General features: G+C 63.5%; 54 protein-coding genes and 1 other RNA gene (2 of these 55 only partly in view). 40 read left to right on the forward strand and 15 right to left on the reverse strand.

The genetic code is table 11. The features are described 5' to 3' along the window. Both PJE01S_RS06995 and PJE01S_RS07000 read left to right on the forward strand, forming a co-directional pair. On the forward strand, nt 1–211 hold the final stretch of the coding sequence (locus PJE01S_RS06995; protein ID WP_068832434.1) for a (2Fe-2S)-binding protein. Its footprint begins 248 nt before the window's first position; the window shows 211 of its 459 coding nt (coding positions 249–459); its start codon lies off the left edge, out of view; the stop codon is at nt 209–211. A gap of 10 nt (nt 212–221) precedes the next feature. Further along, nucleotides 222–2,432 carry a xanthine dehydrogenase family protein molybdopterin-binding subunit gene (locus PJE01S_RS07000; protein WP_157090252.1) on the forward strand — a complete coding sequence of 737 codons (2,211 nt, stop codon included), beginning with the start codon at nt 222–224 and terminating at the stop codon, nt 2,430–2,432. Nucleotides 2,433–2,553: 121 nt separating this feature from the next. Here PJE01S_RS07000 and PJE01S_RS07005 read toward each other — a convergent pair whose 3' ends face one another. The 3 genes from PJE01S_RS07005 to PJE01S_RS07015 form a co-directional block, all read right to left on the reverse strand. Then, a complete protein-coding gene (locus PJE01S_RS07005; RefSeq protein WP_068832436.1) occupies nt 2,554–3,294 on the reverse strand; it encodes an aquaporin in 741 nt (246 codons plus the stop codon). Beyond that, complete coding sequence (locus tag PJE01S_RS07010; RefSeq protein WP_068832437.1) at nt 3,291–3,791, reverse strand: arsenate reductase ArsC; 501 nt, start codon at nt 3,789–3,791, stop codon at nt 3,291–3,293. Before PJE01S_RS07010 ends, PJE01S_RS07005 begins: the two co-directional genes overlap by 4 nt. 105 nt (nt 3,792–3,896) lie before the next feature. After that, entirely contained in the window at nt 3,897–4,259 is a 363-nt protein-coding gene (locus PJE01S_RS07015; protein ID WP_068832438.1) for an ArsR/SmtB family transcription factor, read from the reverse strand. A gap of 90 nt (nt 4,260–4,349) precedes the next feature. Here PJE01S_RS07015 and arsC point away from each other — a divergent pair, with 90 nt between their 5' ends. From arsC to PJE01S_RS07055, 8 genes are all read left to right on the forward strand, one after another. Then, nucleotides 4,350–4,781: an arsenate reductase (glutaredoxin) gene (arsC, locus tag PJE01S_RS07020; RefSeq protein ID WP_068832439.1), complete on the forward strand. Its 432-nt coding sequence runs from the start codon at nt 4,350–4,352 to the stop codon at nt 4,779–4,781. After that, a complete protein-coding gene (gene arsH / locus PJE01S_RS07025) occupies nt 4,750–5,499 on the forward strand; it encodes an arsenical resistance protein ArsH (RefSeq protein ID WP_068832440.1) in 750 nt (249 codons plus the stop codon). Before arsC ends, arsH begins: the two co-directional genes overlap by 32 nt. Nucleotides 5,500–5,733: 234 nt before the next feature. Further along, on the forward strand, nt 5,734–5,988 hold the full coding sequence (locus PJE01S_RS07030; RefSeq protein WP_157090253.1) for a hypothetical protein: 255 nt from the start codon (nt 5,734–5,736) through the stop codon (nt 5,986–5,988). Nucleotides 5,989–6,090: 102 nt separating this feature from the next. Next, nucleotides 6,091–6,966 carry a GNAT family N-acetyltransferase gene (locus tag PJE01S_RS07035; RefSeq protein ID WP_068832441.1) on the forward strand — a complete coding sequence of 292 codons (876 nt, stop codon included), beginning with the start codon at nt 6,091–6,093 and terminating at the stop codon, nt 6,964–6,966. Then, nucleotides 6,966–7,826 (forward strand): UDP-2,3-diacylglucosamine diphosphatase, encoded by an 861-nt coding sequence (locus PJE01S_RS07040; protein ID WP_068832442.1) that lies wholly within the window; start codon nt 6,966–6,968, stop codon nt 7,824–7,826. Before PJE01S_RS07035 ends, PJE01S_RS07040 begins: the two co-directional genes overlap by 1 nt. After that, the gene (locus PJE01S_RS07045; protein WP_068832443.1) at nt 7,823–8,938 is read left to right on the forward strand and encodes a glycosyltransferase family 4 protein; all 1,116 of its coding nucleotides are present in this window, start codon (nt 7,823–7,825) and stop codon (nt 8,936–8,938) included. Before PJE01S_RS07040 ends, PJE01S_RS07045 begins: the two co-directional genes overlap by 4 nt. 42 nt (nt 8,939–8,980) lie before the next feature. After that, a complete protein-coding gene (ppk1, locus tag PJE01S_RS07050; RefSeq protein WP_068832444.1) occupies nt 8,981–11,074 on the forward strand; it encodes a polyphosphate kinase 1 in 2,094 nt (697 codons plus the stop codon). A 3-nt stretch (nt 11,075–11,077) separates the two neighbouring features. Next, nucleotides 11,078–11,551: a SixA phosphatase family protein gene (locus tag PJE01S_RS07055; protein WP_068832445.1), complete on the forward strand. Its 474-nt coding sequence runs from the start codon at nt 11,078–11,080 to the stop codon at nt 11,549–11,551. A gap of 35 nt (nt 11,552–11,586) precedes the next feature. Here the strand turns inward: PJE01S_RS07055 and ppx are convergent, their stop codons facing one another. The 3 genes from ppx to PJE01S_RS07070 all read right to left on the reverse strand — a co-directional run bounded on the left by ppx (nt 11,587) and on the right by PJE01S_RS07070 (nt 15,084). After that, the gene (gene ppx / locus PJE01S_RS07060; RefSeq protein ID WP_068832446.1) at nt 11,587–13,086 is read right to left on the reverse strand and encodes an exopolyphosphatase; all 1,500 of its coding nucleotides are present in this window, start codon (nt 13,084–13,086) and stop codon (nt 11,587–11,589) included. A 219-nt stretch (nt 13,087–13,305) separates the two neighbouring features. Then, nucleotides 13,306–14,457, reverse strand: a complete 1,152-nt coding sequence (locus PJE01S_RS07065; protein ID WP_068832447.1) for an ABC transporter substrate-binding protein — start codon at nt 14,455–14,457, stop codon at nt 13,306–13,308. Between the two features lie 144 nt (nt 14,458–14,601). Continuing rightward, nucleotides 14,602–15,084, reverse strand: a complete 483-nt coding sequence (locus tag PJE01S_RS07070) for a fasciclin domain-containing protein (protein WP_068832448.1) — start codon at nt 15,082–15,084, stop codon at nt 14,602–14,604. A 193-nt stretch (nt 15,085–15,277) separates the two neighbouring features. On the opposite strand from PJE01S_RS07070, the gene pstS reads away from it, so the two are divergent. The 7 genes from pstS (at nt 15,278) to phoR (ending at nt 21,884) form a co-directional block, all read left to right on the forward strand. After that, nucleotides 15,278–16,321, forward strand: coding sequence for a phosphate ABC transporter substrate-binding protein PstS (gene pstS / locus PJE01S_RS07075; protein WP_068832449.1), 1,044 nt, complete (start codon nt 15,278–15,280; stop codon nt 16,319–16,321). A gap of 121 nt (nt 16,322–16,442) precedes the next feature. After that, entirely contained in the window at nt 16,443–17,408 is a 966-nt protein-coding gene (gene pstC / locus PJE01S_RS07080; RefSeq protein WP_068832450.1) for a phosphate ABC transporter permease subunit PstC, read from the forward strand. Continuing rightward, a complete protein-coding gene (pstA, locus tag PJE01S_RS07085; protein ID WP_068832451.1) occupies nt 17,405–18,265 on the forward strand; it encodes a phosphate ABC transporter permease PstA in 861 nt (286 codons plus the stop codon). The genes pstC and pstA overlap by 4 nt, the downstream gene beginning before the upstream one ends. Nucleotides 18,266–18,299: 34 nt before the next feature. After that, the gene (pstB, locus tag PJE01S_RS07090; RefSeq protein WP_068832452.1) at nt 18,300–19,079 is read left to right on the forward strand and encodes a phosphate ABC transporter ATP-binding protein PstB; all 780 of its coding nucleotides are present in this window, start codon (nt 18,300–18,302) and stop codon (nt 19,077–19,079) included. 20 nt (nt 19,080–19,099) lie between these two features. Further along, nucleotides 19,100–19,801 carry a phosphate signaling complex protein PhoU gene (phoU, locus tag PJE01S_RS07095; RefSeq protein ID WP_068832453.1) on the forward strand — a complete coding sequence of 234 codons (702 nt, stop codon included), beginning with the start codon at nt 19,100–19,102 and terminating at the stop codon, nt 19,799–19,801. 17 nt (nt 19,802–19,818) lie between these two features. Beyond that, on the forward strand, nt 19,819–20,544 hold the full coding sequence (gene phoB / locus PJE01S_RS07100) for a phosphate regulon transcriptional regulator PhoB (protein WP_068832454.1): 726 nt from the start codon (nt 19,819–19,821) through the stop codon (nt 20,542–20,544). Next, nucleotides 20,541–21,884 (forward strand): phosphate regulon sensor histidine kinase PhoR, encoded by a 1,344-nt coding sequence (gene phoR / locus PJE01S_RS07105; protein ID WP_068832455.1) that lies wholly within the window; start codon nt 20,541–20,543, stop codon nt 21,882–21,884. The genes phoB and phoR overlap by 4 nt, the downstream gene beginning before the upstream one ends. On the opposite strand, the gene PJE01S_RS07110 is transcribed toward phoR, so the two are convergent. The 5 genes from PJE01S_RS07110 to trxA form a co-directional block, all read right to left on the reverse strand. After that, a complete protein-coding gene (locus PJE01S_RS07110) occupies nt 21,872–23,239 on the reverse strand; it encodes an MATE family efflux transporter (RefSeq protein ID WP_068832456.1) in 1,368 nt (455 codons plus the stop codon). The genes phoR and PJE01S_RS07110 overlap by 13 nt on opposite strands. Continuing rightward, a complete protein-coding gene (locus tag PJE01S_RS07115; RefSeq protein WP_068832561.1) occupies nt 23,236–25,026 on the reverse strand; it encodes a hypothetical protein in 1,791 nt (596 codons plus the stop codon). Before PJE01S_RS07115 ends, PJE01S_RS07110 begins: the two co-directional genes overlap by 4 nt. A gap of 131 nt (nt 25,027–25,157) precedes the next feature. After that, the gene (locus PJE01S_RS07120; protein WP_068832457.1) at nt 25,158–25,415 is read right to left on the reverse strand and encodes a type B 50S ribosomal protein L31; all 258 of its coding nucleotides are present in this window, start codon (nt 25,413–25,415) and stop codon (nt 25,158–25,160) included. A 165-nt stretch (nt 25,416–25,580) separates the two neighbouring features. After that, on the reverse strand, nt 25,581–26,843 hold the full coding sequence (gene rho / locus PJE01S_RS07125; RefSeq protein WP_068832458.1) for a transcription termination factor Rho: 1,263 nt from the start codon (nt 26,841–26,843) through the stop codon (nt 25,581–25,583). Nucleotides 26,844–27,108: 265 nt separating this feature from the next. After that, on the reverse strand, nt 27,109–27,441 hold the full coding sequence (gene trxA, locus PJE01S_RS07130) for a thioredoxin TrxA (protein WP_007875124.1): 333 nt from the start codon (nt 27,439–27,441) through the stop codon (nt 27,109–27,111). 170 nt (nt 27,442–27,611) lie between these two features. Here trxA and PJE01S_RS07135 point away from each other — a divergent pair, with 170 nt between their 5' ends. From PJE01S_RS07135 to PJE01S_RS07155, 5 genes are all read left to right on the forward strand, one after another. Further along, nucleotides 27,612–30,164 (forward strand): PD-(D/E)XK nuclease family protein, encoded by a 2,553-nt coding sequence (locus PJE01S_RS07135; protein WP_068832459.1) that lies wholly within the window; start codon nt 27,612–27,614, stop codon nt 30,162–30,164. Between the two features lie 169 nt (nt 30,165–30,333). Continuing rightward, nucleotides 30,334–33,591, forward strand: a complete 3,258-nt coding sequence (locus tag PJE01S_RS07140; protein WP_068832460.1) for a UvrD-helicase domain-containing protein — start codon at nt 30,334–30,336, stop codon at nt 33,589–33,591. Between the two features lie 37 nt (nt 33,592–33,628). Continuing rightward, the gene (locus PJE01S_RS07145; RefSeq protein WP_068832461.1) at nt 33,629–34,261 is read left to right on the forward strand and encodes a hypothetical protein; all 633 of its coding nucleotides are present in this window, start codon (nt 33,629–33,631) and stop codon (nt 34,259–34,261) included. Nucleotides 34,262–34,494: 233 nt separating this feature from the next. Next, nucleotides 34,495–35,754, forward strand: a complete 1,260-nt coding sequence (locus PJE01S_RS07150; protein ID WP_068832562.1) for a TIGR03862 family flavoprotein — start codon at nt 34,495–34,497, stop codon at nt 35,752–35,754. A 72-nt stretch (nt 35,755–35,826) separates the two neighbouring features. Continuing rightward, nucleotides 35,827–36,108 (forward strand): hypothetical protein, encoded by a 282-nt coding sequence (locus PJE01S_RS07155; RefSeq protein ID WP_068832462.1) that lies wholly within the window; start codon nt 35,827–35,829, stop codon nt 36,106–36,108. Here PJE01S_RS07155 and PJE01S_RS07160 read toward each other — a convergent pair. Next, entirely contained in the window at nt 36,105–36,341 is a 237-nt protein-coding gene (locus tag PJE01S_RS07160) for a DUF2789 domain-containing protein (protein WP_068832463.1), read from the reverse strand. The two genes, PJE01S_RS07155 and PJE01S_RS07160, sit on opposite strands and share 4 nt — an antisense overlap. A 104-nt stretch (nt 36,342–36,445) precedes the next feature. Here PJE01S_RS07160 and thpR point away from each other — a divergent pair, with 104 nt between their 5' ends. The 5 genes from thpR to PJE01S_RS07180 all read left to right on the forward strand — a co-directional run bounded on the left by thpR (nt 36,446) and on the right by PJE01S_RS07180 (nt 39,185). Continuing rightward, on the forward strand, nt 36,446–36,964 hold the full coding sequence (thpR, locus tag PJE01S_RS07165) for an RNA 2',3'-cyclic phosphodiesterase (protein WP_068832563.1): 519 nt from the start codon (nt 36,446–36,448) through the stop codon (nt 36,962–36,964). Between the two features lie 268 nt (nt 36,965–37,232). Next, entirely contained in the window at nt 37,233–37,445 is a 213-nt protein-coding gene (locus PJE01S_RS07170; RefSeq protein WP_068832464.1) for a hypothetical protein, read from the forward strand. Nucleotides 37,446–37,478: 33 nt separating this feature from the next. Next, on the forward strand, nt 37,479–37,661 hold the full coding sequence (locus tag PJE01S_RS26140; protein WP_339374666.1) for a c-type cytochrome: 183 nt from the start codon (nt 37,479–37,481) through the stop codon (nt 37,659–37,661). 324 nt (nt 37,662–37,985) lie between these two features. Beyond that, a complete protein-coding gene (locus PJE01S_RS25070; protein WP_157090255.1) occupies nt 37,986–38,354 on the forward strand; it encodes a hypothetical protein in 369 nt (122 codons plus the stop codon). A 243-nt stretch (nt 38,355–38,597) separates the two neighbouring features. Next, nucleotides 38,598–39,185, forward strand: a complete 588-nt coding sequence (locus PJE01S_RS07180) for a hypothetical protein (RefSeq protein ID WP_068832466.1) — start codon at nt 38,598–38,600, stop codon at nt 39,183–39,185. 605 nt (nt 39,186–39,790) lie between these two features. Here the strand turns inward: PJE01S_RS07180 and ffs are convergent. After that, nucleotides 39,791–39,887: signal recognition particle sRNA small type (gene ffs / locus PJE01S_RS07185), an RNA gene on the reverse strand. A gap of 108 nt (nt 39,888–39,995) precedes the next feature. Here ffs and PJE01S_RS07190 point away from each other — a divergent pair. The 9 genes from PJE01S_RS07190 (at nt 39,996) to PJE01S_RS24375 (ending at nt 47,635) form a co-directional block, all read left to right on the forward strand. Beyond that, entirely contained in the window at nt 39,996–40,763 is a 768-nt protein-coding gene (locus tag PJE01S_RS07190; RefSeq protein ID WP_068832467.1) for a ParA family protein, read from the forward strand. Nucleotides 40,764–40,830: 67 nt separating this feature from the next. After that, nucleotides 40,831–42,663, forward strand: coding sequence for a DNA polymerase III subunit gamma/tau (dnaX, locus tag PJE01S_RS07195; RefSeq protein ID WP_068832468.1), 1,833 nt, complete (start codon nt 40,831–40,833; stop codon nt 42,661–42,663). 48 nt (nt 42,664–42,711) lie between these two features. Further along, complete coding sequence (locus PJE01S_RS07200) at nt 42,712–43,044, forward strand: YbaB/EbfC family nucleoid-associated protein (RefSeq protein ID WP_068832469.1); 333 nt, start codon at nt 42,712–42,714, stop codon at nt 43,042–43,044. A 72-nt stretch (nt 43,045–43,116) separates the two neighbouring features. Beyond that, complete coding sequence (recR, locus tag PJE01S_RS07205) at nt 43,117–43,743, forward strand: recombination mediator RecR (RefSeq protein WP_068832470.1); 627 nt, start codon at nt 43,117–43,119, stop codon at nt 43,741–43,743. 132 nt (nt 43,744–43,875) lie between these two features. After that, nucleotides 43,876–44,289, forward strand: coding sequence for an MAPEG family protein (locus PJE01S_RS07210; RefSeq protein WP_068832564.1), 414 nt, complete (start codon nt 43,876–43,878; stop codon nt 44,287–44,289). A gap of 142 nt (nt 44,290–44,431) precedes the next feature. Next, on the forward strand, nt 44,432–45,490 hold the full coding sequence (locus tag PJE01S_RS07215; protein WP_377372093.1) for an ABC transporter substrate-binding protein: 1,059 nt from the start codon (nt 44,432–44,434) through the stop codon (nt 45,488–45,490). A gap of 39 nt (nt 45,491–45,529) precedes the next feature. Further along, nucleotides 45,530–46,450 carry an ABC transporter ATP-binding protein gene (locus PJE01S_RS07220; protein WP_068832472.1) on the forward strand — a complete coding sequence of 307 codons (921 nt, stop codon included), beginning with the start codon at nt 45,530–45,532 and terminating at the stop codon, nt 46,448–46,450. An 8-nt stretch (nt 46,451–46,458) separates the two neighbouring features. After that, nucleotides 46,459–47,298, forward strand: coding sequence for an ABC transporter permease (locus tag PJE01S_RS07225; RefSeq protein WP_068832473.1), 840 nt, complete (start codon nt 46,459–46,461; stop codon nt 47,296–47,298). 184 nt (nt 47,299–47,482) lie between these two features. Beyond that, nucleotides 47,483–47,635, forward strand: coding sequence for a DUF3096 domain-containing protein (locus PJE01S_RS24375; protein ID WP_084389408.1), 153 nt, complete (start codon nt 47,483–47,485; stop codon nt 47,633–47,635). A gap of 20 nt (nt 47,636–47,655) precedes the next feature. Here the strand turns inward: PJE01S_RS24375 and PJE01S_RS07230 are convergent, their stop codons facing one another. Then, the gene (locus PJE01S_RS07230; RefSeq protein WP_377372095.1) at nt 47,656–49,107 is read right to left on the reverse strand and encodes a transglycosylase SLT domain-containing protein; all 1,452 of its coding nucleotides are present in this window, start codon (nt 49,105–49,107) and stop codon (nt 47,656–47,658) included. Then, entirely contained in the window at nt 49,007–49,693 is a 687-nt protein-coding gene (locus PJE01S_RS24380; RefSeq protein ID WP_377372092.1) for an MBL fold metallo-hydrolase, read from the reverse strand. The genes PJE01S_RS07230 and PJE01S_RS24380 overlap by 101 nt, the downstream gene beginning before the upstream one ends. Before the next feature lie 12 nt (nt 49,694–49,705). Here PJE01S_RS24380 and PJE01S_RS07235 point away from each other — a divergent pair, with 12 nt between their 5' ends. From PJE01S_RS07235 to PJE01S_RS07250, 4 genes are all read left to right on the forward strand, one after another. Further along, nucleotides 49,706–50,542, forward strand: a complete 837-nt coding sequence (locus PJE01S_RS07235) for a class I SAM-dependent methyltransferase (RefSeq protein ID WP_174548524.1) — start codon at nt 49,706–49,708, stop codon at nt 50,540–50,542. Between the two features lie 56 nt (nt 50,543–50,598). Then, nucleotides 50,599–51,075, forward strand: coding sequence for a ribonuclease HI (rnhA, locus tag PJE01S_RS07240; protein WP_068832475.1), 477 nt, complete (start codon nt 50,599–50,601; stop codon nt 51,073–51,075). Between the two features lie 171 nt (nt 51,076–51,246). Beyond that, on the forward strand, nt 51,247–52,599 hold the full coding sequence (locus tag PJE01S_RS07245; protein ID WP_068832476.1) for an efflux RND transporter periplasmic adaptor subunit: 1,353 nt from the start codon (nt 51,247–51,249) through the stop codon (nt 52,597–52,599). Between the two features lie 45 nt (nt 52,600–52,644). Then, nucleotides 52,645–55,555, forward strand: the 5' portion of a protein-coding gene (locus PJE01S_RS07250; RefSeq protein WP_068832477.1) for an efflux RND transporter permease subunit. It continues 248 nt past the right edge of the window; only the first 2,911 of its 3,159 coding nucleotides appear in the window; it begins with the start codon at nt 52,645–52,647; its stop codon lies off the right edge, out of view.

Below are 55,555 nucleotides of genomic sequence, written 5' to 3' on the forward strand. Positions count from 1 at the left end.
GGCCGTGCAGGTGGCGTGGATCAAGCATGACGTGCCCCAATGCGGCTACTGCCAGAGCGGCCAGGTGATGACGGCGGTGGATTTTCTGAAAAAAAAGAAGCACCCGACAGAAGCGGAAGTGATCGAGTCCATGGGCGGCAATCTCTGTCGCTGTGGAACCTACGAGCGCATCAAGGCCGCTGTGCTGGATGCATCCAGGTCTCTCGCATAGGGAGGATGCCATGTCGTCCAAACAAAGCTGTGCAGCCTCCGCATCCACCCCCGATCAGCCGAGTGTCTCGCGCCGCCGCTTCGTCCAGGCCTCAGCGGCCACGGGGGCGGGCCTGGTGATCGGATTCTTCATTCCGTCGCTGCTCCGCGTCGCAAGTGCCCAGCAGCCGTCCAGCAAGGTCTTCCCGCCCAACGCCTTCCTGCGCGTGGCGCCGGACAACGCCGTGTATGTGCAGGTCTCGAAGGTCGATATCGGACAGGGGACGCTGACTGCCTTGCCCATGCTGCTTGCGGAAGAGCTGGATTGCGACTGGAAGAACGTCCATGCAGAGCTTGCCAAGGGTGAGGATGTCTTTCGGGACGCGCTGTTCGGCATCCAGATGGTCGGTGGATCCACCAGCATGGCAAATACCTTTCAGCAATACCGGGAGATTGGAGCGCGCGCGCGCAGCATGCTGGTGGCCGCTGCTGCGGCCCAGTGGAACGCTGACGCCGCAGCATGCAGGACCGCTGCCGGGGTGATCACCGGGCCGGCGGGGCAGCGCACGACCTACGGCGCGGTCGCTGACGCCGCGATGAAGTTGCCCGTGCCGCCAACGGTGAAGCTGAAAGATCCCAGGCAGTTCAAGATCATCGGCAAGGCGACGCCTCGCCTCGACTCTGCGGCCAAGTCGACGGGGCAGCAAAAGTTCGCGATGGATGTCGATGTGCCCGGCATGAAGGTGGCACTGGTGGCGAGACCCGTTCCTTGGGGTGCCAAGGTTGCCAAGCTGGACGACATGAACGCCAGGGCCATGCCTGGTGTACGAAGCATTTTCAAGTTTCCGGGCGATCGAGGTGGCGAGGCGGTCGCGGTCGTTGCCGATGGCTACTGGACCGCGAAGAAGGCGCGCGATGCGCTGAAAATCGAATGGGATACGACCGGTGTTGAGCGTGTCAGCACCGACAAGCTGCTCGATGACTACAAGGCGTTGTCGCTGAAGCCCGGAACCCCGGCCGAGAAGGCCGATGTCTCGTCAATCGCGGCATCCCCGAAGAAGATCGAGGCCCTGTTCGAGTTTCCATACCTGGCCCATGCGACGATGGAACCCCTGAACATGACGCTGCACTACACCGGCGATGCGTGCACCGTGTGGGCGGGCTCACAGTTTCAGTCTCTAGATCGCGAGGCGATCGCCAGGACACTGGGCCTGGCCGTCGAGAAAGTCGAGTTCAACACCATGATGGCAGGCGGAGGGTTTGGGCGGCGCGCCATGCCTGGGTCCCAGAACGCCATCGAAGCGGCCGAGGTCGCCAAGGTCATGCGGGGCACGCCGGTGAAGGTCATGTATTCGCGTGAGGACGATCTCAAGGCGGGCTACTATCGACCGATGCACGTGCATCGCGTGCGCATTGGCTACGACGACAGGGGCACGATCAGCGCCTGGGACCATGTGATCGTCGGCCAGTCCATCCTCACCGGCAGCCCGTTCGAGTCGTTGCTCGTCAAGGATGGCGTCGATGAGACGATGGTCGAAGGGGTTCGGCACACGCACTATGCGATTCCGAACCTTGCGCTGTCGGTCCATAACGCCAAGCCCAACGTGCCCGTCCTGTGGTGGCGGTCGGTAGGCCACAGCCATTCGGCATTTGTGATGGAGACCCTGGTCGACGAAATTGCGACATCCGTTGGTCGCGACCCGGTCGAATACCGCAGGTCCCTGTTTGCCAAGGAGGGCGAGCGCAGTCGTCAGGCGCTTGACCTCGCGGTCGAGCGTTCGGGGTACGGAAAGCGGGCACTGCCCAAAGGCAGAGCCTGGGGTGTTGCGGTCCACCACGGCTTCAACACCTCGATTGCCTATGTGGCCGAGGTTTCGCTCGTCGATGGACGGCCGAAAGTTCATCGCGTCACCGCGGGCGTGCACTGCAACATGCCGATCAACCCGCGAACGATCGAGGCGCAGGTCCAGGGCGGTATCGTGTTTGGGCTGTCCGCGACCTTGCCCGGCTTCGAGATCACGCTCAAGGACGGCGTCGTCCAGCAGTCGAACTTTTCGGACTACACGCCCGCCTACATGGGGGAATCACCCAAAGTGGATGTGCATGTGGTGCCGAACAGCGATCCTCCCACGGGCATGGGCGAGCCCCCCGTGCCGCCGATCGCGCCCGCCATCGCCAACGCGGTCGCTGCGCTGACAGGCAAGCGCCTGCGCAAGCTGCCGTTTGATACTCTGGCGGCGTAGCCTCTCCATGAAAGCCATCATGAGCGCAGAGCGCTCGGGTGTGGCGGCCTGCTGATCAATGTTCGGCGGTTGAATGCGCCCATCCAGACAAGCCATCGCTGACGGCCCATGAGCCTGAACGTCACGCTGTTTCAATGGTTGTTTCACCCAGCCAGCGGCTGAGCAGCACGCCCATCCCGGCGCCGGCAAGCTCGGCGATCACAAAACCCGGCGCACTGGTGGGCGCAATGCCGGCAAAGCTGTCCGACAGCATGCGCCCCAGAACGGCGGCCGGGTTGGCAAACGAGGTGCTGGCCGTGAACCAGTAGGCCGCACCGATGTAGCAGGCTACCAGCGCCGCGGCCTTGTCTTTGGGCGCGCGCAGCACCACCAGGATCAGCCCGGCGGTGGCCACGGCTTCCGCCAGCCACTGGCCCCAGCCGCTGAACTGGCCGGCCGCGTTCCAGCCGCCGCGCAGCTTGCTGCTGAACTGCAGCACGCTCACGTCGAACATGGCGTGCGCAGCCCAGGCGCCTGCCACCGCACCCAGCAGTTGGGCTGCTATGAAAAGAATAGCCCTCTGCGGCGATGCTTCCTGGGCTGGAAGGCCTTTTGACCATAAAACCAGCGTCACCAGCGGGTTGAAGTGTGCGCCGCTGATGGGACCCAGCACTTCAATCAGTACGTAGAGTGCAAACACGGTGGCCAGCGTGTTGGCCAGCAGGGCGATGGCGGTGTTGCCGCCGCTCAGGCGCTCGGCCATGATGCCCGAGCCAATCACCGCGCAGAGCAGGGCGGCCGTGCCGACGAATTCCGCGAGCAGCTGATGCTGGTGGGTTTTGGGCAAGACGCGGCTTGCCGGGAGGGGGCGGACCTGGCTCATGATGCGGCCAGATCGCGGGCGCGGGTTTGCAGCGTCAGCCTGTCAACGCCTGTTGCGGGCAGATTGACCAGTAATTCCAGCCGGCGGCGAATGGCGTGCAGGGTCTGGCGAAAGGCTTCGAGTTTTTGCACGTCGCTGCCTTCGGTGGCCGACGGGTCGGCGTAGCCCCAATGGGCCGTGGCGGGATGGCCCGGCCAGAAGGGGCAGGCTTCACCGGCTGCGTTGTCGCAAACGGTGATGACAAGGTCCATTTGCGGTGCGTCAGCCTGGCTGAACTCGTCCCAGCTCTTGCTGCGCAGGCCTTCTGTCGAGATGCCGGCGGATTGCAGGACTTGGAGCGCCAGTGGGTTGGGCTGCTGGTTATTGCGCGGGCTGCTGCCGGCCGAGAACGCCTGGAAGCGGCCTTTGCCGATGTGCTTGAGCGTGGCTTCGGCCAGGATGCTGCGGGCCGAGTTGTGGGTGCATAAAAACAGGACGTTGATGGGGCGATCAGACATGGTGTTTCAGTGGGTTAAAGAGGTCGAAGGAAATTTGTTGCTATGAAGTTGATAGCTGTTTACGCCCGTTGGTATTGGGCTGCGTGCCAAAAACTCATCAAATCGTCAGCAATCGAGGCAGGCCGCTCCGGCGCTGGCTTCGCAAGCCTGGCCTTCGCAGCAGTGCTCGCTCAGGTAGCCCAGCAGGGCGTTCATCTGGCCAAAATTGGCGCGGTAAATCAGGTTGCGGCCGCGCGCTTCGCTGCTGACCAGGCCTGAATGCGCCAGCTCCTTCAGGTGAAAGGACAGGGCGCTGGGCGCCACGCCCAGCTGCTCGGCCATGCTGCCCGGCGTGAGCCCGGCCGGTCCGGCCACCACCAGTGCGCGGAAGGCGCGCAGGCGTTGCGCCTGGGCCAGCGCCGCCAAGGCCTTGACGGCAGAGGTTTCATCGAGCGTTGTCAGACTATCGCTTTGGCTAATTGCTTCCATAATTCAAATATAATTGAATTATGGAAATGAGGCAATGCTTCAAATCATTCAGTGCGCCTGTGCCGGCATCTTCATCAGGAAAATACGCCCATGTCCAACATCACGATTTACCACAACCCCCGCTGCGGGACCTCGCGCAACACGCTGGCGCTGATCAGAAACACCGGCGCGGAGCCCGAGATCATTGAATACCTGCTCACGCCGCCGACGCGCGAAAAGCTCGCGGCGCTGATCGCGCAGATGGCGATTCCGGTGCGCGAGCTGATCCGCGCCAAGGAAAAGCTGTATGACGAGCTCCAGCTGGACGACCCGGCGCTGAGCGATGACGCGCTGATGGACGCCATGCTGGCCCATCCCATACTGATCAACCGGCCCATCGTGGTGACGCCGCTGGGCACGCGCCTGTGCCGGCCCTCCGAAGCCGTGCTGGACATCCTGCCGCTGCCGCAGCGTGCTGCGTTTGCCAAGGAAGATGGCGAGCCGGTGATCGATGAGAAGGGCGAGCGTGTTGCCGGCCGCTGAATCCCCGGCCGCGGATCTTCCCCATATCGACCCGGCGTTTTTTGTGCGGCCGACGGCCGCCCGGCTCCAGGCGCCGGTGCCCAGCACGCACCCGCCGCGCATTTTGCTGCTCTATGGTTCGGTGCGCGAGCGCTCCTACAGCCGCCTGGCCAGCGAGGAGGCGGCCCGCCTGCTGCAGGCCATGGGCGCCCAAACCCAAACCTTTGACCCGCGCGGCCTGCCTCTGCCCGATGACGCGCCGGACTCGCATCCCAGGGTGCAGCAACTGCGCCAGCTGGCGCAATGGGCCGAAGGCATGGTCTGGTGTTCGCCGGAACGCCACGGCGCCATGACCGGCATCATGAAGTCGCAAATCGACTGGATTCCGCTCTCGGACGGTGCGGTGCGCCCCACCCAGGGCAAGACGCTGGCCGTGATGCAGGTCTCGGGCGGCTCGCAGTCCTTCAACGCTGTCAACCAGATGCGGGTGCTGGGCCGCTGGATGCGCATGCTGACCATTCCCAACCAGTCCTCGGTGGCCAAGGCCTTTCTGGAGTTTGACGAGGCTGGTCGCATGAAGCCCTCGGCTTACTACGACCGGCTGGTGGATGTCATGGAGGAACTGGTCAAATTGACCCTGCTGACCCGTGACGTGTCGCCCTGGCTGGTAGACCGTTACAGCGAGCGCAAGGAAAGCGCCGAGGCACTGTCCCAACGGGTGAACCAGCGCGCGCTGTAGCGCACGCTCTGGGCGCGGCAGCAGGCGTTCAGTCCATTCCGGTCAGGCGCAGGCCGGCTTCTTAAGCCTTTCAGGCCTCCCGTCCACGGCTGGCGGGCGCAAGTAGCTATTGATTTGATAGCGTTTGTCGGGGCCTGCAGCGGCTCACGCCGGCGGCCCGGCTGCGGGGCTGCTGTCACGCAACTGCCATTGAATTGACACGAACGTGTCACCCCCGGCTTTCAGAATCACGCCATGACCCGAACGATGGAGCATGCGATGGGACTGGACTTGAATCACGCCGGTGAGCAGGCGGCAGCAGAAAAAACGGTCGGCCGACTCGGCCAGTACGACCTCGGCACGCAGTGTCTGCGCATTTTGCGATGCACCGCCAAGGCCATGGCCAGCAGCCCCGGCGGCTTGCGTTTCAGGGCGGGGACCCGGCCCTGGCTGGAGGGTGTGCCGGGTGGCCGACGTGAAAGCGCGGTTTTTCAGGCCGCCAATGAATAAGTGTCAAGCCCCTTTAAGTCCTCTTAATGGGGCTTTTTTACAGCCGGATTCCAGGCAAAGCGGTTTCGTTTTTTGAGATATCAAGAAAACAAGGAGTTAGCCATGAAAGAACTGCCCAATCCCACCTTTGCATTGTCGCCCGTCGCAATGCCACGGGGGTCACTTCATCAAAGCGGTCATGTTGTCAGCCAGCCCGCTGTTCAAGGGGTTCAAAGGCCTGCAGTGGGGAAAATCTCGGTCAGCTGGGCCCGGCACCAGGACGAGGTCCGGCAGGCGCAGCGCCTGAGGTACCAGGTGTTCGCGCTGGAAATGGGCGCGACGCTGTCGAAAACCCTGCCCGGCCATGACGTGGACCTGTTTGACGACTACTGCGAGCACCTGCTGGTGCGCGACGCCGACAGCCAGGAGGTGATTGGCACCTACCGCGTGCTGACGCCGACCCAGGCCAAGCGTGTGGGCAGCACCTACAGCGACACCGAGTTCGACCTGACCCGGCTGCGCAGCCTGCGCGAGCGCATGGTCGAGCTGGGCCGCAGCTGCGTGCACGCCGACCATCGGCATGGCGGCGTGATCCTGGCGCTGTGGGGTGCGCTGGCCGAGTTCATGGCCCGCAACCAGCTCGACACCATGATTGGCTGCGCCAGCATCCCGATGCAGCACAACGGTGTGTCCAGTGGCCACGCGGCGGCCAGCATCTGGCGCCAGGTCAGGCAAACCCATCTGGCGGCTATCGAGTACCGCGTGACGCCGCGCCTGGCCCTGCCGGTCGAGCAACTCGACGATTCGCTGGACATTGAACCACCCGCGCTCATCAAGGGCTACCTGCGCCTGGGCGCCAAGGTGCTGGGCGCGCCCGCCTGGGACCCGGACTTCAATTCGGCCGACTTGCCCATGATGATGCGCATCGCCGATTTGCCGCCGCGTTACCTGAAGCATTTTTCCGGCAAACCGCTGTCTGGCAAGCCGGAGCCGGCCTGATGCGAAGCATGTTCGACGCCATGGGGTCGCTCGGGAACGGGTTTGCACCCGACGACGATGACAACGACGATGACGCGCTGCGCAAGCGTTACCGCACGATTTTCATTTCCGACCTGCACCTGGGCACACCCGGCTGCCAGGCCTTGGCCCTGCTGGATTTTCTGAAGGCCCACCCCAGCGACAACCTCTACCTGGTGGGCGACATCGTCGATGGCTGGCAGTTGCGCCGCAAATGGTACTGGCCGCAATCGCACAACGACGTGGTTCAAAAGCTCTTGCGGCGCGCCCGCAAAGGCTGTCGCATTGTTTATGTGCCCGGCAACCATGATGAGTTTGCGCGTGAATTTATCGGTCACCAGTTCGGCGGCATCGAGGTGATTGATGAAGCCGTGCACACCACCGCCGACGGCCGCCGGTTGTGGATCATCCACGGCGACTATTTCGATGCCGTGGTGCAGTGCGCCAAATGGCTGGCCTATGTGGGCGACAACCTCTATGAATTCACCCTCAAGCTCAACCGCTACCTGAACCGCCTGCGCGCCCGCATGGGCCTGCCTTACTGGTCGCTGTCGGCCTATCTGAAGCAAAAGGTCAAGAGCGCGCTCAACTACGTCACGGACTTTGAAGTGGCTGTCGCCAACGAGGCGCGCCAGCGTGGCCACCAGGGCGTGGTCTGCGGCCACATCCACCGCGCCGAGATGCGCGACATCAGCGGCGTGCTGTACTGCAACGACGGCGACTGGGTCGAAAGCCGCACCGCGCTGGTGGAAAACTTCGACGGCACGCTGGAACTGCTGCACTGGGCGCCGGCCCATGAAACCCAGGGCCGCGGCCATGTCGCTGCAACGGCGGTCGCATGAAGATAGCCCTGATCACCGATGCCTGGCAGCCCCAGGTCAATGGCGTCGTCACCACCCTGGTGGAACTGGTGCGCGAGTTGGGGCAAGCCGGACACGAGGTCGAGGTGATTCACCCCGGCCTGTTCAAGACCCGGCCTTGCCCGGGCTATGCCGGCATTGACCTGGCGGTGCGCCCCAAGCGCGGCCTCACGGACAGGCTGGACGCGTTCGGGCCGGAAGCCATACACATTGCCACCGAGGGCCCGCTGGGCTGGGCCGCGCGCAGCTACTGCATCAAGCGCGGTTTGCGTTTCACGACCGCGTTTCATACCAAGTTTCCTGAAATCCTCCATGCGGCCCTGAAAATTCCGCTGTCGTGGGGCTATGCGCTGTTTCGCCACTTCCACAAGCCGTCTTCCGGTGTGATGGTGCCTACCCATGGCGTGCTGCGCATGCTGGCGCAGCGCGGTTTTCGCAACCTGCGCAGCTGGACGCATGGCGTGGATACGCAGCTGTTCATCTTCCAGCCTGAGCCGCGCCCCCATCCGCCGCTTTCTCCGCCCACCGGCATCGTGGCCCGTCCGGTCTCGCTGTTTGTGGGGCGGGTGTCTTACGAAAAAAACATAGAGGCTTTTTTAAGGCTGGATATTCCCGGCACCAAAGTCGTCTGCGGGGTGGGGCCGCTGGAATCCTCGCTCCGGGAGCGTTACCCCAACGTCCGCTGGATGGGCGTGCTGGCCCGCCCCGAACTGGCCAGGGTGTATGCGGCGGCCGATGTGTTTGTGTTTCCGAGCAAGTCGGAAACCTTTGGCCTGGTCATGCTGGAGGCCATGGCGGCTGGCACGCCGGTGGCGGCCTACCCGGTCGATGGGCCGCTGGAAGTGCTGGGAAAACCCGACGGCAGCTGTCACGGCGGTGTCATGGACGCCGATTTGCAGCAGGCCTGTTACGGGGCGCTGGCGGTGCCGCGTCATGAGGCGCGTCTGCGTGCCTTAGACTTCAGCTGGGCGCATGCCGCGCAGCTGTTCGAGAGTTACCTGGTGGCGGCCCAAAACATGACTGCTTGCAAGCCTGCCGGAGCCGGTGCAACATCAGTCAAAAGTACTGTCACGCCTTTGTCATCAAACCAATAAACACTCAGGGTTACCTTTGATTACTGAGATCTGTCCTTGTTGATGCCCGCTTCACCCGTCCCGCTGACCGCTGCGGCGCCAGTCATCCAGTTTCTGGACCGCGACCACGGCATCCTCGCCTTCAACGAGCGGGTGCTGGACTGGGCCAGGCGGGCGGATGTGCCCCTGCTGGAGCGCCTGCGGTTTTTGTGCATCGTGTCGTCCAATCTGGACGAGTTTTTCGAGGTCCGCACGGCGCCTCATTTGACGGCGGCCCAAAGCAGCGAGCAAAAGGGTGTGTACACAGCCCAATCCTTCCAGGCGCTTTCGGCGGCGACACATGACATGGTGGCGCGCCAGTATGCCCTCTACAACAATGAGCTGCTGCCCGCGTTTGAACGGCAAGGCATTCGTATCATCTCGCACGGCGCGCGCAATCCGGCCCAGCGGCGCTGGGTCAAGGATTATTTCGAAAGGCAGGTGCGGCCCCTGCTGATTCCGGTCGGACTGGATCCTTCCCATCCGTTTCCACAGGTGGCCAACAAGTCACTCAATTTCATTGTCCGGCTCAGCGGGTATGACGCCTTTGGACGTCAGAACGACATTGCCATCGTCAAAGTCCCGCGGGTGTTGCCGCGTCTGATCGAGATGCCTGGCCAGGACGGCAAGAAGGGGACGCTGTTTGTTTTGCTGTCCAGTGTCATCCGGTCCCACCTGGCCGAGCTGTTTCCCGGCCGGGGCGTGGAGCAGTTTTCCCAGTTCCGTGTCACGCGGCACTCCGATCTGGCGGTGGATGAAGACGACGTGAAAAACCTGCGCATGGCGTTGCGCCAGGGTCTGGAGCAGCGCCACTATGGCCAGGCCGTCCGCCTGGAAGTGTCGGCCGGCTGCTCGGAATACCTCTCTGGCTTTCTACTCAAGCAGTTCAACCTGCCGGCGCTTGCCTTGTACCGGGTGAATGGCCCGGTCAACCTGGTGCGGCTGACTCAGCTGGTGGACCTGGTCAACGATCCCAAACTGCTTTTCCCGCGCTACAGCGGCTGCTATCCAATGCAACTGCAGCCCGGGCAGTCTTTTTTCGAGCGGCTCAAGCAGGGCGATGTGTCCAGCCACCAGCCGTTTGAGAGTTTCGACGGCGTGTTGGATTTTCTACGCGAGGCCGTTAACGATCCCCAGGTGTTGGCGATCAAGCAGACCATTTACCGCACCGGCACCGATTCGGAGCTGATGCTGCTGTTGCGGGAAGCCGTTCGGCGTGGCAAGGAAGTCACCGTCGTGGTGGAGCTCAAGGCGCGCTTCGACGAGGAAGCCAACATCAACTGGGCAGAAATGCTGGAGTCGATTGGGGCGCAAGTGGTGTACGGCGTGGTGGGCCTGAAGACCCACGCCAAAATGCTGCTGGTGACCCGGCGTGAAGGCCGGCGCCTCCGCCGCTACGCCCACCTGTCTACCGGCAACTACAACCCGCGCACGGCCCGCCTCTACACCGACCTGAGTTACCTGACGGCCGAGCCCTTGATGACGGCAGACATTGACAATGTCTTCGTGCACCTGGCCAGCCAAAGCCGCTTGCCCAAATTGAATCATCTGTGGCTGGCACCGTTTCAGCTGCACCGCAAGCTGCTGGACAAAATCGACTCGCTGGGCGAAGCCGCCCTGCAGGGCAAAGACACGCGCATTGTGGTCAAAATGAATGCGCTGACCGACGAAGACCTGATACTGGCGCTTGTCAGGGCCGGGCAGCGCGGCGTGAAAATTGATTTGATCGTGCGCGGCGGCTGCATGTTGCCGGCGCAGGTGCCGGGCGTCACGGACAACATCCGGGTGCGCTCGGTGATTGGCCGTTTTCTGGAGCATTCGCGCGTGTTTTATTTCCGCTGCGCGGAGGAAGAAGCCTTGTACTTATCCAGCGCCGACTGGATGAACCGCAACATGCTGCGGCGGATAGAACTGGCCTGGCCGGTGAACGATCCTGCCATCCGCCAGCGCATCGTGGACGAATGCCTGGTGGCCTACCTGAACGACGGGTGCGATGCCTGGGATCTGCAACCTGATGGCACCTACGCGCGCGTCAATCCGCCAGATCCGGCACAGCGCCACGGCGCACAGTCGGCCTTGATGGCCCGCTATTCGGGCTCCCTGCAACAGGAGAAATGAGTCATGGACCTGATCCTGTGGCGTCATGCGGAGGCAGAAGACTGGTCCGGCCGTGATGCGCAGGGTCTCCATGACTTGCAGCGGGCGCTGACACCACGCGGGGAAAAGCAGGCCGCGCGCATGGCCAGCTGGCTGGACCGGCAGTTGCCCGAAGGGGCGCGCATCATGGTGAGCCCGGCCAGGCGCTGCGAGCAGACGGCGCTGGCGCTGGGGCGCAAATACAAGATCAGGCCCGAGCTGGGCCCCGGTGCCAGCCCGGCGCAATTGCTGGAGCTGGTGCAATGGCCGCTGGGTAAATCACCCATTCTGCTGGTGGGCCACCAACCTACGCTGGGGCAAGTCATTGCGCAGCTGCTGGGCCTGCAGGAAAACGACTACCCGGTCAAAAAAGGGGCGCTGTGGTGGTTTCGCAGCCGGGACCGGGAGGGCCGCAGCCAGACCATCGTGGTGACCGTGCAATCACCCGAGGTACTTTGAGCCGCTGCTGTGCGGCTGCGTTTCGGCGGGCCGGTTCAGAGCCCGGCCAGGGCCAGGGTCCATGGCGTTTTTTGCCATGCCAGCACCTCCTCCTGCAGCAAATACGCTGATTGGGGATAGGCTTGGGCCCAGCCGGTCCGGCAGTTCAGCACAAAAAGCCGTGCCGGTTCGGCACCGGATTCAAGCTGCAGGCCCTTGAGGTCCGGCTCCCGGCGGGCATGGCACAGGATGACCGCCAGCCGCAGGCAAAGCAGTTGCTGGATGAACACGCGGTCTTCAAAGTCGGCTTCCAGCTTGCGCAATTTGCCGCGATGCCCCAGCACCAGCTGGCTCAGTCGATGCAGTTCGGGCAGGGCGAAGCCGGGTGCATCGGCATTGTCGAGAATGTAGGCGCCATGCTTGTGGTAATCGCCGTGTGAAATCTGGCTGCCAATCTCGTGAAGCTGCGCGGCCCATTCGAGTTTGCGCTGCAGGCGTTCCGACTCGGCACGCGGCATGCCCGAGCACGCCATCAGAAACAGCTGCCGGGACACCTTGCTGACGCGCTGGGCCTGCGCCGCATCGGCATTGAATTTGGTCGTCAGGCGCCGCACGGTCGTGGAACGCAAATCGGTCAGGTCCTGCTCGCGGTCCAGCAGGTCATAAAGCACGCCGTGGCGCAGCGCGCCTTGCGCCGCTTCCATGTGCTCGATATCCAGCAGGTCAAACACGGCCCGCAGCACGCTGATGCCGCCGCCGATGACGGCGCGCCGGTCCTCCTTCATGCCGTCAATCTTCAGCCGGTCGGCGCTTTGCGCCCTGAGCAGGCGATCCTGCAGCCAGTCAAGGCCGCCGCGGGTAACCCCGCCGGGTGGCCAGCCCGCAGCCGTCAGTACATCGCCGACGGCCCCAATCGTTCCTGATGAGCCATAAGCGGTATCCCACAGGCCCGAACGGTAGATGTCGAAGGCCTCGTCAAGAACCGCCTTGGCGGCTATTTCGGCCATCTCGAAAGCGCGGAGGCTGAACTGCCCGTCCGGAAAGTACTTCATGGACCAGGCCACGCTGCCCACGTTGTAGGACTCCATGGTCTGGGCTTCAAGGCCGCGGCCCAGGATCATTTCGGTCGAGCGCCCGCCAATATCCACCACCAGCCGGCGCTCGTCCGACTGCGGCAGCGTGTGGGCCACGCCCTGGTAAATCAGGCGGGCTTCTTCGCGGCCTGAAATGACATCGATGGGAAAGCCGAGGATTTTGTGGGCACGCGCCAGAAATTCCTCGCGGTTGCGCGCTTCGCGCAAGGTTTGTGTGGCCACCGCCCGGACCTGCGTTTTTTTGAAGCCGGCCAGCCGCTCGCCAAAGCGGGCCAGGCAGTCCCAGCCGCGCTGCATGGCTTCGGCGCCCAGGTTGCCGTCGGCACCGAGGCCGTTGCCCTGGCGCACGGTTTCCTTGATGTATTCGGTGCGGTGGATCAGGCCGTGATCAAAGCGGCCAATTTCGAGCCTGAAGCTGTTGGAGCCCAAATCCACCGCGGCGAGTAGCGTTCCGTTTTGCATGTCTGAGTTTCTTTTTGCGGGCCCAGCATAGCATTCACGCGAGAGTCGCATGGGCCCTTGTACTACAACCCGAAAATATCGAAACATGAAAGCGCGTCTTCGCACCCATGGCAGCGTTGCAACCCTTGCGAAGGCGCATGGCCTTCGCTGCGGCTTGCGCCTTGCCCTGGGCAGGAATCCATCGCTTTCATGGTGTTTCGCTACTTCCGGGTTGCCGTACTAACCAATCAGCCGGCCATCGATGGTCATCATGCTTTGCGTGACATAGGTGCCGCTTCTGCGCTGGGCATTGAAGCTGACCGGAAAGCCGCCGAGATCCAGGCTGGCGCGGCGCTGAAAGGCCGCCAGGGCGCTTTGACGTGTCAGGGTGCCTTCGACGCCATTGAGGACCTCATAGGTGTAGCGCGCTGCAATAAAACCGGCCAGGCTGAGCGGGGTGGGCGGCTCGTCAAACAGGCGCGCCAGCGTTTCGCGGTAGCTTCTCACCACCGGCAGGCTGCCGTTGACGAGCGGCACCGGCTGGGTCGCGATCACGGGCGTGGTGCGCGCAGCGCCCATTTGCAGCATGGTCTGCAGGTTGACGTCGGCCAGTGCCACGATGTAGCGCTGGCGTGCCTGTTTTTGCAGGCCTTGGGTGAAACCGGCCAACTCCGGCGTGCCGCCCACAAACAGCAGCACCGCGGGGGTTTGTGGCGTGAGTTTTTGCCCCAGCAGGCGCAGGTCGTCCGCCCCCTGGAAGGACTGCAGCTTGAGTTTCATGCCGGCGGCAATGCGTTCCACCTCGACGTGATAGCCCGCGTAGTCTTGCGCGGAGCCATACACGGCGCCCATTTCCGTCAAGCCCATGACCGACAGGGTTTTCAGGGCGTGGGCAATCTGCTCCTGGCGTGCCGCGAAGATGGGAAACGTGGTGTCGTCGACCTCCAGGCTGGCGTTTTGCAGCCAGGGCGCCACGTGCGCCATGTTCAGACCGCTCCGGTGTGCAAGGGCGACGACCTGGCTGGCCAACTGATCGCCCACAGTGCCGGACAGGGCGATGCAGCCGGGGTTGTTCCTGACGGTGTCCAGTGCCGTGCGCAGGCTGGCCGGCGTGCCGTCGGTTTCGACCGCGAGATGCTGTACCTGCCGGCCGCGGATGCCACCGTGTGCGTTGATGTCCTGCCAGGCGGCGCGTGAGCCGATCAGGAAATCCTTGGCCACATCCTGCTGGGCCGGCGAGAAGTCGACCACCTGCGCAATCGCGATGTTGTGCGGTGAGATGGCGCCTGACTTGCCCGGCTGGGCCCAGCCCGGTGCGGCGGTGCTGGCCGCCAGCAGCGCGGCGCGCTGCAGCCATTGCCGGCGGCGTAAAGGTGCTTTTTGTACAGGCATGGCGGATCCCCAGGCGAGGCCAGGCCCGCCTTCCGGTTGAATTGCTATGAAATTTGTAGCCATCAACGCCCTGTCAGTAAGGGCGCCGGCTTGAAATGAGTCCGCCAGGCCATGCCGGGCAAGGCCTGGCTGTCTGGCGCTGCCTTACTTCGCGGGAGGGATCAGCACGCTGTCCACGATATGCACGACGCCATTGGTCGCGGAAATATCGGCGGTTTGAACCAGGGCTTCTTCCACGGTGAGGAAGTCGCCGGACTTGTACAGGGCCACATTGGCGCCATTGACGGTCTTCTGGTTGCCGTTCTTGGCCTCGGCTGCCATGACCTTGCCGGGAATCACGTGGTAGGTCAGCAGTGCCTTGAGCTTGGCTGGGTCCTGGCCGAGCTGGTCCATGGTTTTGGCGGGAACCTTGGCAAAGGCCTCATTGCTGGGGGCAAAAACAGTGAATGGACCCGTGCCCTTGAGCGTATCGGCCAGGCCGGCTTTGGCGACCAGGCTGTTAAGGGTGCTCAGCTGTGGCTGGGCGGCGAGGGTGTCGGCGACCGATTTCGGGCCCGATGCGGAGGTGGCGCAGCCGGCGAGGGCGGCCAGCGTGGCGGTGATGATCAGAATGCGGCGATGGAACATGCGAAACTCTCCTGGTTAAGACAGCGGCAAGCGTAGGGGGCGAATGTGACGAATGTGTGACGGTTACTTGAAGTTTTTGTGACGCAATCCGTTGTGTGAAAATGCCGGGCAATTCGGGGATGTTTGTCACATATTTGTCATATGAGGCTCTTACAGTGAACGCCTCTTTCCTACCAACCCAAGAGGTGTTCTGATGAAATTGAATTTCAAGGCTTCCCTGACCGTAGCGATGGGAATTGCTGCCGTGTCCTTTACCGCCCTGTCGGCCGCGCAAGGCGTTACGGGCGCTGGCGCCAGTTTCCCTGCACCGCTTTATTCCAAGTGGGCTGCTGACTACAACAAGTCGACGGGCGTGAAAATCAATTACCAGTCGGTGGGTTCGGGGGCTGGCATCAAGCAGATCGACAGCAAAACAGTGGATTTCGGCGCCTCGGACATGCCGCTGAAGGATGACGAGCTTGCCAAGAAGGGGCTCATGCAGTTTCCGACCGTGATCGGTGGCGTTATTCCCGTTGTCAACATCAAGGGCATTGCCTCGGGCCAGCTCAAGCTGACGGGCCAGGTTCTCGGAGACATTTATCTGGGCAAGATCACCAAGTGGACCGATCCGGCCATCAAGGCCCTGAACCCGACGCTGGCTTTGCCGGATGCCGCCATTGCGCCGGTTCGCCGTGCGGACGGCTCGGGCACCAGCTTTATTTTTACCAATTACCTGAGCAAGGTGAGTCCTGAGTGGAAATCCAAAGTGGGCGAGGGCACGGCCGTCAACTGGCCTGTAGGCGCCGGCGGTAAAGGGAACGAAGGCGTGGCTGCTTTTGTGGGCCGCTTGCCCAACTCGATTGGTTTTGTCGAATATGCCTACGTCAAGCAAAATAAAATGACTTTTGCCCAGATGAAGAATTCCGAGGGTAATTTTGTGTCGCCCAATGACGTCGCCTTCAAGGCCGCCGCAGCTGGCGCTGACTGGTCCAAGAGCTTCTACCAGATCCTGACGGAGCAGCCAGGCAAGGATTCGTGGCCCATCACCGGTGCAACCTTCATCCTGATGCACAAAGCGCAAGACAAACCTGCACAGGCTGCTGCGTCGCTTAAATTCTTCGAGTGGGCTTACAAAAACGGTGACAAAACCGCTGATGACCTGGACTACGTGCCCATGCCGGCAGCCGTCAAGGCCGCGATTGAAAAAGCCTGGGGCGAGATCAAGGACACCTCAGGCAAAGCGGTCGCTTACAAATAAGCTGGCAGCGCAAACTGGTTTTCTGCTGTAGTTACAAACCATAGGGGTTTCTTACGTGTCTTCTACACTTCCGGCTGGCCGGGCCGCTTTGGATCGTTCGGCGAAGTTGACCGGACGTGACATGACCAATCCCCCTTCCGTAAATACCGTGCGCAGAAGCCCCATCGCGGACCGGCTGTTTGGCTGGGCCGCGCTAGGGGCTGCCCTGCTGACACTGGGCCTGTTGATAGGCATTCTGGTGTCGCTGGTGATTGGGGCCTGGCCCGCCATCAGCAAGTACGGACTCGGGTTTTTGACCAGCAGCGTCTGGGATCCGGTCAAGAACGAGTATGGCGGGCTGGTCATGATTTATGGCACGCTCGCCACGTCGTTCATTGCCCTGCTGATCGCGGTGCCCGTCAGCTTTGGCATCGCGCTGTTTTTGACGGAGCTGTCTCCGGCCTGGCTCAAAAGGCCTTTGGGTACTGCTATTGAACTGCTGGCCGCCGTGCCCTCCATCGTGTACGGCATGTGGGGCCTGCTGGTGTTCGGCCCCATCCTCGCCACCTATGTGCAGCAGCCGCTGCAAAGCCTGTTTGCCGATGTGCCTTACCTTGGTGCCCTGGTTTCAGGGCCGCCGGTCGGGATTGGCATCTTGTCGGCCGGCATCATTCTGGCGATCATGATCATTCCGTTCATCGCTTCGGTGATGCGCGATGTGTTTGAGGTCACGCCGGTGCTTCTGAAAGAGTCGGCTTACGGCCTGGGTGCCACCACCTGGGAGGTGGTTTTCAAGGTGGTGCTGCCCTATACCAAGGCCGGTGTGGTGGGCGGCATCATGCTGGGCCTGGGGCGCGCGCTGGGCGAAACCATGGCGGTGACCTTCGTCATCGGCAACTTCAACCAGCTGGACTCCCTGAGCCTGTTCCAGGCGGCCAACAGCATCACGTCAGCCCTGGCCAACGAGTTTGCCGAGGCGGCCGACGGTCTGCACCAGGCGGCGCTGATCTACCTGGGCCTGGTGCTGTTTTTCATCACCTTTGTGGTGTTGTCGCTGTCCAAGCTGCTGCTGGCGCAACTGCGGAAAAACGAAGGAGCCAAGTCATGAGCGCCGCGATGCAGGATGCTCGCCTGGCCAAGTTCGCCCGCCGCAAGCGGGTCAACCAGATCGCGCTGGTGCTGTCGCTGGCGGCCATGTCTTTCGGCCTGTTCTGGCTGTTCTGGATTCTTTGGGAAACCGTGCGCCTGGGCATAGGCGGCATCGCGCTGGCGACTTTTACCGAGATGACGCCGGCGCCGAATGAGCCGGGCGGCATTGCCAATGCGCTGTACGGCTCTTTCCTGATGGTGCTGCTGGCCACATTTGTGGGCACGCCGATTGGCATCATGGCCGGCATTTACCTGGCCGAGTACAACACCAAGGGCTGGCTGGCCTCGGTGACGCGATTCGTCAACGATATTTTGCTGTCCGCGCCTTCGATCGTGATCGGCCTGTTTGTGTACGCCGTCGTGGTGTCGCGTTTCAAGTCCTTCTCGGGCTGGGCCGGCGTGCTGGCGCTGGCCCTGATCGTGATTCCGGTGGTGATACGCACCACGGAAAACATGCTGCAGCTGGTTCCGCCGGGGCTGCGCGAGGCGGCCTATGCGCTGGGCGCGCCCAAGTGGAAGGTCATCACCAGCATCACGCTGCGGGCGGCCCGCTCCGGTGTGGTGACAGGCATCTTGCTGGCCGTCGCGCGCATCTCCGGTGAAACCGCGCCCTTGCTGTTCACGGCCCTGAACAACCAGTTCTGGACCTCGGATTTGAGCCAGCCCATGGCCAGCCTGCCCGTGACCATCTTCAAGTTTGCGATGAGCCCCTACGAAAACTGGCAGCAACTGGCCTGGGCGGGGGTATTCCTGATCACGGTCACAGTGCTCGGTTTGAACATCCTGGCGCGCGTGTTGACGCGCCACAAGGGCTGATGGCCGGCCTCCCTACAACAAGACAAGGTTAAAGATGGACACCCTCACAGTCCCCCGCGAAAAGTCAAAAATATCGGTCAAGAACCTTGACTTCTACTACGGAAAATTCCACGCTCTCAAGGGCATCAATCTGGAAATACCCGAGAAGAAAGTCACGGCGTTCATCGGTCCTTCGGGCTGCGGCAAGTCCACCTTGCTGCGCATTTTCAACCGCATGTACGAGCTTTATCCCGAGCAGCGGGCCGAAGGCGAAATCATGTTTGACGGCGAGAACCTGCTCACCTCCAAAAAAGACGTGGCGCTGATTCGCGCCAAGGTGGGCATGGTCTTCCAGAAGCCGACGCCCTTCCCGATGTCGATTTATGACAACATCGCCTTTGGCGTCAAGCTGTTTGAAAGCCTCAATGCCGCGGACATGGACGAGCGGGTGGAGTGGGCCTTGCGCAAGGCGGCGCTCTGGAGCGAAGTCAAGGACAAGCTGAGCCAGAGCGGCTCCAGCCTGTCCGGCGGCCAGCAGCAGCGCCTGTGCATTGCCCGCGGCATCGCCATCAAGCCGGAAGTGCTGCTGCTCGACGAACCCTGTTCGGCGCTGGATCCGATTTCCACGGCCAAGGTCGAGGAATTGATTGCCGAGCTGAAGGACGAATACACCGTGGTCATCGTGACGCACAACATGCAGCAGGCTGCCCGCTGCAGCGATTACACGGCCTATATGTACCTGGGCGACCTGGTTGAATTCGGTGCCACGGAAGACCTCTTCTTCAAGCCCCGACGCAAAGAGACTGAAGACTATATTACCGGCCGTTTCGGCTGATAGGGATCGAGGAGCAACCCATGCCTGATAAACATTTGTCCACCCAGTTTGACAGTGAGCTCAACACGGTCTCCTCCCGCGTGATGGAGCTGGGCGGTTTGGTGGAGTCCCAGATTCGCCTGGCCATCTATGCGCTGTCCCAGTTCAGCACCGAGAGCGCCGATCAGGTCATTGAAGCCGAAACGCGCGTCAACGCCATGGAAATCGACATTGACCGCGAGCTGTCTTCCATCATTGCGCGCCGCCAGCCCACGGCGCGTGACCTGCGCCTGCTGATCGCCATTTCGAAAACCACGGCCAATCTGGAGCGGGTCGGCGACGAGGCCGTCAAAATTGCGCGCATGGTCAAGTCCATCATCGAAAGCGGGGCGGCCCGCGCGCTGCCCTCGTCGGACCTGCGTGTCGCTGCCGAATTGGCGTCCGGCCTGCTGCGCAAGGCGCTGGACGCCTTTGCCCGGCTGGACACGGCCGCCGCAGTATCCATCCTCAAGGAGGATGACCAGATTGACCAGGAGTTCGATGGTTTTGTGCGCAAGCTCATTACCTACATGATGGAAGACCCGCGCACCATCTCGTCCAGCCTGGACCTGCTGTTTGTGGCCAAGGCCATAGAGCGGGTGGGTGACCACGCCAAGAACATTGCCGAATTCATCATTTACATCGTCAAGGGGGCGGACATCCGGCACAGCCCCATGGAGCAGATTGAGTCTGCCGTCAAATAATTGCCAAACCAAGCTCGATGAAACATTTGCCACGCGTATTGATTGTTGAGGACGAGCCGGCCATTGCCGAACTGATTGCCGTGAATTTGAGGCATGGCGGGTTTGACCCGGTGGTGGCGCAGGAAAGTGTCGAGGCCCAGCGCGAGCTGGACGCCGTGCTGCCCGATGTCATCTTGCTGGACTGGATGCTGCCGGGGCAGAGCGGCCTGGCGCTGGCGCGCCACTGGCGCAAGCAGCCCCGCACCAAGAGCATTCCCATCCTGATGTTGACGGCACGCGGGGATGAACCCGACAAGGTGGCCGGGCTGGATGCGGGCGCTGACGACTACATCACCAAGCCGTTTTCCACCCAGGAATTGCTGGCCCGCATCCGCGCGGTGCTGCGCCGGCGCGCGCCGGAATCGGTGAACGACAGCGTCACCGTGGGCGCGCTGGTGCTCGATGCCGCCACCCACCGCATTTCGTACCACAACCAGGAACTCAAGCTGGGTCCGACGGAGTTCAAGCTGCTGCACTACCTGATGAAGCATGCCGAACGCGTGCACAGCCGCAGCGCCTTGCTGGACAAGGTCTGGGGCGACCATGTGTTCATTGAGGAACGCACGGTGGATGTGCATGTCAAACGCCTGCGCGAGGCCTTGGGCGCGGCAGGGACCATGGTGGAAACCGTGCGCGGCGCGGGCTACCGGCTGACGGCAGTTGCGGCCAGAGGGCCGGTAGCCGCGGCGCAAACGGGCACATGATCAAGCGCTGGATTTTTTTTGCCGCCTGCCTGCTGGTCGGTGGCGGCTTGGGGTGGTGGACTGCAGCGAAAGACGGGCTCGGAGCCGGGTTGGCTCTGGGCGCTTTTCTGTGGCTGGTGTTCGACAGCCTTTACGTGGCGCGGCTCCTCAGGTGGCTGCGCACCGAACAGGGCAATGAAACACCGGCTGCCCTGGCCAGCGCGGCACCCAGCCAGCCTGGCATCTGGGGCGAGGTGACCGACCGGATCCGCTGGCTCCTGAAAAATCGCAGCCAGCAGTACCAGGAAAGCCAGGGACGCCTCGACGAATTTCTGGCGGCCATGCAGGCATCTCCGAATGGTGTCGTGCTGCTGGATGCACAGGGGCGCATCGAGTGGTGCAACCAGATGGCGAGCCAGCACTTCGGCTTCGATGTTCAGCGCGACATGCTGCAGCACATTGCCAACCTGGTTCGCGAGCCGGCTTTCAGGGCCTATATGGCCGCGGCCAACTTTTCCCATGACGTGCTGATTCCCGGCCATTTCAACACGCCGACGCGGCCCGTCAAGCTGTCGGTGCATGTGCACTCCTACGGCAAGGGCCGCAAGCTGCTGCTGTCGCGCGACATCACCGCCGTTGAACTGGCGGAAGCCATGCGGCGGGATTTTGTGGCCAATGTGTCCCACGAAATCCGCACGCCGCTGACCGTCTTGTCCGGCTTCATCGAAACCCTGCAGACCCTTCCCTTGAAGGAAGCTGAGCGCACCCGTTATCTGGCGCTGATGGGGCGGCAGTCCCAGCGCATGCAGACCCTGGTGAGTGATTTGCTGACCCTGTCCCGCCTGGAAGGCAGCCCCTTCCCGGATGCCAGCGACTGGATGACCACTAACGCGCTGCTGGCCCAGTGTGAGCAGGAGGCCAGGGCCTTGTCTGCGGTGATTGCGCCCAAGGGACACCCGTTGGTGTTTGAGCCCGGTCCGGCCTGTGAGATTGCCGGCGTGCAGACCGAGCTTTACAGCGCCATGTCCAACCTCGTGACCAATGCGGTGCGCTACACGCCGGAAGGGGGCGCGGTGCGCGTCAGCTGGACACTGCTGGAGGATGGCCGCGGCAAGTTCCAGGTCAGGGACTCGGGACCGGGTATTGCTCCGGAACATCTGCCGCGCCTGACCGAGCGGTTTTACCGGATTGACCGCAGCCGTTCGCGCGAAACCGGGGGCACGGGGCTGGGGCTGGCCATCGTCAAGCATGTTGCCCAGCGCCACGGCGCCGAGTTGCAGATCGAGAGCCAGCCGGGGCAGGGCTCGTGCTTTTCGCTCATCTTCCCGGTCGCCCGGATTCGACGCCTTCAGGCCGCTTGAACGGTGTGCCGACGGGGCCGCTGGCTCTGCCGGACTGCGTGCCACAGCAGGCCCAGCAGGCAGGTCGCCACCAGGCCAATGGCCAGGGTGCTGGCGGCCCAGAAACTGCTGGCCGACTGCATGGCCGCCATGCCCGCAATGCCTTTGTAGGCCAGCTGGTAACCGCCAAACAGGCCCAGCCCCCAGAGCAGCACGCCATACAGCGCCAGCGGCGTGATCGTGATGCGGTAGCAGCGCAGCAAAAAGGCGCACAGCGCCTGCGTGGCATCGGCCACGTGATAGAAGGCCACCCATACCAGCAGCGATGAGGCCAGGACGACGATCTCGGGGTTGCCGGAATACCAGCTTGCCAGCAGCGGGCCTGCTACCGAAACAATAGCTGCCAGCCCAAGTGCGGAAAGGGTTGTAAGCTTTAAAGCCATAAAAACTACACGCCTGGCGTAGTCCGGCCGGCCAGCGCCCAGCCAGAACGACACGCGGGCGCTGCAGGCGATGGCCATGGACAGCGGCATCATGTAGAGCACTGCCGCCACACTGGCCGCGATCTGGTGGCTGGCGGAGGCGACGGTCCCCAGCCGGGCAATGAACAGGGCCATGAGGGTGAAGGACGTCACCTCCACCAGGTAGGCCAGCCCGCCCGGGATGCCCAGCCGCACAAAATGGCCGATCTGCACCCAGTCGGGCCGCTCCATGAGGCGCCAGATGCGAAAGGGCCTGTACAGGTCTTGCGTGCGCAGCATCACCACACTCAATAACAGCAGCATGTAGTTCACCGCCAGCGTGGCCCAGGCGCAGCCCACGGCGCCCATGGGTTCCACACCCGCGCCGCCAGCGACCAGCCAGACCGACAGCGGAATTTTGAGCGCCAGGGCGCCGACCTGGAGCCAGGTCACCAGCAGTGGTTTGCCGACGGATTGGTTGAAGGTGCTGTAGACCCGGAACAGCAGGGCAGGGGCAAACGCAAAGGCCAGCACGGTGAGGTAGCGCTGCACCTCATCGCGCATCAGCTCGGGCACTTGCGCCCAGCGAAGCAGCGGGCCGGGAAACAGCAGCGCGGCCATGCCCGCTGCGGTGATGAAGCCGCACAGGTAAAGGCTTTGCCGCAAGGAACGCCCGACGGCTTCATGCTGGCGGGCGCCCAGCATCTCGGCCCAGATGGGGAGCAGCGCCTGCACAACGCCCATCAGCGCCACGTAAACACTGACGTAGAGAGCCGAGCCCACCGACAAGGCGGCCAGTGCCGCGTCGCTGTGGCGGCCGGCAATCACGGTATCCGCCACACCAAAAGCCATGACGGCCAGCTGGCCGACCAGCACCGTGCCGGCATGCCGGGTGATGATCTTGAGTTCGCTCACGGGTGCTTGAGGGGGCTCACAGGCTTGGCCGTTTTGGCGGCTTTGTCCGGGCTGTCGATGCTGACCCGCTTGTACAGCAGGAGGTTTTCATTTTTGTCCGTGGGCCGGCGCACGGTGGCCAGAAAGGCCCAATCCGGCAAATTCACCACCTGGCTGAGCGTGGACTGGGCTTGGACATCGACGATCAGGTAAGGGCAGCTTGCCTGGGCGGTGGCCTGGCGCAGGTCGAGGTGGCCGTGGTACTGCAGGGCCGCCGCCTGGGGACTACCGACGCCATAAATGGCCACGCAGGCAGTTTTGTCGACCAGGCTGGCGACCTGTCGCGACGTTGGCGCATAGCTGCGCGCATAGTCCAGCAAAGGCATCCACAGCGTCATCAGCAGCAACCAGCACAGCGTGGCGCCGCCGGCCGGCAGCACCAGCGATTTCCAGATGGCCGCGCGCTGGGCGCCGGCCCGCCACTTCACCAGCCAGGTCCAGGCCACGGTGGCAGCCACGGCGGCCACAAAGGCGAGCCACGAAAAGCTGGGTTCAAAGCCGGGCGCGAGCCTGGCCACGTTGGCGGCGGGCTGCCGGGGCACGCCGGTTTGCATGGCGATCCAGACGACCCAGATGATGATGCCGCAGCCCGTGAAAAACAGCAGCGTGAACCAGTCGATCAGCGAGGCCACGCTGCGCTTGAGCGTGGGCAGGGCAAATGCGGCGAGCGCCGCCAGCGGTGGCAGGCTCAGCAGCAGGCTGCGGTCCGACGAGGCCGTGGTCAGCGTGGCCGCGATGGACATACCGGCAAACCAGAGGGGCAGGGCCACGTGGCGGCTCGCCAGCTGCCGGCGCCAGCGCCAGAGCGTCCACAGGGCCAGCGGCCATGCCGGCCAGGTGAACCATGCCAGCAGGCGCCCCAGGCTGCGCCAGTCATTCCAGGCCGATTGACCGTCGGCGCCAGGCAGCTGAATTCGCCAGCGCCACAAGTCCAGCGCATAGGCGAGCAGGGAGACCAGCAGCGTGATGCCGGCGATCAGCAGCACCCAATGCCAGGACTGCTGCCGGCTGGCGGCATTCGCCTGGTTGCCCTGATCGTGGCCCCAGCGCATGTGGGCCCACTCCACCAGCGTGCCGCCCACGCCGAGCAGCAGGGCCAGCGTAGGCGCGCCGCTCAGGGCCAATCCCGCAAGGCCTATCAGCAGGCCCAGCGCAGGGCCCAGAATTTTGGTGGCGCGGCGGTAGGGGCTGGCCGCCATGGCGTAAAACGCCAGGGCCGTGAAGCCCAGCTGTGCCAGGGCCGGGGTGGTTTCATGGGACAGCTGGGCCAGGCCCAGGCTGGCAATCAGGGCCAGCAAGCCGGCATCGGCAATGGCCCGGGCGTAGTCCACCGGGCGTGCCTCCCCGCCAAACGCAAAAGCCACGGGCTGGGCTTGCGGGCTGCGCGCCAGGTAATAGACGGCGTACCAGGTGGCGAGCAGCGTCAGGCCCAGCAGCAGGCCAAAGGGAATGCGCACGGCAAAGGCCGGGTCCAGGAAAGGCAGCCATTGAATGGCAACGGCGCCCAGCCAATAAGGCATGAGAGCATCGAATCCGTTGACCTGCCCCAGCAGCTGCGGCTGCAGCCAGTGGGCCGTGGCCGAGGTCAGCTCGCGCATCACGCCAAAGGCGGCGATGTCCTCGTGTTTCCACGGTCCCCGTCCCAGGAATCCCGGCAACACATAGGCCACACAAAACAGCAGCAGCGCTAGCCGCGGCAGGCGGCGCACGGCCGACTGGGCAATGATGGCAGGGGACGGCTTGTTCAAAACGGTGAGGCGATCAGTAAAGGGGCTGGTTCTGATTGGTAGGCGAAACAGTGTCGCCAAATTTTGCCGAAAAAAAAGCAGCCTGAATTTCAGGCTGCTTTTTGCTGGCCAGCGCAAGCGCTTTTTGCAGCTTACTTGGCAGCGGTCTTGCCGAAGCGGTTGCGGAATTTCTCAACGCGACCACCCATGTTGTCCACGGATTTTTGCGTGCCGGTGTAGAAGGGGTGCGATTCGCTGGACGTATCGAGCTTGTACAGAGGCAACTCGCGACCGTCTTCCATTTTCACCATTTCTTTGGTGTTCACGCAGGAGCGGGTCACAAACTTGAAGTTGTTGGACAGGTCCAGGAAACAAACTTCGCGGTAGTTGGGGTGAATGCCTTCTTTCATGATCTTTCCTTATTCGTTGCGGGAGCCACCGAGGCCATTCCTGGGCACTTTCCGCTGAGCCCATCATTATGCCACGAAATCAGCAGCTATAGATAGGATAGCGGCCAGCGCAGCCAAGGCCCCTTCGGGGGGCAAGGAACTCAACGCAGTGAGCGACCGTGGGGGTTAACCACCCCTTCGCATCATGTCGAAGAATTCGTGGTTGTTCTTGGTCGCCTTCATGTTTTTCAGCATGAGCTCCATCGATTCGATTTCGTCCATGTTGTACATGAATTGACGCAAGATGCGCGATTTTTGCAAAATTTCCGGCGCCAGAAGCAGCTCTTCCTTGCGGGTGCCGCTGCGGTTCAGGTGAATCGCCGGGAACACGCGTTTTTCATACAGGCGGCGGTCCAGGTGGATTTCGCAATTGCCCGTGCCCTTGAATTCTTCAAAGATCACCTCGTCCATGCGGCTGCCGGTATCGACCAGCGCGGTGCCGATGATGGTCAGGCTGCCGCCCTCTTCAATTTTGCGGGCCGCGCCGAAAAAGCGCTTGGGGCGCTGCAGCGCATTGGCGTCGACACCGCCGGTCAGCACCTTGCCCGACGAGGGCAGCACGTTGTTGTAAGCGCGGGCCAGACGGGTGATGGAGTCCAGCAGGATCACCACGTCCTTGCCGAGTTCGACCAGGCGCTTGGCGCGCTCGATCACCATTTCGGCCACATGCACGTGGCGTGCGGCGGGTTCGTCAAACGTCGAGGAAATCACTTCGCCGCGCACGCTGCGCTGCATTTCGGTCACTTCTTCAGGGCGCTCATCCACCAGCAGCACCATCATGACCACTTCCGGGTAGTTGGCGGTGATGGCGTGGGCGATGTTCTGCATCATCACGGTCTTGCCGGACTTGGGCGGCGCGACCAGCAGGGCGCGCTGGCCCTTGCCGATAGGTGCCACGATGTCGATGATGCGGCTGGTCAGGTTTTCTTCGGCCTTGATCTCGCGCTCGAGCTTGAACTGCTCGCGCGGAAACAGCGGCGTCAAGTTCTCGAACAAAACCTTGTGCTTGTTGTCTTCGGGCGCGCCGTCGTTGACCTTGTCGAGCTTGTTCAGTGCAAAGTAGCGCTCGCCATCCTTGGGCGTGCGCACTTCGCCTTCAATCATGTCACCGGTGTGCAGGTTGAAGCGGCGGATCTGGCTGGGGCTGATGTAGATGTCGTCGGTGCTGGCGGTGTAGCTGGAGTCGGGTGCTCGCAGAAAGCCAAAACCGTCGGGCAGCACTTCCAGCACGCCGTCGGCGACGATGGTTTCGCCGGTTTTTGCGCGTTTCTTGATGATGGCAAACATCAGCTCCTGCTTGCGCATACGGCCGCCGTTTTCGATCTCGAGGGCTTCGGCCTGCTTGAGGACTTCAGACACGTGCAGTGCCTTGAGTTCGTTTAAGTGCATGGAATTACTCCTTGCGGAGTTCATTTAAAAAAACGGGGGAGGTTTGAAAGGAAGCCGCTGAAGAGATGGCTTACAAACCGGGAACTCGAACCGGATGGCAATGACCGACCGGTGAATAAAGCACATTATGACAGGAAATTCAGGCGCTATTTCCGGGGATGGGGCGCCTGGCAGCGACCTGAGCCGCGGGCTCGGGGCTGCCGGGGTTGGCGTTGCACATCGAGTCCGCCCGGGCCGGCCAGGCTCAAGTGCAACGCAAAGGGGTTCAGGCCAGTTGCTGGTCGATGAAGGCGGTCAACTGGGCCTTGCTCATGGCGCCGACCTTGGTGGCGGCCAGCTGGCCGTCCTTGAACAGCATCAGGGTGGGAATGCCGCGAATGCCGAACTTGGCGGGAATGTCACGGTTTTCGTCCACATTCATTTTGGCAATCTGCAGCTTGCCGTCATAGCCGGTGGCCACTTCGTCAAGAATCGGAGCAATCATCTTGCAGGGGCCGCACCACTCGGCCCAGTAGTCCACCAGCACCGGTTTGGAAGATTGCAGCACGTCGGCTTCAAATGTGGCATCGGTGGTATGTTTGATCAGTTCGCTCGCCATGACGGCTCCTTTGGTCTAATTACGAGGGTTACGATAGGAGGGCTAAAGTTGCAGGCATTGTGGCAGAAAGCAAGTAACCGGGTCGGTGGCGCAGTGGCTATCGCCGCGATAGCCATCCCCGATTTCACGCGTACTCCCTTGTTGCCCCTTGCCGAGGTTTCTTCTTTCTTATGCCGCTTCCAGACCCTGCCGACGTCCCGCTTTCCACCCGCTGTTGGCAGCAAGCCATCGTCCGGCTCCACGAGGCGCTGCAGGCGCGCGGCGTGCACCCTGCCGAAGTGGTGGTTCTGCTGCCCTATGCCCAACTGATCCAGCAGGCGCGCCAGGCCTGGGCCAGGGAGGCCGGCGACACATTCTTCGTGCCGCGTTTTGAAACCACCATGAACTGGGCCAGCAGCCTGGGCGGCACGCTCGGGCTGTTCACCCCTTCGGGCGATGATTTGCGCATGGATGTGGCCGTGGACATGCTGACGGCCGCATCGCTCTTGAGCCGCGCCGGCCTGGCGAGCCACCAGGACATCCTGGCCGGGCAACTGGTCGAGGCCGCCTGGAGTCTGGCCCGCGTGGCGGCGGCGGTGCTGCCCGACAAGCGCCAGGCCTGGAGCGAGCAACTGGCGGCTTCGCTGGGTGCCGGCCTGGATTCGCCGGTGCTGGCCCTCGAGGCCGCGTTGGGGCGCATTGCGCTGGCCTGGGCGGCGGCGTCCGCCTATCCCACCGACCGTCTTTTCCAGGCCAGTCCCGCGCTCTTTGCCGTGCTCGATGGCTTTCAGGCCGAACCGCTGACTGAGGCGCTCAAGGCGCATTTTGGCGCGCGGGCCATCTCCATTCCTCTGGGCATTTCCCTGGATGGCGCGGAGACGGAGCGCGCACCTGTGCCTGCCTTGCACGCCGCGCTGGATGCCGAAGACGAGGCCGAGCGCGCCGCCGCCTGTGTGCTGGCGCAGCTGGCGCAAGGGCGCTGCCCGGTCGCACTGATTGCGCAAGACCGGCAGCTCACGCACCGTGTCAGCGCCATGCTGGCAGAGCGCGGCATCGCCATGCGCGACGAAACCGGCTGGAAGCTGTCCACCACGCGCGCGGCGGCCGGCCTGATGGGCTTGCTGCGCGCCATGCCCTGGGACGCCTCGACCGACGCCGTGCTGGACTGGCTGAAAAACGCGCCCGCATTTGCCGCCAGCGCGGTGACCGCGGCTGAAACCGAATTGCGCAAGCTCGGCCTGCGTGCCTGGCGCGACTTGCCCGTGACGCCCTTGCCCGCGCTGGCCGCCACCCAGCCGCTGGCCGTGAGGGTCAATGCGCTGCGCGAAGGCTTTGTTCGCGCACGTCCCCTGGCCATGTGGTTGCGCGATCTGCGCACTGCGCTGCGGTCGGCCGGGCAGTGGGAGGCGTTGGAACTCGATGAGGCCGGCCAGACCGTGCTGGACGTGCTGCGCCTGCATGAAGGCGCCGAGGCCGAGTTTGAAACCTCTCCCACCATGAAGCTGCGCGACTTCACCAGCTGGGTCAATCAGACGCTGGAGGCCGGCAAGTTTTCCCCGGCCCATCCGCCGCAAGAGCAGGTGGTGATCCTGCCGCTGGCGCAGTTGCTGGGCCGGCCCATGCAGGCGGTGGTGCTGCCCGGCTGCGATGAAATCCGTCTGCCGGTGTCGCCCGAGCCCCCTGGCCAGTGGACGCCAGTCCAGCGCGAGTTGCTCGGCCTGGCCTCGCGTGAAACGCTGGCCAGCGCGGCCCGGCAGGCCTGGGGCTACGCCCTGCGGCTGCCGCAGGTGGATGTGCTGTGGCGTACCAGCGAGGGCGGTGAGCACCTGATCGCCAGCGGCTTTGTGCAGGAGCTGCTGCTGGCGCATGAACTGGACACGGCCACAGCCCTGGCGAGCGACCCGCGCAGCCTGCGCGCCGTGGCCGTCAGCCCCACGCCGCGCCCGCTGCCGACGGGCGCGGACTTGCCGGTAGCCAAGCTGTCGGCCAGTGCCTATGAAGATTTGCGCCGCTGCCCCTACCGCTTTTTTGCGCTGCGCCAGCTCAAGCTGCAGGCGCCCGACGAACTGGAGAGCGAGCTGGGCAAGCGCGACTTCGGCAACTGGCTGCACAGCCTGTTGAACTATTTTCACGAAGACCTGAAGGCGGCGCCAGCCCAGGATATTCCTGCTCGGCTAGCTATGATTAATATAGCGGCCGAGCGCGCCACGCAGGAACTGGGCCTGAGCGACAGCGAGTTCCTGCCGTTCGCCGCCGCCTGGCCGGGCGTGCGCGACGGCTACCTGGCCTGGCTGGCCGGGCACGAAGCCTCCGGCGCCGCCTATGAGGCCGGAGAAATCTGGCGCGAAATCCCCCTGGGCGCGCTGACCCTGGTGGGCAAGCTGGACCGCATCGATAGGCAGGCCGATGGCCACGCGCTGGTGATGGACTACAAGACCGAGCCGCGCGCCACCACGGCCCAGCGCATCAAGGACGGCCAGGAAGACACCCAGCTGGCGTTTTATGCGGCCCTGATGGCCGATGACACCTTGGCCGCGGCCTATGTCAACGTCGGCGAAAAAGAGCCGACGCGTACCTATGAACAGCCCGACATCGTGAGCCTGCGCGATGAGTTGATAGACAGCATCCAGAGCGACATGGCGCGCATTGCGCGCGGCGCGGCGCTGCCCGCGCTGGGCGAAGGCAAGGCCTGCGAGTACTGCGCGGCGCGCGGCCTGTGCCGCAAGGATTTCTGGACAGCATGATGCCCCCACGTTCGTTCACTTCGTGTAACTCTCTGCCCCCCGGGGGGGCCGCCCGCCTGCGGCCCGGCAAAGCCGGTTCCGCGGCTCGAACTTGCAGGGCCGGGGTCGCCGCGTGGGCTGCGCTGCTTGACTTCGTTTGTTCTTTCACCCCTTCCCCCGGAGATATCCGATGACCGCCGCCTACGAACGCAACGGCCAGCCCATTTCAGCCGAGGCGTTTTACGCCATCGCCTGCGACCCGCGCCGCAGCGTGGCGGTGGAGGCCTGCGCCGGCGCGGGCAAGACCTGGATGCTGGTGTCGCGCATCGTGCGCGCGCTGCTGGATGGCGCGGGCGCTGCGCAGGACCCGGTGCGCCCGCACGAAATCCTGGCCATCACCTTCACCAAAAAGGCCGCCGGCGAAATGCGCGAGCGGCTGGACGAATGGCTCAAGGACTTTGCCCGTGCCGACGACGCCACCCTGCAGCGCGAGCTGGTCCTGCGCGGCATGACAAGCCAGATCGGCCCGCAGGCCAATCAGGATGTGCGCCGCCAGCTATCAAATTTATACCGATCGATTTTGACCAGCGGCCGCTCGGTGCAGATCCGCACCTTCCACAGCTGGTTTGCCGCCTTGCTGCGCAGTGCGCCCGTGGCGGTGCTGCAAAGGCTGGGCCTGCCGGTCAATTACGAGCTGCTGGAAGACGACGCCCCGGCCCGGGCGCTGGTGTGGCGGCGCTTTTATGCGCAGGCTGTGGGCGATGCCTCGCTCCAGGCCGACTTTGAGGCCGTGGTGCGCGCGCATGGCCGCTTTCAGACCGACAAGGCCCTGCAGGCCGCGCTGGACAAGCGCACCGAGTTCACGCTGGCCGATGAGCAAGGCGTGGTCGACGCTTCCGTGCAAGCCTTTGGCGAGCAGTTTCCCGAGTTTGCCGGGCTGGATGCGCCCGAAGAGGCGCTCACCAGGCTCTCCAACCAGCAGTTGCTGCTGGCGGCCGCCAAGGCCCTGGGCCGGGCCAGCGCGCCGACCTTTTCGGCCAAGGGCGTGGAGCTGGAGCAGGCCTTGACGGCGCAAGACCTGCCAGGCGTTTTCAGCGCGCTGCTGACCGACAAGGGCACGGCGCGCAAATTCGGCGAAAAAATCGTGGGGATTGAAGACGTGCGCCAGGCCCAGGACCTCGTGCTGCGCGTGCAGGCCGCCAGCCAGCAGTACGAGGCCTGGGTGCATCAGCAGCGCATGGCGCGGCTGGCGCGCGCCGTGATTGCGCAGTTCACCGCCCTCAAGCGCGAGCGCGGCTGGGTCGACATGAACGATGTGGAGCGGGCCGCGTTGGTCATGCTGGGCGATCCGGTGCTCTCGGGCTGGGTGCAGGAGCGGCTGGACGCGCGCATCAAGCACCTCATGATTGACGAGTTCCAGGACACCAACCCGCTGCAGTGGCAGTCGCTTTACGCCTGGCTGGTCGGCTATGCCGGCGCGGGCTCGGCGCCCAGCGTGTTTCTGGTGGGCGATCCCAAGCAAAGCATTTACCGCTTCCGGCGCGCCGAGCCGCAGGTGTTTCGCGCCGCGCAGCAGTTTGTGGTGCAGGGCCTGGGCGGTGATTTGCTCAGCTGCGATCACACCCGGCGCAACGCCGAGGCCGTGATCGACACCGTGAACGCCGTCATGGGTGCGGCGCGGGCCGCCGATGGCTACGACGGTTTTCGCGATCACAGCACGGCCTCCGATCGGGCCGGCGCGACGGGGTGCTTGCCGCCCATTCCGCGCGCCAGCGATGAAGACGCGCAGGCCCCGCCGGCCGACGGCTGGCGCGACAGCCTGAGCACGCCGCGCGAGCTGCCCGAAGAGACCCTGCGCACCCTGGAGGCGCGCCAGGCCGCCGCCTGGATATCCCGGCAACTGGTGGATGGCCTCAAACCACAAGACATCATGGTGCTGTCGCGCAAGCGCGCCGGCCTGCTGCCGCTGCAGGAAGAGCTGCGGGCCTTGCACATTCCGGCGCAGATCGGCGAAAAAACCGATCTGATCGACTGCTGCGAGGTGCTGGACCTGGTGGCGCTGCTGGATGTGCTGGTGTCGCCGCAGCACGATTTGTCGTTGGCGCGCGCGCTGCGTTCGCCGCTGTTTGGGCTGGCCGACGCCAGCCTGGTGCAGATCGCGCTGCTGCAACGTGAACTGAATATTTCGTGGTACGAGGTGCTACAAAAAACAGAGCTTCTGGCGCCTGAACTGCAAGGGCTGGGGCCTGTTTTGACCCGATGGAAGGGCTGGATAGACGGCCTGCCGCCGCACGACGCACTGCAGAGCATTTACCACGACGGCGATGTGCTGGCCCGCTTCGTCGCGGCGGCGCCTGCGGTTCAGCGCAGCGCCGTGCTGGCGAATTTGCGGGCGCTGCTGGGCGTGGCCCTGGCGCGTGATGGCGGGCGCTACGCCACGCCCTATGGCCTGGTCCGCGCCCTCAAGGCCGGTGGCACGCTGGCGCCGGCCAGCGTCAGCACCGAGGCGGTTCGACTGCTGACGATTCACGGTGCCAAAGGTCTGGAGGCCGAGGCCGTGCTGCTGCTGGACACCGACACGGTGGAGCGCAACGCCGACAGCATGGGCGTGCTGGTGGATTGGCCCGGCGAGGCCACCGCACCGCGTAAATTCTTTTTCATGGTCAGCGAAAGCCGGCCGCCGGCCTGCGCCCAAGGGGTGCTGGCCAATGAGCAGGCGGCACGCCAGCGCGAAGAACTCAATGCGCTGTATGTGGCCCTGACGCGGGCCCGCCATACGCTGGTGGTCTCGTCGATTGAGCCGCACCGGGCCACCACCGACAGCTGGTGGCAGCGCCTGCACGGCCTGGTGACCGAACTGGCGGCGCCGGTCGCCGTGGATACCGTTCAGGCAGCAGAATCCGACGGCCGCGACACCCGTGTGTTTCACCTGCCCGAGCTGCCCGCCTTGCCGGCCACGCTGGTGCCCGATGCGCCCGCTGCTGCGGCCGAGGCTGAAGACTCCGCCGATGCCCGCATAGGCAAGGCCATGCACCGCCTGCTGGAGTGGGGCGGGCCGTTTGCGGCGCCGCAGGTGGCCGCGGTGGCGCGCGAGTTTCGCCTGAGCCCGGCGCAGGCCGCCCGGTCGCTGGCCTTGGCGCAGCGCATTCTGGGCGGCGAGGGTGCCTGGGCCTGGCGGCCGGAAGTGCTGGCCTGGCAGGGCAATGAGGTGGACCTGGTGTACCAGGGCCAGCCCCTGCGGCTGGACCGGCTGGTGCGGCGCAGGGATGCCGGCCATGAGGGCCACTGGTGGGTGCTGGACTACAAATCGGCGCTGGCGCCCCAGCGCCAGCCTGGCCTGGTGGCGCAGCTGCAGGCCTACCGGGCGGCGGTGCAACGGATTTACCCCGACGCCCCCGTCAGGGCGGCCTTTCTGACCGGGCAGGGAACTGTCGTGGAACTGGCCTGATCGAACCTGCCCATTTTTAAAGCTGAAAGGCTTTGCCATGCTCAAGCCCCTTGCCCTTTCCATCGCCTTGCTGGCCGGCACGGCCTGCGCCCAGGCCCAGGCGCCCGCACCCGCCAACCCCAGCGTGCGGCTGCGCGCCACGATTGAAAAGGTCGAGCCCGGCAGCCTCACCGTGAAGGCGCGCAGCGGCGAAGTGCTCACGCTGGTGCGGCCCGCCGACATGGTCGTGTCGGAGGTGTTTCCCCTGGCGCTGGCCGACATCAAGGCCGGCAGCTACATAGGCACCGCGGCCATGCCGCAGGCCGACGGCACGCAGCGCGCGCTGGAGGTGGTGGTGTTCCCCGAGTCCGCGCGCGGCACGGGCGAGGGCCATCGCCCCTGGGATTTGCTGCCGCAAAGCACCATGACCAACGCCACCGTGGCGGACCTGGCTGCCGCTCCTTCCAGCGTGCCGGGCGGGAAAAAACTGCTGCTGAAATACCCGGGTGGCGAACAGACCGTGATCGTGCCGCCCGATGTGCCCGTGGTGTCGGTCAGGCCCGGCAAGGATGACGAGAAGGCCCTGGTGGTGCCGGGCGCCCAGGTGCTGATCACAGCGGAAGTCAGGGACGGCAAGCCGACCGCCTTGCGCATGATCGTGGGCCGCAACGGCTTTGCGCCGCCCATGTAGCTGCAATAATCTAGCCCTTCCCGCAAACCGGCTGGGGCCGGCCCTGGCTGCGGATTCAAAGCATTTTTGCATGGCAGCCCTTATGGAACGGGCGCAACCAGCTATCAAATAAAGAGCGAAATGGCACGCCTGGCTTTGGCCGGTGATGCCGCTTATGCTTGGCCATTGTTGACTCAACTTGCACACGTGTGCAGACGGATTTTCTTTTGAACGACTCAATTTCTCCTGTTCAGCTGGTGACGCCGCGGCGCATTGCCGTCATAGGCGGCGGCCCGGCCGGCCTGATGGCGGCCGAGGTGCTGGCCGGCGCCGGCCCGGCCGTGGCGGTAAAGGTCTATGACGCCATGCCTTCGGTGGGCCGCAAGTTCTTGCTGGCCGGCAAGGGCGGGCTCAACCTCACGCATTCCGAGGCGATAGAGCCCTTCATGGGCCGCTACGGCGAGCGCCGTGCGCAACTGCAGCCGCTGATCGCCGCGTTCGGTCCGGCCGAGCTGCGCGCCTGGGCCGAAGCCCTGGGCGTGGAAACCTTTGTCGGCAGTTCGGGCCGCGTGTTTCCCAAGGACATGAAGGCCGCGCCGCTGCTGCGCGCCTGGCTGCAACGCCTGCGCCATGCCGGCGTGCAGTTTTCCATGCGGCATCGCTGGCTGGGCTGGGCCGAAGCCGGCGAGGGCCAGGGCGCGCTGAAGTTTGCAACGCCCGCCGGCGAGGTGCTGGCGCAGGCCGATGCCGTGGTGCTGGCCCTGGGCGGCGGCAGCTGGGCGCGCCTGGGTTCCGACGGCGCCTGGGCGGCGTTGCTGGCAGCACGCGGCGTAGCCGTGGCTGCGCTGCAGCCTTCCAACTGCGGTTTTGATGTGGCCGGCTGGAGCGAACATTTCGCCAGCCGCTTTGCCGGCCAGCCCTTCAAGTCGGTCGCCATCCATTTCACCGATTCACGGGGCCGCAGCTTCAGCCGCAAGGGCGAGTTTGTGGCCACTGCCACGGGCGTGGAGGGCAGCCTTGTCTATGCCGTGTCCAGCCTGCTGCGCGACGAGATTGCCGCGAAGGGCAGCGCGAGCTTCATGCTCGATCTCTTGCCGGACAAATCACCGGAGCAGGTGCTGGCCGAGGTGCGCCATCCGCGCGGCTCGCGCTCGCTGTCCAGCCACCTCAAGAGCCGTTTGCACCTGGACGGCATCAAGGCCGCCATGCTGCATGAACTGCTGGGCAAGGAGGACATGGCCGATCCCGTCAAACTCGCCGCCGGCATCAAGGCGCTGACGGTGCGCGTGATGGCCGCCAGGCCCATGGACGAAGCCATCAGCAGCGCCGGCGGCGTGATGTTTGAGGCCATGGATGCGCAGCTGCGGCTCACGGCGCCTGCCGCAGCCCAGCCGGTGTTTTGTGCCGGCGAAATGCTCGACTGGGAGGCGCCCACGGGCGGCTACCTGCTCACCGCGTGTTTTGCCAGCGGGCGCGCCGCCGGGCTCGGTGTTTTGAACCATTTAGGCCTGTAGCCCAATCAGCATAGGCGCAAGAAGCTATTTATTTGATAGCGTTTAATTTTTACCGAATGCCGGAGTTTTGCCATGATCGTGCGTTTCCACATTGACCCGATTGAACAGGGCCGTTACGAATACCGCGTCAGCTATGAGGGCGAGGAGCTGTATGGCGACGCCGGCCTGGCCAGCATTGAGGAATGCATAGTTGCCGCCACCGAAGGTTTGGGCCGCGATGCGGTGGCCGCGGAAATCGCCTACAAGGGCGTGATCAGCGGCACCTATGCGCTGGCCTCGCTGGCCCTGGTGTCGGCGCAGATTGCCGAGCATGCGCTGCAGACCACGACCGCCATTGAAGAGGTCAGCGGCTAGCGTTGTTGGCTCAGCAGCATGGCGAGCTCGTCGGCCGCTTCGGCCCAGTCCGAGTCGTCCGCGATCGCCTCGCCGAGAAACGCGGCCTGGGCCGGGTTCCAGAACGGGGCTTCGGCCAGGGCCGTGCCTGCGTCGAGGCGGTGGGCGGCCAGAAAGGCGTCGATGGCGCGCGGCTCGCCGGCGAGGCCCAACTGGCGAAACAGGCCGCTCAGGTCGTGCAGGCTGGTATCCATGGGGTAACTCCTTCTATGCAGGGGCGAGGACTATGCGGTCCCCAGTTTAGCGAGCGTTCGTGCAAAGATGAAGCCGGCCGGGGAAGGGTGCGATGATCGCAAGCATGACCGAGGACAGCCCCACCGCCCGCCTGTTTCTCGCGCTCTGGCCTGACCAGCGCGTGCGCGAGGCGCTGGCCCATGGCCGCGAGGCCTGGACCTGGCCGGCCGGCGTGGCCTGGATGCCGCCGCAGATGCTGCACCTGACCCTGCATTTCATAGGCCCGGTCGCCGTGCAACGCCTGCCGCAGTTGAGACCCTCCCTGGCGGTGCCGTTCACGCCGTTTTCGCTGCGCCTGGACCGCCCGGAGCTGTGGCGGCACGGCATCGCCGTCCTGCGGCCGGAAGCCCCGGCGCCGGGCCTGCTGGACTTGCACGCGGCGCTGCGCGAGGCGCTTTGCCGGCTAGCCCTGCCGACCGAAGAGCGGGCATTTGATCCCCATGTCACGCTGGCGCGCCGCGCCGGCCGGGCGCTGCCGCCGCCTGCCACCCCGCCCATCGACTGGCGCGTCGAGGGCTACGCCCTGGCGGCCTCGATGCGCGATGCGCCCGGGGATTACCGGATACTCCAGCGCTACGCTTGAGCGCGGCGCGGCGATGGGGCGCCACGGGGTGGAAACTTCTCCAAGCTGTCTGGGGACAATGCTGTGGACAAGCCGTGGCCCGAGCGTGAATGACGGGCTTAAGCCCATGTTTTTAAAGGCGCTTCTTTAGCGTGCTGTTTTTTTGTGCAGTGGGTAACTCCAAATGCATGGTGCGCGTGCCCTTGTCCTGCCGCTCAATATCGTGATAAACCGACGCTTGGCCTCATCAGGCCGGCGTCCGGTGCAAGCACCGCCATGGAGGGGGAACATGAACAGGTTTTCGAAGCTGGCTCTGTCTGCCTTGTTGCTGATCAGCATCGGCGCGGCCTGGGCGCAGGACATCGAGCGCGGCAAGTACCTGATGGAAGGCGTGGTGGCCTGCGGCAATTGCCACTTTGCACGCGGCGACAAGGGGCAGCCGCTGTTCGAAAAAGGTCTCTCGGGCGGCATGCTGTTCGAAGAGCCGCCCTTCAAGGCCTAGGCCGCCAACATCACGCCCGACCCGGACACAGGCATCGGCAAATGGACCGACGCCCAACTCGCCAAAGCCATCCGCGAAGGCGTGGACAAGAACGGCCGTCCCTACAAGCCGCCCATGGCGTTTGGCTTCTACAAGAACATCAACGACGCCGACATGGGCGCGCTGATCGCTTACCTGCGCTCGTTGAAGCCGCAGGCGTTTGCGGGGAAGAAATAGGGAGAGCGGGCTGGGTGGTTAGCGTCTGGGGCCTGTGTACTGCCAATTGGCCGCTCCTTGGATGCCCCCGAAGATGCCTGCCTGAATGCCTGTACGGCCCAGAGAGGTGATCAAGGTTTTCTTGATGGCATCCTTGGCGGCAATCGAAGCTGCGACCTTCGCAACCGTGGCGGTCCCGAGAGTCCCGAGGCCAACGAGGTTGGTCGGGTCGGTAAGCCGTGTGGCGAACCGCGTGTACCCGTCAGACATTTTTGGAGCAAAACTAGGTCTCTGCTGAGTTGCCCTGATAGCATCCAGTGACCATAGCAACACGCGGAGTCCTTGATGAAGCCTTTGAAAACAGCCATGCTTTTCCCCGTCTTGGTTCTATGTGTCCTTGGTGCAGAAGCAAGAGCGTCTGATCAAGCGGGTAAATATAGTGTGCGAGGTTCCATTTCCTGCGCCCAGTTTTTAAATGAGCAGAAGATTAATTCCGGGGCTCATACATCCCATCTGGGCTATGTAGCTGGATACCTTAGCGCTTACAACCTGCAGACTCCCGGCACATACGACATCTTGGGAGGGGCAGATTTCGACGGGGCAATTTTGTGGATAAAAAATTATTGCGATAGACAGCCATTAGAGACCGTGGGTCACGCCCTGATGGACCTCACCGCAGAACTGTTTCCCAAGCGTCTTCAAAAGGCTCCTTAACGGACATCTCGGGGATGCTTTTTTCCTCACCATGAGGTAATTCAGCCAACGGGGGAGGATGTACGACCGTCGTACAGCGGCTTCTCGCGGGTGGTTCTGTTCTGGGGTGTCCATGACGTCACGGAGAGTTGCCTGCCCGCACCGCCCACCCCCACCCGGGGGCCGTGTGGCGAACCGCGTGTACCCCTCTCATAAATTTGCGGCAAAACTAGGCCGAGGGTGTCAGTCGGGCATACTGACAAAATGACCCCTGAAGAACTTAAAACCCTCTACAGCATGCTTGCTGGTTTAGGGCTTGGAACGGCGGCTGCCTGCGTGGTGGCGTATTTAATCATCCGCTTCCATCTGTCGGCATATCTGGGCGAGAAGGGTAAGAACCTTGCCACCAAGGAAGATATAGCCGGGATCACTAAGCTAGTAGAGGATGTTCGTGCCCCCTATTTGGCCTCAGTGGAGAACCTGAAGGGTAAGCATCAGCTACGCATGGCTGCGATTGATGTCCGACTCCGGGCACACCAAGAAGCCTTCACCCTTTGGCGTGAGGTCTTGGGAGCAGTCCACTCTGAAGAAATTGGTAAGACAGTAATAAAGTGCCAAACATGGTGGGAACAGAACTGTATTTATCTGGAACCAAAGGTACGCGATGGTTTTGTTGATGCCTACTCAGCTGCATCAAGCCACGGCCAACTAGTTCAGGGGCGGTCAGATGTGGAGCTCGTTAAGGACAATTGGAGCAGGATCATCAAGTTCCCAAACACACTCTTTGAAGCTGTCGAACTTCCCGGGCTAACGGAAGGGGAAGCAAAGGCCCTCGATATGCCGACTCGCTAGGGATTGCCCAAAGCCCCCGGATAGCTCACCTTCGATATTGCTTCTGGGCCATGCTTGGGAGCAGGGCAACCTGAGGAATCGAAAGGGCAGGGTAGTGGAGTACCTCAATAGCCCTCTTGAGCCCCGTAAGGCTCCTGTGTGTGTACCTTAGCCCCAGTGCTTACCGCGTGGCCCTTCACCTCGGGAGCGAAGGACTCGGAAGGACTCGAATAGCGCCAGCGCCCGCCCGCAGGCTGCGATAGAGTCAGTAGAACGTGGCGAATCGCCAGACAGCTTCCACCGGTCATAGACGTCCCGCAGGGTGTACACCTTCAAGGTCAGCGGTTCAGTAGTCAACACGACAGGTGTATCAATTACCTCACCGGAATCCCGAAGGGTGATCTCTCGATGTGCCGTGCGGTACGCCTTCAGGCTGCCTTGAGGTCATCCGGGATGACGATCCGCACATGCCATTGGCCTTCCCGTGGGTTCAGGCCTTCCACCTTTGCCATGTCTTTTCCCTTGCTTGAATTTCGAGGAAGTGACATAGGCAAGTGATACGGAAAAGTGGTCTAAGACCTTGATTTCGCTTAAGTTGTTGAAACTTAAGGAATTCTTTGATGTAAGGTGACGAGCCTTGACCCCGGCACTGGCTCCACAGTTAGGGCTGCTTGGTTCCCCACCTGACCCGGTTGGCCGCTTCACCATGCGGGAAGGCCCGTCAAGGTGAATTATAGCAAGGCCTTGAGGGTGGTTTGCGCCAAGCGGCCGCGCCGGCGGGCACAATCAGGGTTTCAACCCAGCAGTACAAAGCCGCACAAGGACGTTCCCATGCCCCGTGTCGTATTCAATCAAAAAGGTGGGGTGGGCAAGTCCACCATCACCTGCAACCTCGCCGCCATCAGCGCCAGTCAGGGCTTGCGCACCCTGGTCATTGACCTGGACCCCCAGGGCAATTCCAGTGCTTACCTGATGGGTGCGCAAGCAGCCGGCGACCAGCCCAACGTGGCCGGTTTTTTTGAAGAGACCCTGAGCTTCAGCCTGCGCAAGGTGTCGCCGGCCGAATTCATCGTTCACACACCGCATGCGGGTCTACACCTGATGCCTTCCAGCCCGAAGCTGGATGAGCTGCAGACCAAGCTGGAGTCACGCCACAAAATCCTCAAGCTGCGCGAGGCGCTGCAGCAACTGGCGGGCGACTATGACCGCATCTATATCGACACGCCAACGGCCTTGAACTTCTACACTCGCTCGGCGCTGATTGCGGCGCGCAGCTGCCTGATCCCGTTTGACTGTGACGACTTCTCGCGCAAGGCGCTGTATACGCTGCTGGAGAACGTGCAGGAAATCCAGGCCGACCACAACGCCGATCTGGCGGTGGAAGGCATTGTGGTCAACCAGTTCCAGCCCCGGGCCAACCTGCCGCAGCGCATCGTCAATGAGCTGATCGCTGAAGGTTTGCCCGTGCTGCAGCCTTACCTGCCGGCCTCCGTCAAGGTCCGCGAATCCCACGAGCAGTCGCTGCCCATGATCTTCCTGGACCCCGGCCACAAGCTGACGCAGGCGCTGGTGGCGCTGCACGCTACGCTGCGGCGCTGATGGCGGCGGGGCTCTTCGGTCTGTTGATCGCTGTTTTGCGCCGCTTCGGGCAATTTAGAATGAGCGCATGTCCTACCTAGTTCTTGCCCGCAAATACCGTCCCCGCAATTTCTCTGAAATGGTGGGGCAGTCGCATGTGGTGCAAGCCCTGGGCAATGCGCTGAGCACCGGGCGCCTGCACCATGCCTACCTGTTCACCGGCACGCGGGGCGTGGGCAAGACCACGGTGTCACGCATCCTGGCCAAGTCACTCAATTGCACCGGCATTGACGGGCAGGGCGGCATCACGGCCGAGCCCTGCGGCGTGTGCCAGGCCTGCCAGGATATCGACAGCGGCCGCTTTGTGGACTACACCGAGCTGGACGCGGCGTCCAACCGCGGTGTGGATGAAATTGCGCAGCTGCTGGAGCAGGCGGTGTACAAGCCCGTCGTCGGCCGCTTCAAGGTCTTCATGATCGACGAGGTCCACATGCTCACGAACACGGCGTTCAACGCCATGCTCAAGACGCTGGAGGAACCCCCCGAATACCTCAAGTTTGTGCTGGCCACGACCGACCCGCAAAAGGTGCCGGCCACGGTGCTGTCGCGCTGCCTGCAGTTCAACCTGCGGCCCATGGCGCCCGAGACGGTGCTCGAGCATTTGACGCAGGTGCTGGGCACTGAAAACGTCTCGGCCGAACCACAGGCCCTGCGCCTGCTGGCCCGCGCGGCGCGCGGCTCCATGCGCGATGCCTTGTCGTTGACCGATCAGGCGATTGCATTTGGCTCCGGCCAGTTGCAGGAGGCCAGTGTGCGCACCATGCTGGGCAGCGTGGACCGCAGCTACGTGTTCCGCCTGCTGGATGCGCTGGCGCGCGGCGACGGAAAGACGGTGGTCGAAACCTCCGAAGCCCTGCGTCTCAACGGCCTGAGCGCCGCGTCAACGCTGGAAGAAATGACGACCGTGCTGCAGCGCATGGCCGTGCTGCAGGCTGTGCCCGAGCTGGGGGCCGGCGATGACGACGCCGACCCCGAGATTGCCGAGACGGCAAGGCTGGCCCACACCCTGCCGGCCGATGAAACCCAGCTGCTCTACAGCCTGTGCCTGCATGGCCGCGGCGAGCTGGGTCTGGCGCCCGACGAATACGCGGCGCTGACCATGGTGCTGCTGCGCCTGCTGGCCTTCAAGCCCTCGACGGCGACGGCCGCCGTGCTCCCCACCCGGACACAAACCCCTTTGCCGGGGAGTGCCGCCGAGCCCCCAAAAAAGCCTGAGCCGGCCCACGCCGGCGCGCCTGCTGTGCTGCACCGGCCCATGGCCCAACCGGCGCCAGAACCGCTGGCGGAGCGCACACCTGAGCCCGCCTTTGTCGAAGTTCCTGAACAAAATGAGGTGCTAGCCCAGGCAGATAGGGCGCCTTTAGCTATCAATTCAGAAGCGCCGCTGGAGCCTTCTGGCGCACCCGCGCAAGTTTCGCAGCCGGCGGTGCCAACCATCGCAGCGCCGCTGGCCAGCACCCCGCTTGGCGATGCCTGGAGCGCGACGGTGAACCAGCTGGTGGCGGCTGAGGCGGTAGCGGCACTGACGCGCGAAGTGGCCCTGCAGTCCGAGTTGCGCAGCCAGACCGATGGCGTGTGGACCTTGCGCGTGGAGCGCGAATCACTGAGCCAGGCGGCTGCCCGCGAAAAACTCCAGACGGCGCTGCAGATTGCGCTGGCCGACCCCGTCATCAAGCTGGTGGTGGAAGTGGGCCCCGTGACGGATACGCCTGCGCGCCGCAACGCCGCGGCGCAGGCCGAGCGCCAGCGCGCCGCCGAAGAGATGATTCAGAACGACCCGTTTGTGCAGGACATGATCCGCGACTGGGGCGCCAAAATTGTCCCCGGCAGCATCAAGCCGGTCGCCGCCAAGCCGATATGATCTAGAGATCTAGACCCGTTGCAGAGCCAGAATTTAAAGGAACGAAACATGTTTAACAAAGGACAACTTGCAGGCCTCATGAAGCAGGCGCAAGCGATGCAGGACAACCTGAAAAAAGCGCAGGATGAGCTGGCTTTTGTGGAAGTGACCGCTGAAGCCGGCGCCGGCCTCGTGAAGGTCACCATGACCTGCAAGCACGATGTCAAGCGCATAGAGATCGACCCCAGCCTGCTGGCCGACGACAAGGACATGCTCGAAGACCTGGTGGCGGCTGCTTTCAATGCCGCTGTACGCAAGGCCGAAGAAGTCAGCCAGGAAAAGTTGGGCAAGCTCACGGCAGGCATGCCCGGTTTGCCCGGCGGCATGAAGTTCCCGTTCTGATGGCCGGTGAGCGGGCTCGCGACGCCGTGCTGCCCAACGCTCTTTTTTCCTCATCGCCGTTGACTGACCTTCATGTCTGACTCCAACGCCCTCGACGGCCTGACCCAGGCCTTGCGCAAGCTGCCTGGCGTGGGCGCCAAGTCGGCCGCACGCATGGCGTTCCATCTGCTGCAGCACGACAAACCCGGTGCGCTGCAGATTGCGCGGGCCCTGGAGCATGCGGTGGGCAGCGTCAAGCATTGCGCGCTGTGCAACACATTGACCGAGCAGGACATCTGCAGCACCTGCGCCAACCCGCAGCGCGACCGCAGCCAGCTGTGCGTGGTGGAAACGCCGGCCGATCAGGCGGCGCTGGAACGCACACAGGCCTACCGGGGTTTGTACTTTGTGCTCATGGGCAAGCTCAGCCCGCTGGACGGCGTGGGCCCCAACGACATCGGGCTGCAAATACTGTTTGACCGGGTGGTGCCCAGGAATGAGCGCGGCGAGCCGCTGCCGGCCGAATCGCGCGAAGTGCAGGAAGTCATTCTGGCGACCAACTTCACCGCCGAAGGCGAGGCCACGGCGCACGTGATCGCCCAGGCGCTGAAAAGCCGCGGCGTGCAGGTGACGCGCCTGGCGCGCGGCGTGCCCGTGGGCAGTGAACTCGAATACGTGGATTTGGGCACGATTGCCCATGCCTTGGTTGATCGAAGGTGAGTGCGGCGGCGCGGGCAAGCGGCCCATGCGCCGGCGGGCAGGCGCAAGCGGATTGAATGCGAAGGCTTGCCGCCCACGCTGAAAGCCGGTAATAAAAACGAAAAACGCAAAGATATCAGAGGGATTTTCAGCATGACGTTTGCACGCTTCACCATCGCTTACTGGTGTGTCCTGATCATGGCCCTGTTGCCTATCGTGTGCGCCGCCATCGCCAAGTACGGCATGATGGGCACGACCCGGCGCGAAGGCGGCTTCGACAACCACGACCCGCGCGGCTGGCTGGCGCGGCAGACCGACTGGCGCGGCCGTGCCAACGCCGCCCAGGCCAACACCTTCGAAGCGCTGCCTTTTTTCTTTGCCGCCGTCATCATTGCGCACCAACTGCAGGCCGGGCAGACCCAGCTGGACATTCTGGCGCTGCTGTTCGTGGTGCTGCGCATCGCTTACGTCATGATGTATATCGCCGATTTGGCCAAAGCCCGCTCGGCGATCTGGGCACTGGGGCTGCTCATCAATATCGGCATTCTCTTTTCGGGTTACCGCTGACGGGCTCTGATGTTTGAGCCGTCCGCCGGTAACCGTTCGTAATCGCGAACAGGCTTCGGTAAAAACCCGCACGGGATGACCCCGATGCGGGTTTTTTTTCGCTCCCATAAGCTCATGCCATCCACCAAAGAGAGGCCTCAGCATGAACTGCCAACTCCTTCAAGCACGCATGTCCCGCCGGGTTTTTGCCGGTGGCACTGCGCTGGCCGCGGCAACGCTGGCATTGCCAGCCCTGCGCGCGCAGCCCAAACTGGAAAAATCAAAAATTGCGCTGTCCGTCGGTGGAAAAGCGGCCTTTTATTACCTGCCGCTGACGATTTCCGAGCAGCTCGGCTACTTCAAGGCCGAAGGCCTGGACGTGGAAATCAGTGACTTTGCCGGTGGCGCGCGCGCCTTGCAGGCGGTCGTGGGCGGGTCGGCCGATGTCTGCTCGGGCGCTTTTGAGCACACCATCAACATGCAGGCCAAAAACCAGATGTTCCAGGCCTTTGTGCTGCAGGGCAGGGCGCCGCAGATTGCGTTTGGCGTTTCAACCAAGAACATGCCCAACTACAAATCGATTGCCGACCTGAAGGGCAAGAAGATCGGCGTCTCCGCGCCAGGCTCGTCCACCAACATGATGGCCAACCTGGTGCTGTCGCGCGGCGGGCTGAAGGCCAGTGACGTGAGTTTCATCGGCGTGGGCACCGCAGCGGGAGCACTCACGGCGCTGCGCTCCGGCCAGATCGACGCGATGAGCAACACCGACCCGGTCATGACCATGCTGGAGCAAAAAGGCGAGGTCAAGATCATCAGCGACACGCGCACGCTCAAGGGCACGGTGGAAGTGTTTGGCGGCCCCATGCCGGCGGCTTGCCTGTATGCGCCAATGGACTTTATCCAGAAGCACCCCAACACCTGCCAGGCGCTGGCCAATGCCATCGTTCACGGTCTTAAATGGCTGCAAACGGCGGGCCCGGGCGACATCATCAAGACCGTACCCGAAAGCTATTTGCTGGGTGACCGCGCGCTGTACCTGGCTTCATTCAACAAGGTGCGCGAATCGATCTCGCTCGACGGCATCATTCCCAGCGATGGCGTACGCACGGCCCTGAAAGCACTGGCCAGTTTCGACCCGAGCATCAAGGCCGACAAGATCGACCTTGCCAAAACCTATACCAACGAGTTTGCCAGCAAGGCCAAGGAGCACTTCAAGGCTTGAGCGAGCTGTCCTGCAACGACACCAGCTGCCAGCCCTGCCATGCCCCCATTTGCCACGCCTGCGCCCAACGGGTGCGCCCTTGAGCTGCTCGACATCTGCTGCACCTTCCGCTCGCGGGAGGATGCGGGCCAGCGCTATGCCGCCGTCAGCAACACCACGCTGCGCATCAACGCCGGCGAGTTCGTCTCGGTGGTCGGCCCAACAGGCTGCGGCAAGTCCACGCTGCTCAATATTGGCGCTGGTCTGCTGGCGCCTTCTTCGGGCGCGGTGAGGGTGTTTGGCCAGGCTTTGCACGGCATCAATGCGCGCGCGGGCTATATGTTCCAGAGCGACGCGCTGATGCCCTGGCGCAGCGCCCTTGAAAACGTCATGCTAGGCCTGCAATACCGCGGCGTGCCCGACGGCGAGGCCAGATCCCAGGCGCAGGCCTGGCTGGCGCGCGTGGGTCTGGGTGATTTTGGCGATCGCTACCCGCACCAGCTCTCGGGCGGCATGCGCAAGCGCGCGGCGCTGGCGCAGGTTCTGGCACTGGACCCCGACATCATCCTGATGGACGAGCCCTTTAGTGCGCTGGACATCCAGACGCGTCAGCTCATGGAAAATGAAGTGCTGGATTTGTGGGCCGGCCCTGGGGAGGGGCGCCGGGCCGCCCCAAGGCCCGAGCCAACCCCCTCGGGGGGTGGACGCGCAGCGGCCGGGGGCTCATACGCCAGGAAGGCCGTGTTGTTCATCACCCATGATCTGGACGAAGCGATTGCCATGAGCGACCGCGTCGTGGTGCTCTCGGCCGGTCCCGGCACGCACCCCATGGGCGAATTCATCATCGACCTGCCGCGGCCCCGTGATGTCGCGGAGGTACGCCATCAGCCGCGCTTTGTGGAGTTGCACACGCAGATCTGGAGCGTACTGCGCGACGAAGTGCTCAAGGGCTACGCACAGCAGTTGAAGACGGCCGCTTGAATCGTTTTATGTGGCGCCATCTCAAACCCTCCGAAAGCAATTTGCGCATCTGGCAGCTTGGCTTGCTGGTGCTGATTTTGCTGGGCTGGCATGTGGCCTCGCGTGACCAGCAGATCGCCTTTTTTCTGGGCGAACCCATCAAGGTGGCCGGCCGCGTCTGGAGCTGGTTCATGCCCTTCGGTTTTGGCGCGAGCGGCCTCTTTCCTGATGGCCTGGCGGGCAATGCCGACATTTACCTTCACCTGGGCACCACCCTGCTGGAAACCGTGCTGGCCTTTGCCATTGGCACGCTACTGGGCCTGGGCTGCGGCCTGTGGCTGGCCCTGGCGCCCACTGCCAGCGCGATTCTTGACCCCTACATCAAGGCCGCCAACTCCATGCCCCGCGTGATCCTGGCGCCGATTTTTGCGCTGTGGTTCGGCCTTGGCATCTGGAGCAAGGTGGCGCTGGCCGTCACGCTGGTTTTTTTCATCGTGTTCTTCAATGTCTACCAGGGCGTGAAAGAGGTCAGCCCGGTGGTGCTGGCCAACGCCCGCATGCTGAGTGCCAACCAGCGCCAGTTGTTGCGCACCGTCTACCTGCCGAGCGCCACCAGCTGGGTGTTCTCCAGCCTGCACACCTCGGTGGGCCTGGCCTTCGTGGGCGCCGTAGTGGGCGAGTATCTGGGCTCGGCACGCGGCGTGGGCTACCTCATCTTGCAGGCCGAGGGCACCTTTGACGTCAACACCGTGTTTGCCGGCATCGTGGTGCTGACCGCGTTTGCTCTGGTGCTGGACGGCATCGTCGGCAAGCTGGAAAAGCGGCTCATGAGGTGGCAGCCGCGCAGCGGCGAAACTGAAAAGCTTTAGCGCTGGCGAATGGTTTTTGGGCAGCTTGCGCCGAAGGAGGAGCTGCGGCGTTTTTCAACTGCTCCTCTCGTCCTACAGCCATACCCAGCGCGGCTACGTAAAGTCGGACGTGTTCTCTGCGGGGCCTCTTGTGCGGGATGGAGGCTGCGGCCAGCCGGCCAACCAAGGTAGGAAGGAATGCACCATGAGTCTCTCCCTCAGCATCGGCCCCATCGTCGCCCTGATTGCGGGCATTCTGATCCTGCTCATTCCCCGTCTTCTGAACTACATCGTGGCCGTTTATCTGATCGTCATCGGTCTGACTGGCCTGTTCGGGGTGGGAGCTATCCGGCTGTGATCCAAGGCTCGGGGCGGCGGTCAGCGCCTCTTTGATTTGACGATGCTCTTGCCGGTGCTGCGTTTGACGGCTTTGATGGGGCTTCGGCCCGAAGAATGCGTTACTGCGCGGCTGCTGATGGGCAGGAACACCACCACCTTGTGGCCGGGCTTGAACGCCGCGGAGGCGCTGACGCTGTTCCAGGCGGCCACGTTGGCCTGGCTCAATCCGTAGCGCTTGGCAATGGTTGCCACCGATTCGCCCTTGCGCGCCTTGACGGTGGTGCGCCGGGTGACGATTTCCGGGGTCAGTGAGACCTGGGCATTGTCGGCCACGCGGCTGGTGACGTCGTCTTCCATCTTGGCCGAGCGCGGCACCAGCAGCGTGGAGCCGGCCTTGATGAGCATGCGCGGCGGGATGTTGTTCATGCTGCGCAAATCCGTTTCGCTCATGCCGGTACGCCGCGCCGCCTCTGTTGCATTCATGGTGCTGGGGGCGGTCCAGGCGGTCCAGCTGGCATATTGGCCCTGGCTGTAGGCGTCAAAGTTGCGCTGGAACACGAGGGCATTTTCCCAGGGCAGCAAAATTTGCGGGGTGCCGGCCGCAATGATCACCGGACGGTGAATCGACGGGTTCAGTGCCTTGAAGTCTTCAATCTTCACGTCGGCAAGCCGCGCCGCCAGGGCCACGTCTATGTCACGCGAAATCAGAACCTGCTGGAAGTAAGGGTGGTTTTCAATCAGCGGCAGTTCGGTGTTGAAGGCCTCTGGATTGGCGACGATGTTCTTCACGGCCTGCAGCTTGGGCACATACAAGCGGGTTTCGGCCGGCATGTTGAGATCGGCGTAACTGGTGCCCAGCCCCGCTTTCTGGTTTTTGGCGATGGCACGGCCCACGCTGCCTTCGCCCCAGTTGTACGCGGCCAGGGCGAGATGCCAGTCGCCAAACATGCCGTAGAGCTTTTGCAGGTAGTCCAGTGCCGCACGCGTGGAGGCCAGCACATCCCGCCGGTCATCGCGGAAAACGTTTTGCTTCAGGTCAAAGTATTTGCCGGTAGCCGGCATGAACTGCCACATGCCGGCGGCCTTGGCGCTGGAAACCGCCTGCGGGTTAAAGGCGCTTTCGATGAAGGGCAGCAGGGCCAGCTCGGTCGGCATCTGGCGGCGCTCCAGCTCTTCAACAATGTGAAAGAGGTATTTGCTGGAGCGCTCCGTCATGCGCTGGATGTAATCGGGCCGGCTGGCATACCACTGCTCGCGGTCGGTCACCAGTTCGTTCTGCAGATCGGGCATGGCAAAACCGCGGCGAATGCGGTCCCACAGCTCCTTGGGCGGTTCTGTGGAGGCAATCTGGTGGGAGCCGGCCCGGCCCGGGGTAATGGCTCGCAGCGGGTCATTCGGGAGCTGTGGCTTGGGGTCTGCGCCGGCGCCCGTCGTGAGCACGGGATCGTTCGGCAGGCCCAGCTGGGTGGCGCAGCCCGCCAGCACCGTCATCACGAGGACGAGGGCCAATGAAGCCAGGCGGGAGGAGAAAAGGGTGAAAGACCTGAGGGGTGCAGCTGTTCGGTAGTGTGGCGTCATTTGAATTCGTTTTTCCACTGCCTGATGGCGGCAAATAGGTGTTGTCGTCATGGGCCGACGCGTCAAGGCGGCGGGTAGCAGCCATGATAGTGGCTTGGCGGGTTCGCAGGAAGGGATTGATCAGACGTTCCCGGGCGATGGAAGTCGGCAAGGTGGGCTGTTTGTCCCCGCGCAGGCGCAGGCAGCGCGTCTGGTATCTGAAAATCCAGACCCGGCGCCTGCACCGTATCGCCTTCCCGAAGGGGGTAAACGGCCCGGGAATGCGTTCCGCGGCGGGGCCATAAACCTTCGCGCCGGTGGCTTTGCGCAGCGCATCGACACCCCCCGTGTGGTCCGCATGGTGGTGCGTGACTAGAATCGACTCTAATTGCAAGGCGTGCTGCTCCAGTGCGCACAGCACCGGCCCGGCATCACCCGGGTCGACCACCAGGGCGCGCCGGCCGTCATGCAACAACCAGAGGTCGTTGTCGGCGAAGGCGGGAACGGGAATCAAATACATGCGGTGGTCTTGATGAACTCGGAAATTATAGGTTTGACAGAGTGGCTGAAGACCCCGCCGGGCAGCTATTTGCTGAACTGGGAGCGCACGCATTTCGATCAGGCGGTGAGCGACATTTTTGGCTACCATGCCCTGCAGCTGGGCTTGCCCGAACTGGATGCCCTGCAAGCCAACCGCATGTCGCACCGCTGGCTGGCGCTCGAGTCCGCGTCGCTAGAGGCGGCGTCACGGCCCCCTGTCGAATCAAACAGCCCTACGACTGCGCCATCCGCCACAAGTTCCCGTCGCGCCGCTTTGCTCACGTATTCAGCGGCACTGCCGTTTCCGGAGAGCAGCCTTGATCTGGTGGTGCTTCCGCACACGCTGGAGCTCAGCAGCGATCCCCACGCCACCCTTCGCGAAGTCGAGCGCGTGCTGGTTCCCGAAGGGCGGGTGGTCATCAGCGGGCTGAACCCCGCCAGCCTGTGGGGTTTGCGTCAGCGGCGCGGTCATTTTTACCAGCGTTTGGGCTATGACAAGCTGTTTTTGCCCAAGACGGGGGAGTTCATTGGTTACTGGCGGCTACGTGACTGGCTGAGGTTGCTCAACTTTGAGGTAGAGTCGGGGCGCTTTGGCTGCTACCGACCGGCACTGACCAGCCAGAAATGGCTGGATCGCTTCGACTGGATGGATGCGGCCGGCACGCGCTGGTGGCCTATTTTTGGCGCCGTTTACTTTCTGGTGGCCGTCAAGCGCGTGCGGGGTGTCCGTCTGCTGGAACCCGCCTGGACGGCGCGAAAAGCCACAGCCGCTGCCCCGACCGCGGTGGCCAACAAAGAGGCGGCAAGCCGCTCAAGGCCTCCCGCCTGATCTTCTTCAGGCACCAAGACATTCACCTGAAATTTTCCTGGAATTTAGAACAACGCATGACCGATTTACAAACAGGCACAACACGACAACATGTCGTGATCTACACCGATGGCGCCTGCAAGGGCAATCCCGGGCCCGGTGGCTGGGGCGCACTGCTGAGCATGGGGGACACGGAGAAGGAGCTGTTTGGCGGCGAGCTCGGCACCACCAACAACCGCATGGAGATGACCGCTGTCATCGAGGGGCTGGCGGCGCTCAAGCGGCCCTGCCGCGTCACGCTGTACCTGGACAGCGAATACGTGCGCAAGGGCATCACCGAGTGGATTCACGGCTGGAAAGCCCGAGGCTGGCGCACGGCCGCCAAGGCGCCGGTGAAAAATGTGGACTTGTGGCAAAAGCTGGATGCACTGGTGTCTTCCAGCGGCCACAAGATCGACTGGCACTGGGTCAAGGGCCACGCCGGCGACCCGGGTAACGAGCGCGCCGATGCGCTCGCCAACAAGGGGGTTGAACGCGCTCTAGGCCGGATTTAAGCTGGCAAAAAGGCGTACGCGGCGCTGTCGCTGGCGCAGGAAGGCGGCGTTGCGTAAAGGCCTTGTAAAGCTGGCGCAGAGCCCCTGTTGGGAACTCCTGAAAGGCTGCGCAGGCCATGGTGTCCTGCTACATTGGAACTCTGTTTCCCTTTATAACAAGTCACCCTTTTCATGGCATCAAAAGCAATTTACACGGTGGTTGCCGTTGCGGGCATTGCAGCGGCTTCGGGCGCTGCGTGGTGGTACCAGAAACCCCAGGCCAAAGTTGGCAAAGACAGCACTGTGGGGGCGTCGCCGGCTGCGCCAGCGCAAGGGGCCGCCAATGGCGCCGCAAACGGCAAACCGCCGACGGTCGAGGTGGCCAGGGTAGAACTTGTCCGGCTCATGGACGACACCCAGGCGGTGGGCAGCTTGCGGTCGCGTCGGGGCGTCGTGCTGCGTCCGGAGGTCAGCGGGCGCATTACCCAGCTCAATTTCACCGACGGCCAGCGCGTGCGCAAAGGCCAGGTGCTGGTGCAGTTTGACGACCAGCTGCCGCTGGCGCAAGTCCAGCAAAGCCAGGCCGAGCTGTCGATTGCCCAGGCCAACCAGAAACGCAACCAGGAACTGGTGGCGCAAAACTTCATCAGCCAGCGCTCGCTCGATGAAAGCGCCGCCAACCTGCAGGTGGCCCAGGCCAAGTTGGCGCTGGCCCAGGCGACCGCTGCGCGCCTGAAAATCGTGGCACCGTTTGACGGCATTGCCGGTATTCGTCAGGTCAATGTGGGCGACTATCTGAAGGACGGCTCCGATATTGTCAATATCGAAGACATCGATGCCATTTATGTTGATTTCCGGCTGCCGGAGCGTTTCCAGGGCAAGATCCAGCGTGGCCAGACCGCCGTGCTGGACATCGATGCACTGCCGGGCCGGCAATATATGGCGCAAATCCAGGCGATTGATCCCCTGATTGATGCGAATGGGCGCTCCGTCGGCGTTCGCGGCTGTATTGACAACCGCCAGCTGCAATTGCGGCCCGGCATGTTTGCGCGGGTCAACACCGTCTTTGGCGTGCGCGACAACGCGCGCGTGATTCCCGAAGAAGCCATTGTTCCGCAGGGCGGCAGGCAATTTGTCATCAAGCTGCAGGACGGCCCGAGCGACCAGACCCGAACGACCAAACGTGTGGAGGTCAAGGTGGGCCTGCGCAGGCCCGGCAAGGTGGAAATCCTCGAAGGGCTGGAGCCCGGCGACACGGTGGCGACGACGGGCCAGCAGCGCGTGCAGCGTGATGGCACGGTGGTCACGGTCGTTGACCTGGCCGGAACCCGTTCGGCCCAGCCGGCCGCAGAACGGCCGGCCGGTGCCGCACCGGCTGCTTCGGCTTCTTCAGCCACGGCTGCCGGGGCGATGGCTCCGGCCGCCTTGTCGGGCCCGAATCCCTGCGGCACGGTGGTCTCCGCCGCACCGGCTGCCGTGGTGCCGGCCCGCAGCGTTGCCCCGGAGCATGGCCCCGCCCGTGCCGCACCGCGCAACCCTGCCTGAAGCCGTTCCTGATTTGAACCTGGGTGATTGACCTCACTGCCTCCTATGCAACTCCCTGAAGTCTCCATACGCCGCCCGGTGTTTGCCACCGTGCTGTCGCTGCTGGTCGTGCTGATTGGCGCGGTCAGTTTCAGCCGCCTGTCGGTGCGCGAGTACCCGAAAATCGACGAGCCCGTGGTCACGGTGAGCGTCAAATATGCGGGCGCCTCGGCCGAGGTGATCGAGTCGCAGGTGAGCAAGCCGCTGGAGGACTCCATCGCCGGCATCGACGCGGTAGACGTCATCACCTCGATCAGCCGCGCCGAGCAGAGCCAGATCTCGGTGCGCTTCCGGCTCGAAAAGGACGCCGATGCGGCCGCCGCCGAGGTGCGCGACCGCACCTCGCGCGTGCGCAACCGCCTGCCGCAAGCCATTGAGGAACCGGTGATCGCCAAGGTCGAGGCCGATGCCTTCCCGGTGATCTGGCTGGCCTTCACCAGCGACACGCTGAACCCGCTGCAGATCAACGACCTGGTCAACCGCATCGTCAAGCCGCGGCTGCAGACCGTGACCGGCGTGGCCGACGTGCGCATCTTCGGCGAACGCAAGTACGCGATGCGCGTCTGGCTCGATCCCGACAAGCTGGCCGGCTACCGCCTGACCACGCAGGACGTGGAGGACGCCATCCGCCGCAGCAATCTCGAGTTGCCGGCCGGGCGCATCGAATCGCAGCAGCGCGAGTTCAGCGTCACCTCGCAGACCGATCTGGTGCGGCCCGGCCAGTTTGCCGAGATCGTGATCAAGAACGTCAACGGTTTCCCGGTCAAGGTGCGCGACGTGGCCCGGGTCCAGGAAGGCGCGGCCGACGAGCGCAGTTCGGTGCGGCTCAACGGCCGCCAGGCCATCTCCGCCGGCGTGATCCGCCAGGCCACGGCCAATCCGCTGGAGTTGTCCAAGGGCGTGCGCGAGATGATTCCCCGACTCAAGGCAGACCTGCCGAGCGGCATGAACATCGAGATCGCCAACGACAACTCGCTGTTCATCGACCGCTCGGTCAAGAACGTGTACCAGACCATTGCGGAGGCCATCGGGCTGGTGGCGCTGGTGATCTTTGTATTTTTGCGCACCATGCGCGCGTCCATCATCCCCATCATCACCATCCCCGTGAGTCTGATCGGCAGCTTTGCGCTGATGGCGCTGGCGGGCTTCACCATCAACACGCTCACGCTGCTGGCCCTGGTGCTGGCCATCGGCCTGGTGGTGGACGACGCCATCGTGGTGCTGGAAAACATCTTCCGCCACATCGAGGAAGGGATGGAGCCGTTCTCGGCCGCCATCAAGGGCGCCAGGGAAATCGGCTTTGCCGTGGTCGCCATGACGCTGACGCTGGCCGCGGTCTACGCGCCGCTGGCCTTCACGCCGGGGCGCACCGGCCGGCTGTTTGTCGAGTTTGCGCTGGCGCTGGCCGGCGCGGTGATCGTCTCGGGCTTTGTGGCGCTGACGCTCACGCCCATGATGTGTTCGCTGCTGCTCAAGCACAACCCCAAGCCCAACCTGTATGACCGCAGCATGGAGCGCTGGCTCACGGCCCTGTCCCACGGCTATGGCCGGGTGCTGCGCTGGCTGGTGACGACGCGCTGGCAGCCGCGTGAACCCGGCGCAACGGGCGGCATCCGGGGCAAGCTGCTGCAGGCGCGCTGGATCGTGATCGGCGTGATGGTGGCCAGCGCGGTCGCGATCTATCTGGTCTATCCGACCATGAAGCAGGAACTGTCGCCGCTGGAGGACCGGGGCACGATTCTGGCCACGGTCAATGCACCGGATGGCGCCACGCTGGACTACACGGACCGCTATGCCCAGGCGCTGGAGCGCATGGGCCAGCCCTACAAGGAGTTCGACCGGATTTTCGCCAACGTCGGCAACCCCACGGTTTCCCAGGCCAGCGTGGTCTACCGCACCGTGGACTGGGAGGAGCGCAAGCGCACCACGCTGGAGCTGGCGCGCGAGATGGGCCCGAAGTTCAACGCGCTGCCCGGCGTCAATGCCTTTGCGATCACGCCGCCCTCGCTGGGCCAGGGCTTTCGCGAGCGGCCGCTGAACTTCGTGATCCAGACCTCGGACAGCTACGAGAACCTCAATGCCATCGTGCGTCAGATGCTCGACGAGATGGCCAAGAACCCCGGCATCCAGTCGCCCGATGTGGACCTGCGCCTGAACAAACCCGAGCTGCGCATCGAGGTCGACCGCGAGAAGGCTGCCGACATGGGCGTGAGCGTGGAAGTGGTGGCCAAGGCGCTGGAGACCATGCTGGGCGGCCGCCAGGTGACGCGCTACAAGCGCGATGCCGAACAGTACGACGTGATCGTTCAGACCCAGGCCAGCGACCGCACCACGCCGGAGGACGTCGACAGCATCAATGTCCGCGGCCGCAACGACACCATGATTCCGCTGTCGGCCCTGGTCAAGGTGCGCGAGAACGTCAGTCCCCGCGAACTCAACCACTTCGGCCAGCGACGCTCGGTGTCCATCACCGCGAATCTGGCGCCCGACTACTCGCTGGGCCAGGCGCTGACCTTCATGAACGAGACGGCCACCAAGGTGCTCAAGCCCGGCTACAGCACCGACCTCAACGGCACTTCGCGCGAGTTCAAGAGCTCGCAGGGGGCGCTGGCCATCGTGTTCGTGCTGGCCCTGCTGTTCATCTTCCTGGTGCTGGCGGCGCAGTTCGAGAGCTTTATCGATCCGCTGGTGATCATGCTGTCGGTGCCGCTGTCCATGATTGGCGCGCTGCTGGCGCTGAAGTGGAGCGGCGGCTCGCTCAACGTCTATTCGCAGATCGGCCTGATCACGCTGGTGGGCCTGATCACCAAGCACGGGATTTTGATTGTCGAGTTCACCAACCAGCTGCGCGGGCAGGGCATGGAGATGATCGATGCGCTGGTCAAAGCGTCGTCCCAGCGTCTGCGCCCGATTCTGA

Source organism: Polaromonas jejuensis NBRC 106434 (assembly GCF_001598235.1).
GTDB lineage: Bacteria > Pseudomonadota > Gammaproteobacteria > Burkholderiales > Burkholderiaceae_C > Polaromonas > Polaromonas jejuensis.

Excerpts from the sequence above, each read along its gene's own strand:
- PJE01S_RS07045 (WP_068832443.1), top strand. The coding sequence starts at position 7,823 with ATGAAGATAGCCCTGATCACCGATGCCTGGCAGCCCCAGGTCAATGGC.
- ppk1 (WP_068832444.1), top strand. The coding sequence starts at position 8,981 with ATGCCCGCTTCACCCGTCCCGCTGACCGCTGCGGCGCCAGTCATCCAG.
- PJE01S_RS07160 (WP_068832463.1), bottom strand. The coding sequence starts at position 36,341 with ATGGATACCAGCCTGCACGACCTGAGCGGCCTGTTTCGCCAGTTGGGC.
- PJE01S_RS07120 (WP_068832457.1), bottom strand. The coding sequence starts at position 25,415 with ATGAAAGAAGGCATTCACCCCAACTACCGCGAAGTTTGTTTCCTGGAC.
- PJE01S_RS07180 (WP_068832466.1), top strand. The coding sequence starts at position 38,598 with ATGACCCCTGAAGAACTTAAAACCCTCTACAGCATGCTTGCTGGTTTA.
- PJE01S_RS07200 (WP_068832469.1), top strand. The coding sequence starts at position 42,712 with ATGTTTAACAAAGGACAACTTGCAGGCCTCATGAAGCAGGCGCAAGCG.
- arsH (WP_068832440.1), top strand. The coding sequence starts at position 4,750 with ATGAGAAGGGCGAGCGTGTTGCCGGCCGCTGAATCCCCGGCCGCGGAT.
- pstA (WP_068832451.1), top strand. The coding sequence starts at position 17,405 with ATGAGCGCCGCGATGCAGGATGCTCGCCTGGCCAAGTTCGCCCGCCGC.
- recR (WP_068832470.1), top strand. The coding sequence starts at position 43,117 with ATGTCTGACTCCAACGCCCTCGACGGCCTGACCCAGGCCTTGCGCAAG.
- PJE01S_RS07220 (WP_068832472.1), top strand. The coding sequence starts at position 45,530 with ATGCCCCCATTTGCCACGCCTGCGCCCAACGGGTGCGCCCTTGAGCTG.
- PJE01S_RS24375 (WP_084389408.1), top strand. The coding sequence starts at position 47,483 with ATGAGTCTCTCCCTCAGCATCGGCCCCATCGTCGCCCTGATTGCGGGC.
- PJE01S_RS07210 (WP_068832564.1), top strand. The coding sequence starts at position 43,876 with ATGACGTTTGCACGCTTCACCATCGCTTACTGGTGTGTCCTGATCATG.
- PJE01S_RS07005 (WP_068832436.1), bottom strand. The coding sequence starts at position 3,294 with ATGAGCCAGGTCCGCCCCCTCCCGGCAAGCCGCGTCTTGCCCAAAACC.
- trxA (WP_007875124.1), bottom strand. The coding sequence starts at position 27,441 with ATGGCGAGCGAACTGATCAAACATACCACCGATGCCACATTTGAAGCC.
- pstS (WP_068832449.1), top strand. The coding sequence starts at position 15,278 with ATGAAATTGAATTTCAAGGCTTCCCTGACCGTAGCGATGGGAATTGCT.
- PJE01S_RS07135 (WP_068832459.1), top strand. The coding sequence starts at position 27,612 with ATGCCGCTTCCAGACCCTGCCGACGTCCCGCTTTCCACCCGCTGTTGG.
- PJE01S_RS25070 (WP_157090255.1), top strand. The coding sequence starts at position 37,986 with ATGAAGCCTTTGAAAACAGCCATGCTTTTCCCCGTCTTGGTTCTATGT.
- PJE01S_RS07140 (WP_068832460.1), top strand. The coding sequence starts at position 30,334 with ATGACCGCCGCCTACGAACGCAACGGCCAGCCCATTTCAGCCGAGGCG.
- PJE01S_RS07235 (WP_174548524.1), top strand. The coding sequence starts at position 49,706 with ATGAACTCGGAAATTATAGGTTTGACAGAGTGGCTGAAGACCCCGCCG.
- PJE01S_RS07245 (WP_068832476.1), top strand. The coding sequence starts at position 51,247 with ATGGCATCAAAAGCAATTTACACGGTGGTTGCCGTTGCGGGCATTGCA.
- PJE01S_RS07225 (WP_068832473.1), top strand. The coding sequence starts at position 46,459 with ATGTGGCGCCATCTCAAACCCTCCGAAAGCAATTTGCGCATCTGGCAG.
- PJE01S_RS07015 (WP_068832438.1), bottom strand. The coding sequence starts at position 4,259 with ATGGAAGCAATTAGCCAAAGCGATAGTCTGACAACGCTCGATGAAACC.
- PJE01S_RS07035 (WP_068832441.1), top strand. The coding sequence starts at position 6,091 with ATGAAAGAACTGCCCAATCCCACCTTTGCATTGTCGCCCGTCGCAATG.
- rho (WP_068832458.1), bottom strand. The coding sequence starts at position 26,843 with ATGCACTTAAACGAACTCAAGGCACTGCACGTGTCTGAAGTCCTCAAG.
- PJE01S_RS07170 (WP_068832464.1), top strand. The coding sequence starts at position 37,233 with ATGAACAGGTTTTCGAAGCTGGCTCTGTCTGCCTTGTTGCTGATCAGC.
- PJE01S_RS07010 (WP_068832437.1), bottom strand. The coding sequence starts at position 3,791 with ATGTCTGATCGCCCCATCAACGTCCTGTTTTTATGCACCCACAACTCG.
- ppx (WP_068832446.1), bottom strand. The coding sequence starts at position 13,086 with ATGCAAAACGGAACGCTACTCGCCGCGGTGGATTTGGGCTCCAACAGC.
- PJE01S_RS07055 (WP_068832445.1), top strand. The coding sequence starts at position 11,078 with ATGGACCTGATCCTGTGGCGTCATGCGGAGGCAGAAGACTGGTCCGGC.
- pstB (WP_068832452.1), top strand. The coding sequence starts at position 18,300 with ATGGACACCCTCACAGTCCCCCGCGAAAAGTCAAAAATATCGGTCAAG.
- rnhA (WP_068832475.1), top strand. The coding sequence starts at position 50,599 with ATGACCGATTTACAAACAGGCACAACACGACAACATGTCGTGATCTAC.
- PJE01S_RS07040 (WP_068832442.1), top strand. The coding sequence starts at position 6,966 with ATGCGAAGCATGTTCGACGCCATGGGGTCGCTCGGGAACGGGTTTGCA.
- PJE01S_RS07230 (WP_377372095.1), bottom strand. The coding sequence starts at position 49,107 with ATGACGGTGCTGGCGGGCTGCGCCACCCAGCTGGGCCTGCCGAACGAT.
- PJE01S_RS07000 (WP_157090252.1), top strand. The coding sequence starts at position 222 with ATGTCGTCCAAACAAAGCTGTGCAGCCTCCGCATCCACCCCCGATCAG.
- PJE01S_RS07155 (WP_068832462.1), top strand. The coding sequence starts at position 35,827 with ATGATCGTGCGTTTCCACATTGACCCGATTGAACAGGGCCGTTACGAA.
- PJE01S_RS07145 (WP_068832461.1), top strand. The coding sequence starts at position 33,629 with ATGCTCAAGCCCCTTGCCCTTTCCATCGCCTTGCTGGCCGGCACGGCC.
- dnaX (WP_068832468.1), top strand. The coding sequence starts at position 40,831 with ATGTCCTACCTAGTTCTTGCCCGCAAATACCGTCCCCGCAATTTCTCT.
- phoR (WP_068832455.1), top strand. The coding sequence starts at position 20,541 with ATGATCAAGCGCTGGATTTTTTTTGCCGCCTGCCTGCTGGTCGGTGGC.
- PJE01S_RS07215 (WP_377372093.1), top strand. The coding sequence starts at position 44,432 with ATGAACTGCCAACTCCTTCAAGCACGCATGTCCCGCCGGGTTTTTGCC.
- pstC (WP_068832450.1), top strand. The coding sequence starts at position 16,443 with ATGACCAATCCCCCTTCCGTAAATACCGTGCGCAGAAGCCCCATCGCG.
- PJE01S_RS07030 (WP_157090253.1), top strand. The coding sequence starts at position 5,734 with ATGACCCGAACGATGGAGCATGCGATGGGACTGGACTTGAATCACGCC.
- PJE01S_RS07065 (WP_068832447.1), bottom strand. The coding sequence starts at position 14,457 with ATGCCTGTACAAAAAGCACCTTTACGCCGCCGGCAATGGCTGCAGCGC.
- PJE01S_RS07070 (WP_068832448.1), bottom strand. The coding sequence starts at position 15,084 with ATGTTCCATCGCCGCATTCTGATCATCACCGCCACGCTGGCCGCCCTC.
- thpR (WP_068832563.1), top strand. The coding sequence starts at position 36,446 with ATGACCGAGGACAGCCCCACCGCCCGCCTGTTTCTCGCGCTCTGGCCT.
- phoU (WP_068832453.1), top strand. The coding sequence starts at position 19,100 with ATGCCTGATAAACATTTGTCCACCCAGTTTGACAGTGAGCTCAACACG.
- phoB (WP_068832454.1), top strand. The coding sequence starts at position 19,819 with ATGAAACATTTGCCACGCGTATTGATTGTTGAGGACGAGCCGGCCATT.
- PJE01S_RS24380 (WP_377372092.1), bottom strand. The coding sequence starts at position 49,693 with ATGTATTTGATTCCCGTTCCCGCCTTCGCCGACAACGACCTCTGGTTG.
- arsC (WP_068832439.1), top strand. The coding sequence starts at position 4,350 with ATGTCCAACATCACGATTTACCACAACCCCCGCTGCGGGACCTCGCGC.
- PJE01S_RS07190 (WP_068832467.1), top strand. The coding sequence starts at position 39,996 with ATGCCCCGTGTCGTATTCAATCAAAAAGGTGGGGTGGGCAAGTCCACC.